Genomic DNA, 57671 nt, shown 5'->3' on the forward strand with positions numbered 1-57671 from the left:
GTCGGCAGCTTCGGCGTCGGCGACGGTGCCCGCGTCGAGGTCTTCGTCGGCACCGGAGATCTGGCGGAGGTGCTCGCGGCGCTCGACGGGCGCAGCATGCTCTCCGTCGTGGGCGCGCCCTCGGTGACCTCCGCCGGCGGCGAGCAGTGATGACCCAGGTCCTCCTCGCCGTCGACTTCGAATTCGACCTGATCCTCTTCGAGCTGCTCAGCGACATCGATGACGTGACCATCGTCGCCCGCCCGGCCGACGAAGTGGAGCTGCTCGCCCACTGTCGCACAGGCAGTGCGGATGTCGTCATCGTCGGCCGCTACTTCCCGGGCCTCGACTCCGAAGTCGTCGCAGCGATCTCGGCCACCGGTGCGAAGGTGCTCGGCTTCGGCGATGACGGGGAGGAGCTGTCGGCTCTGGGCATCGCGGCCTCTGTCCGCACCGATGCCGATGCGTCCACGCTGTCCACTGCGCTCGAAGACGTGCGCGATTCCACGGTCGTCCCGCCCCGGCCTGCGGCACCGCCGGGCCCGATCGGCAGGCAGGGGACCATCATCACCGTGTGGGGCACGGGGTCCTCTCCGGGACGGACCCTCACAGCGGTCAACCTCGCCGACCAGGCTTCCCGGCAGGGGCATCGCAGCGTCATCGTCGATGCGGACACCGTCGCGGGCATGGTTGCGGCGACCCTCGGACTGACGGAGGAGTCCTCGCATCTGGCCAGCCTGTGCCGTGCGATCGTCGAGAGGACCTCGCACCTCGACCGGCATTCGGTGCCTCACGCCGTCGTCAGGGACGACTTCCACGTCGTCACCGGACTGACCAGGCCCGAACGATGGCCGGAGATCCGTGCCTCCGTGCTCGAATCCGCACTCCACCGTCTGGCGAAGCTCTACGATCTCGTCATCGTCGACGTCAGCGACCGCATCGACCCCGACGACGACCTCGCCGACCCCTTCTATGATCGCCACTGCGCGACGAGAGCCGCGCTCGAGGCAGCCGACCTCGTCCTCGTCCTCGCAGCCGGCGAGCCGATCGGACTGCAGCGGCTGGTGAAGCTTCTGGGCACCCCGCGAGCCGAATCGCTGCGAGAGAAGATGAAGCTGGTGATCACGAAGGTGCGCTCCGGTGCGGTCGGCCAGCCGGCAGAAGTGCGGATCAGAGAGGTCCTCGATCGCTTCGTCCGCATCGTCCCCGACTTCATGCTCAGCGATGATCGGGCCACCGCCGATGCGGCGATGCTCGCGGGCCGGACCCTGCACGAACAGAACCCCCGGTCCGCACTCGGCCAGGACATCGCCGGAATGATCGAGGATCTGGTGCCGAGCCGAAAACGCGCCCGCCCGAACCGTGGAGGGCGGGGGAGAGGGAACGCGCGAGCGTCGAGACGGCGAGCCCGTCAGGTCTAGGATGGAAGGCATGGCCATCCGCTGCTATATTCCGACCACTCTGACTGCGCTGCGGTCAGGACTCGCCGACGTCCGAGCCGTCGCGCCCGATGCGCAGGGCCGCAGCCTGCGCGGCGAGGAGTCCGAAACCGCCGAATTCGACGCAATGAGCATCGCCGCGCTTCTCGCTGCGAATGCGGCGTTCGACCGGCCCACAGGCGAAGCTGCGCCGGAAGCCCGTGTCGTCGTCGCCTACGACGCGCCCGAATCCAGTCCGCGCGAATCGCTGACCGAGGGATTCGAACTCCTCGGTCTCGAGCAGGTCGACATGAATGCGGTGGCGAGTTTCCACCTCGACGAGGACACCGTCTGGGACGAAGCGGTGCAGCTGGCGCGGGAGCACGGTCCGAGTGCGGCCGAGGACCGCCTCGGCGAATCCGACCTGCTGTGGTACGACGCCACGGAACTGCCCCAGCTGCTGGCGAAGCGCGACTGACAGCGAGAGTTCGAGAGCCCGGGCGAGGACGAGACCGCGCGGCCTCCCGGCGGTCTCCAGGCGGCCTTCCGGCGCCGGAGCCGTGTCTCAGACGGTCCCGAAACGGCGGAGTCGCTCACTCAGGCGCTTCTCCAGGATCGGCACCACGGCCTGTTCGATCATCGCGCCGAACATCGGGATCGACGAGCTGATCTCGGCATGCGCGGTCAGCTTCGTCCTCGACTGAGCCTCGTGCAGTTCGATGACCGCATCGATCTCGACCGGGACCCCGGCGGCGCGAGCGCTCATGCGGATCTCTGCCTCATCGCCGAGGACGTCTCCCGGAATCATGTACACCTCGACCAGCTCCGTCTCTGTCGGCAGTCGGGCGGCCAGAGCCGAGGGGAGCTCGGCTTTGGGCATCGGCGTGCGTACGGTCATCTCCGTGTCAGGGTCGATGTGTTCGGCGCTGGCGTCCGAGCCGAGCTTCTCCCAGATGGCGACATCGGCGAGTTTCGCCAGAAATGTCGTCAGATCATCCGAGTAGTCATGATTGAGAGTCAGAGTTCGCATGGTTCCAGTCTGCCAGCGAATGAACGGTACACCACGGCATGCCGCTCGGCGTGCCTTTCTCGATATTTGGGCATAGTCTGGGGGAAGCGGCTCGAGGACGAATCGCAGGAGTAGTGCTCGTTGATCATAGAGGTGACATAGTGACTCAGGTCTCAATTTCGGACGTTGCAGAAGAGTGGAGGAAGCTGAGAGGGCAGAGTGCCCCCGAGAATTTCCTCGACGCGTACTATCCGCGATTCGAATCGGGTGAGATCGACCCCAGAGCCTATGCCGCCGCGGCAGCCAGACACTTCGCCCTCGGCACCGAATACGACGGTGAGACCCCGGCGATCGCCATCTACAATCCGGCTGTCGACTCCCCGGAGTTCCGCGACAACCACACAGTCGTGGCGATGGTGCTCGCCGATATGCCGCATCTCGTGTCCTCGATCGTCAGCGATCTCGCGACGCACGGCCGCGCCATCCGCCGTGTCCACCACCCGATCATCGCCGTCACCGGTTCCGGCGCCGACGAATCGATCATGTCGCCGGCCGAGGCTCCGGCGCTGAGCGCCGATACCGCGAGCCTCCCGCAGGTCTCCGATCCCGTCGAGTCTGATTCGGCCGATGCGCCTTCGCAGCAGTCCTGGATCCGTCTCGAGATCGACCGGATCCCCGAGGAGGACTTCGGCGAGCTCGAGGAGCGGCTGCGCAACGTGCTCGACTATGTCGCGGCCGCCGCCCGGGATTCGCACGCGATGGCGAAGAGGGCCAAGGACATCGGGGCCGAACTCGGCGCCCATGCGCCCCGGCCGGAACTGGCCTCCGAGGCTGAAGCCGCCGCCGAGCTGCTCAGCTGGCTCGACGGCCACTTCACCTTCCTCGGCTATCGAGAATACGACTACACCCACGATGCCGAACACAGCAGTCTCGAACCGATCGAGAACACCTCCCTGGGCATCTCCGCTCTGCGGCCGCTGGTGAAGTCCCCGCTCAGCCGTGCCGTGGCCGATAAGGCCCTGGAACCGCATGTGCTGGTGCTGACGAAGGCGAACTCCCGCTCGCGCGTCATCCGCTCCTCCTTCATGGACTACATCGGCGTGAAGACCTTCGACTCCAACGGCGAGATCGTCGGGGAACGCCGCTTCGTCGGGCTGTTCAAGCCCGAGTTCTACAACGACAGCGTCCTCAACATCCCCCTCATCGACCGGAAGGTCCGCCGGATCCTCTCGGCCAGCGGCTTCCCCGCCGGTTCGCACTCGGCCAACGAGCTCCTCGGCGTGCTCGAGACCTACCCGCGTGACGACCTGCTGCATGAGGACGCCGAGTCGATCTTCGAAGTGGTCATGCAGATCGTCGACATGCAGGAACGCCGGGAATCGCGGGTCTTCGTCCGCACCGATCCGTATCAGCGCTTCGTCTCCGTGATCCTCTACCTGCCGCGCGACCTGTACGACACCGACGCCCGTGTCCGCGTACAGGAGGTGCTGCGCGAGTACTACAACGCCGCCAGCGTCGACTTCGACGTGCTGCTGACCGAATCGGCGCTCGCCCGAGTCCACTTCGTGGCCCGCGTCGCCCGCGACGGGCAGCTTCCGCAGATCGCCGCCGAGCAGGTCGAACAGCGCATCGTCGGAGCTGTCCGCTCCTGGGCGGAAGACGTCCACGCCTTCCTCACCCCGTCCGGAGTCGGCGACGCCGGTGCCACGAACGCTCGTGCCGCTCTGTGGTCGAAGGCCTTCCCGCCCAGCTACGAAGAGCATCACACTCCCGCCGAGGCGGTCGCCGATGTCGCCCGCTTCGAGGCCCTCGATGCCGGGGACGGCTCCGCGGTGCGCCTCTACCGGCCCGAGCGTTCGGGCGATGCGACCGTGCGCCTCGTCCTCTACCGCCATGAGAGGGTCGGCCTGTCCGAGGTTCTGCCCTATCTCACGGCCTTCGGCGCCACCGTCATCGATGAGCGTCCGCACGAACTCGACCTCGCCGATGGCAGCCATCGCTACATCTACGATTTCGGACTCAGCTTCGCCGAAGACCTCGCCGATGACGACTACGACCGCATCTCCGCCGCCTTCATGGCCGGTTGGGAGGGCAAGAAGGAAGCCGGCGTCTTCGACCGCCTCGTCGTCACCGGTCTGAGCTGGCAGCATGTGACGATCATCCGCGCCCTGGGCAAGTACCTGCGCCAGGCCGGCTTCACCTACTCGGACGCCTATGTCGGCGAGGTCTACAGCGACAGTCCGGAGATCTCGAAGCTGCTCGTCGACTACTTCACCGCGAAGTTCGACCCCGAGGTCGACGATGTCGGCCGCGAATCGGCGATGACCGAGATCGACGAGTCCATCGAGGCCGCGCTGAGCGATGTCGCCAGCCTCGACGCCGACCGCGTACTGCGGTCGTCTCTGGAGCTGCTGCGAGCCACCCTGCGCACGAACTACTACATCGACGAGACAGGTGAGCTGCCGACGGCGCTCGTGCTCAAGATCCGGCCCACCGAGCTCAGCTTCGTGCCGAAGCCGAAGCCGGCGCTCGAGATGTGGGTCTATTCGCCGCAGGTCGAGGGTGTGCATCTGCGCTTCGGCACCGTGGCTCGCGGCGGCCTGCGCTGGTCGGACCGTCGAGACGATTTCCGCACGGAGGTCCTCGGCCTCGTCAAGGCGCAGATGGTCAAGAACGCGCTGATCGTGCCCACCGGCGCCAAGGGCGGCTTCTTCCCCAAGCAGCTGCCTCCGATGAGCGACCGGGATGCATGGATGGCCGCCGGGCAGTCCGCCTACGAGGTGTTCATCGAAAGCATGCTCGAGGTCTCGGACGACCTCACCTACGGCAGCGATGACTCCAGCGTCGTCGTCCACCCCGACCGCGTGGTCCGTCACGATGGTGACGACTATTATCTCGTCGTCGCCGCCGACAAGGGGACCGCACGGTTCTCCGATGTGGCCAATGCGATCGCGCAGCGCCGGGGATTCTGGCTCGGCGATGCCTTCGCCTCCGGCGGTTCGGTCGGCTACGACCACAAGAAGATGGCGATCACCTCGCGTGGTGCCTGGAAGTCCGTCGAACGTCATTTCCGGGAACTCGGCCTCGACACGGCCGCCGAGGACTTCACTGTCGTGGGCATCGGCGATATGAGCGGTGACGTGTTCGGCAACGGCATGCTCCGCAGTGAGCACATCCGCCTCGTCGCCGCCTTCGACCACCGGGACATCTTCCTCGACCCGAACCCGGACGCCGCACGCAGCTTCATCGAACGCAAGCGCCTGTTCGACCTGCCGCGCTCGAGCTGGCAGGACTACGACCGGCACCTCATCTCCGCTGGCGGTGGAGTCTTCTCCCGCTCGGCCAAGTCGGTCGACCTCAGCCCGGAGGCCGCCTCGGTGCTGGGAGTCGAACCCGGTCGACGCAGCCCAGCCGATCTGATGTCGGAGATCCTCAAGGCTCCCGTCGATCTTCTGTACAACGGCGGAATCGGGACCTACATCAAGTCCTCGCAGGAGAGCCACGCGGAGGTCGGGGACAAGTCCAACGACGCCATCCGGATCAACGGTGCCGATGTGCGCGCACGCGTCATCGGAGAGGGCGGCAACCTCGGCGTCACACAGTTGGGACGTGTCGAGGCCGCCCTGACGGGCGTCGAGATCAACACCGACGCGGTGGACAACTCCGCGGGTGTCGACAGCTCCGACCACGAGGTCAACATCAAACTGCTCCTGCGCACCCTGCTGCACAAGGGAGCGTTCGCCGCCGAGGAACGGGAGGAGGTGCTGCACTCCTTCACCGATCAGGTCGCCGACCGGGTGCTGTCGAACAACTACTCCCAGAACGTCGTCCTCGGAGAGGCGCGTGCCCAGACCGAATCGATGTCGGGCACTTACGGACGGATGCTGAGCTACCTCGAGAAGCACGCGGACCTCGACCGCGGCGTCGAATACCTCCCGAGCGCCGACGAGCTGGCCAAACGCGAGTTCAGCTACTATGTCTCGCCCGAGCTGGCCGTGCTGCTGGCCTATGTCAAGATGCACGCCGCCGACGAGATCCTCGCCAGTGCCGTGCCCGATGAGTCCTGGATGCGCAGGGAGCTCGTCTCCTACTTCCCCGAGTCGCTGCAGGAGAAGTACGGCGAGCTCATCCCCGAACACCCTCTGCATCGGGAGATCGCTACGGCGAAGCTCGTCAACCGGCTCGTCGATCGCGGCGGCCTGACCTACGTCTATCGGATGCTCGAGGAGACACCCGCCTCGGTGCCGCAGATCGCGCGCGTGTTCGTCGTCGTGTCGGAGATCTTCGACCTCGACGAATACTTCGATGCGGTCTGCGATCTCGACAACAAGGTGCCGACCGAGGTGCAGGTGAAGCTCCAGCACGATTATGTGCGACTGCTCGACCGCTCGTCGCGGTGGCTCGTGCAGCAAGCCCCTGACAGCCTCGACGTCGACTCGGGCATCGAGACCTACGGCAAGGTCGTCGAGGCGCTGCGCTCCCGGGTGCCCGAGCTCGTCGACGGCTACGATGCCGAAACCATGCAGGCCAAGGCACAGGGCTACATCGACGACGGTGTGCCCGAGGACCTGGCTTGGCGGGCGGCGGCGCTGCTCGATGAGTTCGTGCTGCTCGACATCGCACAGCTCGCGGCTCGGTCGAACGAATCCGCCGAGGACGTGGCCGAGGTCTACTACGCCGTCAACGAACGCTTCTCCGGTTCGCAGGTGCTCAGCCTCATCGGCGGCCTCGACCGCAGCGATCGGTGGTCGGCTCTGGCCAGAGGATCCATGCGCGACGACTTCTACTCCGCGATCCTCTCGGTCGCCGGTTCGGTCCTCGAAGCCACGGATTCGCCGATCTCCGGCACCCCGGACGCGCGTGCCAAGCAGCGACTGGCCGAATGGCTGGACCGCAATGAGACGGTCGTGAGCCGTGTCATCGAGACGACGGAGACGATCCTCGGGCTCGACACCGTGACCCAGGCCCCCCTGTCGGTGCTCCTGCGCTCACTGCGGTCGATGGTCCGGTCCTCGGCGTGGGAGAGCGAACACAGCGCCTGAACCGTGCCTCGGCCGCTGTGGGATGGACGGACGGCCGATGATCGGTGATAGCGTCTGATCATCGACATATCAGCAGACCCGGGCCGGACCCGGGTCTGCTGATCTCACCTGGGAGGAACGAATCGTGCTCAACGAACTGCTGGCTGCCGAGGGCCTCACGGATGAGTCGGACGTCGAACACATCCATCTGCTCGTCGCGGACTGGCAGCTGCTCGCCGATCTCTCGTTCGCCGACCTCGTTCTCTGGGTCCCTTCGCCCAGCGGCGCCTACACGGTCGTCGCCCATGCGCGGTCGACGACGGGGGCGACGCTGTTCAACCGGGACCTCATCGGGGCCCGGGCGACCGGCTTGGAGAAGGAGCTGCTCGATGCGGCCACGGATTCCCGGACCTATGTCACCCGCGTGGCAGCGGCCGGCGAGCTGGGGGTGAGTGCGGGATCGGCCGATGTCGACATCCTCGCCGAGGCGGTCCCGATCGTTCGGCACGGGGAGGCGATCGCGACCGTCATCCGCTATTCCGAGGAAGTCCGCCGTCGCAGCTCCTCCCGTCTGGAGAAGTACTATCGCGAGACCGCCATGGCGCTGATGAGGATGATCGTCCAGGGCACCTTCCCCGACCGTGAGGCCCCGAGCGGCGCCCGTCACGGAGACCCCCGAGTCGGCGACGGCATCTTCATCCTCGACCGTGATTCGCATGTCCAGTACGCCTCTCCGAACGCCGTGTCCCTCATGCACCGGCTCGGCCACGGTGGGGAGATCGAAGGCAGCTACCTCGCCGAGGTGGTGTCGAGTCTCGGTGCCGAGCTGCGGCAGGTCGACGAGACTCTGCCTCTGGTGCTCACCGGGCGCGCCCCTTGGCGCACCGAGCTCGAGGTCGGGCGCACCAGCATCTCCCTGCGGGCGATTCCGCTGACGGATGACGGGGAGAGGATCGGCGCCATCGTCCTGGCGCGCGATGTCTCGGAGATCCGACGACGCAAACGCGAGCTGCTCTCCCGCGACGCGATGATCAAGGAGATGCACCATCGGGTGAAGAACAACCTGCAGACCGTGTCCGCGCTGCTGCGGCTGCAGACCCGCAGGATCGACAGTCCCGATGCCAAGAGCGCGCTGACCGAGGCGATGCGTCGTGTGTCCATCATCGCCGTGGTGCACGACGTGCTCAGCCAGGGTGTCGAATCCGAAGTCGATTTCGACGAAGTCGTCGACAAGGGGCTGCGTTTGACGCCGGAGCTGACGAGTCCGCTCGTGCACATCGAACTCAAACGGTGCGGCAGCTTCGGTGCGATCTCCTCGGCCGATGCCACCTCATTGGCTCTGGCGATCACGGAGCTGATCACGAACGCCATCGAACACGGCTTCCCTGCGGAGCAGCAGGAGGATCTCGCGCCGGGGGAGACACTCAACGGGCACGTGTGGGTGACGCCCGAGCGGCAGGGCGACCATCTGCAGGTGACGATCGCCGATGACGGAGTCGGACTCGGGGAGACTCAGAATCCGGGAAACGGCCTGGGCACTCAGATCGTCAGAACACTGGTCTCTGCCGACCTGGCCGGATCGATCCAGTGGCAGGCACGCGAAGGAGGAGGGACCATCGCCATCCTCGACGTCCCGCTGCGCCCGGACTCGTACGACTGAACGCCGTCGTTGCGGATATGACTGAGTCCCCTGCCCGGGCGACGGTGTTCCGTCGCTCGGACAGGGGACTCAGGCAGTGTGCGGAGGTCGGGACGATGCCGACGCTGCGACCGACGGTTCAGCCGGCGCGGCGGGCACGAGCGGCGCGACGCTTCAGCGCCCGACGCTCGTCCTCGCTCAGACCGCCCCAGACTCCTGCATCCTGTCCGGATTCCAGGGCCCATTGCAGGCAGGTCTCTGCTACTTCGCAGCGGCGACAGACGGTCTTCGCCTCCTCGATCTGAAGCAGGGCAGGCCCGGTGTTGCCGATCGGGAAGAAGAGCTCCGGATCCTCATTGAGGCATGCTGCACGGTGTCGCCAATCCATGGTGACCTTTCGACGAATTCAGTGAACGCGGTTGACCGCGCCCGAATTCCAGGCGCGCAACTCTCTCAACCAAGGTTCACACAACGCAATTGGGCGCACAAGGGTCCGGCAGTGTGAAATTTCTGACAAATATTTTCCCTATTGTCCTGCTACGCGGGCGATCGTGCAAATCTGTCCGATATGCGTCCTTCCGCTCCCTGTGCCAGCACTCTGCCTAGACTGGCAGGCGAAAGCAGACAATCTGTGAACCAATGGAGGACACATGACCAACGATCTCGACCGCCCCCGCATCGTCTCCGTCGGCGGCCACACACCCCGGATCGACCCCGGCGCCTTCGTCGCCGCCGGTGCGACTCTCGTCGGGGACGTGCATGTGAAGAGGGGAGCCGGCATCTTCTACGGCTGCGTGCTGCGGGCCGAGGCCGCACCGATCACGATCGGTGAGGATTCGAACGTCCAGGACAACACCGTGATGCACACCGACGCGGGCAAGCCCGTGGTCATCGGCGATCGTGTCTCGATCGGCCACCAGGCCCTCGTCCACGGGGCTGTGGTCGACGACGATGTGCTCATCGGAATGCACTCGACAGTGCTCAACGACGCCCATATCGGCAGCGAGTCCCTGATCGCAGCCGGCGCCGTCGTCCTCGAGGGCACGCAGATCCCCGCCCGCTCCCTCGTCGCCGGGGTGCCGGCGAAAGTGAGGAGGGAGATGACCGAGGACGGTGTGGAGAAGGTCCGACAGAACGCCCAGTCGTACGTGCATCTGTCGACCCTGCACAAGGACACCGCCGAGGTCGTCGACGAGTCCTGATCACAGCGGTCCGGGGGCCTGCGGCGGCAACCCGGCCCGCAGCGGCCGAGCCGCAGATCGTCGGCCCCCGGCCATTCGCCAGCGCCGGGGCGATTTGAGACAATCACATTGTGAACACAGAATTTCAATCCACTGCAGATCGTGTCGTCATCATCGGCGGCGGTCCCGGCGGCTACGAGGCCGCGCTCGTCGCGGCTCAGCTCGGTGCCGATGTCATGCTCATCGAGCAGAACCGCTGCGGCGGCTCCGCCGTGCTCACCGACGTCGTCCCGTCGAAGTCGCTCATCGCCACTGCCGAGATGATGGACGAGATCGGTCGCTCGGACGGTCTGGGGATCCGGATCTCGAATGACGAGACCACCGAGGCCGATGTGCCTCGGGTCACCGCCGATCTCAAGGCCGTCAACAAGCGCATCCTGGCATTGGCCGATGCCCAGGCCAATGATATCTACGAGGGCCTCATCCGGTCCGGTGTCAAGGTCATCCAGGGCCGGGCCACCCTCGCCGGTCGGGATCAGGTCCACGTCGTCGAGACCGGAGGCACCGAATACACGCTCGATGCCTCGACGATCCTGCTCTCCGTCGGAGCCCACCCGCGTGAGCTGCCGACCGCCCAGCCCGATGGTGAGCGGATTCTGACCTGGACTCAGCTCTATGATCTCGATGAGCTGCCCGAGCACCTCATCGTCGTCGGTTCCGGTGTCACCGGAGCCGAGTTCGCCTCGGCCTACTGTGCCGTGGGCACCGAGGTGACGCTCGTGTCCTCCCGGGAGAAGGTCCTGCCGGGCCAGGACGAGGACGCCGCAGACGTGCTCGAGTTCGTGTTCCGCAACAAGGGCATGAACGTCCTCTCCCGCTCCCGCGCCGCATCCGTCACCCGAACCGAGGCCGGCGTCGAGGTGGTGCTAGCCGACGGCCGCCGCGTCGAGGGGTCCCACTGCCTCATGGCCGTCGGCTCGATCCCGAACACCGAGGGCCTCGGACTGGAGAAGGCCGGTGTGCGTGTCAGCGACTCCGGTCATATCGTCGTAGACGGGGTCTCGCGGAGCTCCCGGGCCGGGATCTATGCGGCCGGAGACTGCACCGGTGTGCTCCCTCTGGCGTCGGTGGCCGCGATGCAGGGGCGCATTGCGATGAATCACGCTCTCGGAGATGCCGTGCAGCCGCTCAAGCTGCGCAATGTCGCCTCGAACGTCTTCACCGCGCCCGAGATCGCGACCGTCGGCTTCACCCAGCAGAACTACCGGGAGAACCCGACGGACATCGACACTGTCATGCTGCCTCTGGACACGAACCCGCGGGCGAAGATGCTGGGCATCAACGACGGCTTCGTCAAGATCTTCGCTCGGCGCGGATCCGGCTCCATCCTCGGCGGAGTCGTCGTCGGGCCGCGGGCCAGCGAGCTCATCCTGCCGATCACGATGGCCGTGGAGAACCGACTCACAGTCGACCAGCTCGCCGCCTCGTTCGTCGTCTATCCTTCCGTCAGCGGGTCACTGACCGAAGCGGCACGGAAGCTCCACCGCCACCTCTGAGCCGCCCGGCAGGGGGCATAAGAACCCTGCCGGACGAAATAGGAGAGATTGTTCCCCTCACCTGTCGATTTCGGCGCTGCCCGGCCGTCATGATGGTGTCAGGCCGTCCGGCACGACATCGTCGAAGACAGGGAGAGGGACATGAAATACGCACTTCTGCTCATGGGACGCACCGAAGACCCCGAGTGCGGGGAGACGGGAGGTGCGGACCCGAGCGAGTTCATGGCCTTCGACGAGAAGATCACCGAGGCGGGCATCGTCGTCGGCGGATTCGCCCTCGAAGGCCCCGAATTCGGGATTCGCGTCAGCGAGTCCGAAGGCGAGTCGATCGTCACCTCCGGACCGTTCGCGGAATCGAACGAGTTCGTCGGCGGAAGCTACGTCATCGATGTGGATTCGGTCGATGAGGCGATCGCGTGGGCGAAGATGAGTCCGGGGGCGAAGACCGGACACATCGAGGTCCGCCCGGTCGCGGACTACTGATGGCCCGTCCGGTGCCCCAATCGGTCGCCCGTGTCCTCAGCGTCTTCGGCGAGGAGGACCACGGGCGGCTGCTCGCGGCACTGGTCAACCGGTTCCGCGACTTCGACCTCGCGGAGGAGGCTCTCCAGGAGGCCGTCCTCCGCGCGGTCGAGACCTGGCCCCGTCGAGGCGTGCCCGACCGCCCTCAGGCCTGGCTGATGGCCACGGCGAGGAACTGTGCGATCGACCTCATCCGGGCTGATGAGGTCCGCATTCGCCATCTCTCTCGTCTGCACATCGAGGACGGATTGCGGCGAGGCGACCATGAAGACCACGCGATCGGCCTCGCCGAAGCAATGGATCTCGCCGACATCCCCGATGAACGGCTTGGACTGTTCTTCACCTGCGCCCACCCGACATTGCGCGAGGACGAACGGATCGTCCTCATCCTGCGCTTCCTCTCGGGGCTGACCACGGCAGAGATCGCTGCGGCCTTCCTCGTCGAGACTACGACGATGCAGCAGAGGATCGTCCGTGCCAAGAAGCGGATCACGACCACCGGCATTCCCTTCGGCAGGCCCGAACCTGCCCGTATCGTCGAGCGCCTGCCGGGGGTGCTGCGGGTCGTCTACCTCATCTTCACCCAAGGCTTCACCGCGACTGCGGGAGACGTCCACACACGGGTGGACCTGCAGGAGGAGGCGATGCGGCTGGCTCGGCTGTTGTCGCAGTTCCTCCCGGAGGAGACGGAAGTGCGCGGACTGCTCGCCCTGCTTCTGCTCACTCACGCCCGCGCCCGGGCTCGCGTGAGCGCCGACGGCACCCCGGTCCCGCTGGCCGAACAGGACCGCGCGCTCTGGGACTCCGGTCTCATCGCCGAGGGACTCGACTATGTGCGCGGCGCTGCCGGCGAGACGGGTTCGGGCACCTACACCATCCAGGCGGCGATCGCTGCCCTGCATGCTGAGGCACCGAGCTTCGATGAGACCGACTGGCCGCAGATCCTCGTGCTCTATCGTCTGCTCTCCGACGTCGATCAGTCGCCGGTCGTCGCACTCAACACAGCGATCGCACTCGGGCAGGCTGCAGGTCCCGAGCCGGCGCTGAAGGCGCTGAACGAACTCGCCGACGAACCGCAGCTGCTGCGTCATCGACCATTCCACATCGCTCGGGCCATCACCCTGAGCGACCTCGGCCGCGCCGCGGAAGCCGAGTCGGCTTATGCCCGAGCGCTCGAGTGTCCGGGCAACGAGGCCGAATCCGAATACATCATCGCCCGGGTCGCCGACCTCGATCGGTGACCCGGGCGATGGCTCGGCACATGCTCTCAGGATGTGAAGCGGAGGATCGTCTCGTCCGTCTTCACTGCGGCACCAGCCTCGACGAGCACCTCTGAGACGGTGCCCGAATGACCGGCCTTGAGCGGCTGCTCCATCTTCATCGCTTCGATCACGGCCAGAGTGTCGCCGGCCTCGACCGTGTCGCCGGCTGCAACGGCAATAGAGACGATGGTGCCCTGCATGGGAGCATTGAGCGCGTTCGAGTCATCGGCGATCTTCGCACCCTTGCGGCTGCTGAGATTGCGTTTGCGACGCGGCACGGTGGGGCTGGGGACATGACCGAGGTCGGAGATGACGTCCTTGGGGACCGAAACGGTCATCCGACGGCCATCGACCTCGACCACGACGCTGAAGCTGTCGGTCGGAGTACTCATGGGATCTCCTGTCTGCGGATCGGCGAGCGGGTTGTCGAAGGCGGTCTCGAGCCAATTGGTCCAGACCTCGAAATCGGTGGCGAAGGCCTTCTCCGAGACGATCACGCGATGCAGCGGCAGCAGCGTCGATACTCCCTCGATGCGGTATTCGGACAGTGCGCGACGGGCACGGGCCAACGCCTCGTCGCGGGTGGATCCGGTGACGACGAGTTTGGCCAGCATCGGGTCGAAATCCGTGCCGACGACACTGTCCTCACCGATGCCCGAGTCCAGGCGCACGCCCGGACCCGAGGGAGCGCGGTAGTTCTTCACGGTGCCGGTGGCGGGGAAGAACGTGGTGGGGTCCTCGGCATTGATCCGGAACTGGAAGGAATGGCCCCGAACGGCCGGGAACCGATCTGGCAGCGACTCGCCGGAGGCGATGCGCACCTGCCAGCCGACGAGGTCGACTCCCGTGATCTCCTCGGTGACGGTGTGTTCGACCTGGATGCGCGCATTGGCTTCCATGAAGATGATCGTCCCGTCCTCTCCGAGGAGGAACTCGCAGGTGGCGGCACCGACGTAGCCGACATGGGAGAGCAGTCGTGCGGAGGCCTCGGAGACGATGCTCTCCTGCTCGGCCGACAGGAAGGGTGCGGGCGCCTCCTCGACGATCTTCTGATTGCGACGCTGGAGGGTGCAGTCGCGGGTGGACACGACGCGGACATTGCCATGGGCGTCGGCCAGACACTGCGTCTCGATGTGACGCGGACGCACGATCTGCTTCTCGATGAGGCACTCGCCACGGCCGAAGGCAGCCTTGGCCTCACGGGTCGCAGCCGTGTAGGCGGCTTCGAGGTCTGCGGCGGACGCGCATGCTCGGAACCCGCGTCCGCCTCCGCCGTGGACGGCTTTGACAACGACTGGGAAGCCGATGCGATCGGCGATTTCAGCGGCTTCGGTGAGATCAGCCACGGCACCGTCGGAGCCGGGCGCGACGGGCGCGGAGACCGCCTCGGCGACAGCCCGGGCACCGGATTTGTCGCCGAGGAGCTCGATGGCAGCCGGGGGAGGGCCGATCCAGGTCAGCCCTGCATCGATGACGGACTGGGCGAAGATCGCGTTCTCGGCGAGATAGCCGTAGCCCGGGTGGATCGCATCGGCTCCGGAGCGTTTGGCCAGTGCGAGGATCTTCTCGACATCGAGATAGGTCTCCCCGGCTCCGGAACCGTCCAGCAGCCACGCGTCGTCGGCGAGGTCGACGAAATCGGCGTCGGAGTCGGCGCGGGTGTACACGGCGACGGCCTTGATGCCGAGGTCATGGGCGGCCCGGATGATGCGCAGAGCGATCTCACCGCGGTTCGCGACGAGGATTCGGCTGACGGCCGCGGTAGGCACAGTGGTGCGCAGCAGCGTGGTCGTCGTGTCGGGGAGGACTGTGGTCATGGCGCTCCTTTGTATGATCACAGAACAATTTAGAGAACGAGACCAACGCTTTGTAGGACAGCGATAAAAAGTTCCAGCGAAAACTTCAATGTCCTCGGGCGTGTCCGGCGGTCTGCACCGATTCTAGTCCGCGCGGGACCACAGATCCGGCCAGAACAGGCCCATGTCGCTGACGAGTTCGCGCACGACCGGCAGACTGAGTCCGAGAACGGTGAGATGATCGCCGTCGAGGCGGTCGACGAAGGCGCCGCCGAAGCCGTCGATGGTCAGCGCTCCGGCCACTTGGAAGGGCTCCTCTGTGGCGATATAGGCCTCGAGCTCGTTCGGACTCGGGGATCCGATGAGCACCGAGGTCGTCGACCGGCGCGAGCGGATCGCGCGGAGCTCGAGGCTCCCGTCTCCTCCGTTCACCCTGTCGGGCGCCTGGGAGAGCAGGGCGACCGTGTGCCCCGTATGCAGCTGCGTCCACCGGCCGGCGATCTCGGACCACACGGAGCGCGTCCGTTCGGCCGTTTCCGGTTTGCCGATTGCCCGCCCCTCGAATTCGAGGAGCGAATCGCCTGCGATGACGACGAGGGAGTCGTTATCGGGAATGTCCGGGGGAGGGGCTGCGACGATGCGCTCGATGACCGCACGGGCCTTCGCCGCGGACAGTGAGGTCGTCAGGTCGGCGACGGTACCGGTGAATCCGGCCTCGATGGCACGTTCGTCGACTTCCGAGACGATGATGATCGGGTCGATCCCGGCACCGGTGAGGATCTGTCGGCGGGCAGGCGACTGCGAGGCGAGGACGACCGGGATCATGAAGCGGCCGCCGGGGGGCTCGGCTGGGGGTCGGGGACGAGATCATGGCGGCGTGCCGACTCGCCCTTCTCGGGCACATCGAGGCTGCGGTCGACGACGACGGGGGCTTCGATGCGCTCGGCGATCGCGGCCAGGAGGGTCGAGGACAGCTGCGCATATCCGAGTTCGCTGGGGAATCGGCCGGACTCGCTGAGCAGCGACTTCCTGGTCGTCCCGCTCAGCGAATTCGTCGCCCGCAGCGGAACCGCACGCGCGGCCAGCGCCGCCAGCCACTGGGAGCCGGCGAGGACGCGGGAGGTCCGCCGCAATGAGGTCTTGAGCGGATCGCGCAGGCCCGGCAGACCTCCGAGGTTGGGGCAGACGAGGACGAAGACCGTGTACCGGCCCTCGCGCTGCAGCCGATTGATGGCCTGATTGAGGACGGGGATGCCGATCGTCGCTTGGATCGGATGGATGATGTCGCCGGTGCCGATCGAGATGATCGCGAAACGGCGCGATTCGATCCACTGGTCTGACAGCTGCCGTGACAGCCACGGCGAACGGAGGATCTCATCGACCTGTCGGTGGAGGTCGTCGGACAGGGCCGAGGGGCGTGCTGTGGTCTGCACCCGCACGGTGGTGCCGAGCATGCGGGCGAGTCCGCGGCCGATGAGCGTGGGCGGGGCATGTTCGGGATCGACGTCGACCCCGCACAGCCAGGAGTCGCCGATGATGGCCAGCGCGGCCGAATCGTCATCGTCGCGATGACGTGGAGCGGCGATCGCCTCGGCGAAGATGGAATGACGACGGTTCTCGTCGTCATCGAAGGCTCTGCGCAGCGATCCTGCTTGGTGGCGGAGGAGACCGGCTGCCGACGCTCCGGCGCCGACCGCCGTCGCGCCCATGGTGGCGAGAGCGCAGATCATGCGTTTTCCCACGGAAATCCCTCCTCAGGCGTCATCATTGCACCTTTGTCAGCGCATCAACAACTATTGTTGAGCCATGACCGAAAACGATCAGCAGCATTCCCCGAACCGATTCCGAGGGGCATGGGAGACGTTCCGTCGAGGACGGGATTCCTCCCGGTCCGAACCTCAGGCCGAGGATTCCCAGGGAGTCAGTCCAGAAGCGATCGCTCTCAGCCGCATGGAAGCCGAGGCTCAGCCCTACGTGTCCCCGGGACTCAAGCTCGCCGCGGCCTGGTCGTGGCGTTCTCTCCTCGTCCTCGTCGCCCTCGGCGTGGCTCTGTGGCTGCTGTCGAAGATCTCCAGCGTCGTGCTGCCGGTGCTCATCGCGCTGCTGCTCGCCGCCCTGCTCGCCCCTCTGACCGGATGGTTGGCGAAGAAGGGTCTTCCCCGCGGTGGGGCCGCGGCGATCGCCTTCGTCGGTTTCATCGTCGTCGTGCTCGGGCTCTTCGGCCTGGTCGGTCAGCAGATCTATTCCGGGATGCCCGATCTCGTCAAACAGGTGATCGCCGGTGTTTCGGGAATCAGCAGTTGGCTGGCCACGAGTCCCTTCGGCATCGACTCCTCGACGATCTCGGGCTATATCGACGAGGGAATCAGCACCGCGACGAATTTCTTCCAGAACAACAGCAGCCAGCTCCTCGGCGGTGCCTTGGAGGCCACCTCCTCGGTCGGAACCTTCCTCACGGGGATGGCAGTGTGCCTGTTCACGACCTTCTTCTTCCTCTATGACGGAGAGAAGATCTTCAAGTGGGTGATGGGTCTGCTGCCGCTGCCGGCCCGCCCGGTCGCCACCGGAGCAGCACTGCGCGGATGGACCACCCTCGTCCAATATGTGCGCGTGCAGATCCTCGTTGCGGCCGTCGACGCCATCGGCATCGGCATCGGTGCGGCCTTCCTCGGCATCCCGTTGGTCATCCCCATGACCCTGCTCGTGTTCCTGACGTCCTTCGTCCCGGTCGTCGGCGCCATCGCCTCCGGAGCCGTGGCCGTGCTCGTGGCTCTCGTGTCCAACGGGCTGGTCAGCTCCATCATCATGCTGGCCGTCGTCATCGCCGTCCAGCAGATCGAGAGTCAGGTGCTGCAGCCCTTCCTCATGGGCAAGGCCGTGTCCGTCCATCCGTTGGCCGTGATCCTCGCGGTCACCGGAGGCGGGTTCCTCTTCGGCATCGTCGGCGCCCTGTTCGCAGTGCCGCTGGTGGCGGTGCTCAACAGCGTCGTCGGCTATATCGCACGAGCGAACGGCTCCGAGGAAGCCGGGGCTCCGCCGAGTGACGTCGAGGCAGAGCAGGCCCCGGCGGGTGCGCAGCCGTCGCCTGACCGTTCCGCCGCAGGAAGCGGCGAATCCGCCGTCGGCTCCGAAGCCGGTCCGCCTGCCGATGCGGACGGAGGCTCCGCAGCGGAGTCCGCAGACTCTGCGAAGGACTCCGGAGGCCCGGGGGAGAGCGGGGCCGGACCGAAGGGCGCCCGCGGCCGGGGGAAGTGAATGGAGTGAAGCGAATACAGCAGTGGGCGGGAGAGACCTCCCGCCCACTGCTGTACGTGCCGAAGGAACGCGGAGCGCCCCGACCCGGCCGAGCACTCGGACTCAGCCGGTGAAGGCCTCGACTGAATCGACCTTGACCTCGATGGTCTTGCCGTTGGGCGCTTCATAGGAGCTCGTCTCTCCGGCCTTGACGCCGATCACAGCGGCGCCGAGCGGCGACTTCTCCGAGAAGACGTCGATATCGGAGTCTCCGGCGATCTCGCGGTTGCCCAGCAGGAACCGCATCGAGTTGCCGGCGACTGTGGCGTTGACGACGGAGCCTGGAGCCACGGTCTTGCCGTCGCTCTCGCTGGAGCCGACCTTCGCGTTGCGCAGCAGCACCTCGAGCTGGCGGATGCGCGCTTCCTGTTTGCCCTGCTCATCACGAGCTGCGTGATAACCGCTGTTCTCCTTCAAGTCACCCTCGTCGCGGGCGGCTTCGATCTTCTCAGCAATCTCTGCACGACCCGGTCCGGAGAGATGCTCGAGTTCCTTCGACAGTCGGTCAAAGGCTTCCTGGGTCAACCATGTCTCTTCCTGGGTGACTTCCTCGGTCATGACTTCTCCTTCTTCGGTTCGGTGCACTGACGGGCGTGTCAGGCAACGAAAAAACCGGGCGTATGGGCACGCCCGGAAGTTGAATGAAACTACAGTGTAACGCATCGGAGCGGAAACACGATGATCTCGGTCACGTTTGCGGCGTCGAGGCGGAGGAACACGCGACAGAGGCCGGAGGCGTGCGAGAGCTGTTCGAATCGCCTCGCTGCTCAACCGGCGGGAGTCCTGCTCGAACCAGGGCCTATTCGAACCAGGACCTACTCGAACCAGCAGGAGTCGACGTGCCCCGACGAGGCCAGCTGCGTCGTGGCCAGGTCGACGTCGATCTGCTTCGGCGAGTTCGGATCGGCGTTCGGATCGGCGGGAACGGTCACCTCGGTGAAGCCGACGACCGCTTCGTGCTCGTTCGTGGCCTGGACGGTGCAGTGCACATCGCGCTCCCGATCAGGAAATATTCCGACACTGACCTGTGTTGAAGAGGAGTCGACAACCGAATATTCGAGGGTCCGCGGTGTCGTGGGACTCGTCTGCGGGCGGAATGCCCAGAAGGCGATGACCGCGATCGCGACGACGAGGACGATGGCGGCGATGATCCTCGCCCTGCGGCTCAGACCGCGCTTGGGCTTCCGGGCTCGTCCGTAACGATCATCGTGCAGTGGTTCGGCCACTGTTACCTCAGTCATTGAATTCCTCTTTAAGAACTTCGCGCACTAACCTAGAGTAGTCGATCCTCTGCCGGTGATCATGTCAGCCGCAACTCCGGCAGCGGAAGGCCACCCGGCTGAATCGAAAGGGACATTTAGGACATGACTTCGCTTCCGTACCATGGGCTGCGCCTGCTGGCGGTCCATGCCCACCCCGATGACGAATCCTCCAAGGGTGCGGCCACGAGCGCGAAGTACGCTTCGCTGGGAGCACGAGTCCTCATTGCGAGTATGACAGGCGGCGAAGCCGGAGACATCCTCAACCCCGCCCTGCTGCAGAGTCCGAAGGCCAGTCGCGATATCGCCGGTCTGCGGCGTGAGGAGATGGCGACCGCGGCTGCCGCGCTCGGTGCCGAACACGTGTGGGTCGGTCACGTCGACTCGGGGCTGCCCGACGGCGATTTCGAGAACCAGACGCCCCCCGGCTGCTTCTACCGTGTCCCCGACGAGGTGGCCATGCTGCCGCTGGTCCACATCATCCGCACCTTCCGTCCGCAGGTGGTGACCACCTATGACGAACTCGGGGGGTACCCGCACCCCGACCACATCAAGAATCATGCGGTGACCATGGCCGCCGTCGCAGCCGCCGCGGACGAGGCGGTTCACCCCGAACTCGGCGAGGCCTGGCAGGTGCAGAAGGTCTACTACAACCAGGACCTGTCGGCGAAGAAGTGGATCACGATCCACGAGAAGATGACCGAAGCAGGCCTAGAATCCCCGTTCGCAGAGCATCTCGAAGATTTCAAGAAGCGCGACAAGCAGCGCAGCAATTGGCTGAGCACACGAATCGCCTGTGCCGAATTCTTCGGTGCCAGGGACCGGGCGCTGCTCTCGCACGCTACACAGATCGATCCCGAAGGCGGATTCTTCTCGGCGTCGCGCAAGGCTGCGCGCACCTACTGGCCGACGGAGGAGTTCGAGTTGGCCGTCGACCGGACGGGGCGTGACCCGCTGATTCCGGGCGTGGACTTCCAGGAGGACGATCTCTTCGCGAGTGTGACCTTCGACGACGGCCGTCGCGTTCCTGATGCCGGGATGCTCCCGGACACTCCCGACACGGAGAAGGCGGCCGCTGATCCCGCGACCGATCCGGAATCGGCCACAGCAGATGCCGCCACGATGAGCGAAAGCGACTCCCACGCATGATTCTCGCGTCCACGCCCGAATCGACCCCCGGCGGAGCCCCGGATCCGGACTTGGTGACACCGGGGACGATCGGGTTCCTTGTCACCTTCGCCGTGGTCATCGGCGTGATATTCCTCATCCGCGACGCTCTCCGCCGGGTTCGCCGTGTGCGGGCACGCTCGGGCGCCAGCGACGCGTACCCGATTCCCCTGCGCAGGCATGTGGTCCCCAACCAGTCGACGCTGTCGGGACCTGACGAGCCTGAGCAGGCTTCGGCGACCGAGGACTCGTCCGACACGGCGATCTCGAAGACCGAATCCGGTGAAGACGATGCCGGCCGAGCCGATGGCAGGCCCACGGACGATTCGCAGCCTCCGGACGAACGAGCCTGAGACCCTGTCGAGAGGAAGGGCGCGATCACCATAAGGTGATCGCGCCCTTCTCTGTGCGGTGTGCCGGGTTTTCCACGTTGCCGTTCGCCGCTGCCGTTCGAGGGAAGTGCGCGCCGCCGGCGGCAGCGGCGCGACGCATCTGCGACGGCGCCGAAACGAGACTCAGTAGGCGGCGACGGCCGCGACGATCAGTGCCGCGAGGTGGCAGCCGTAGCCGAAGATCGTGAGGATGTGGAAGATCTCGTGGAAGCCCAGCCATTTCGGGGAGGGATTCGGGCGTTTGATGCCGTAGATCACGGCCCCGGCGATATAGCAGACGCCGCCGATGACGACGAGGAGGCCGACGGCGAGATTCGCCGCCCAGATCTGGGGGATGTAGCCGATCCCGGCTACGCCGAAGCCGACATAGATGGGAACGAAGAGCCACCTCGGCGCGGTGGTGAAGATCGTGCGGAAGGCGGTGCCGAGCGCAGCGGCTCCCCACAGGACCGACAGCAGCAGGATCGCCTGGTCGGTCCGCAGCATGAGCACGGCCAGGGGAGTGTAGGTTCCGGCCGTGATCAGGAAGATGTTGGCGTGGTCGAGGCGGCGCAGGATGAGACGGGCTCGGGTGCGCCAGCGGCCGCGATGGTAGACGGCAGAGGTGCCGAAGAGCAGCATTCCGGTGATCGCGAAGATCGCTGCGGCGATGCGCGACTCGACCGTGGGGGAGATGATCACGAGCGCCAGTCCGCCGAGCATCGCCAGCGGGAACGCGCCGGCGTGGAACCACCCGCGCAGCTTCGGCTTCACGTGCCCGGCGAGTTTGGTCAGCTCGGCACGCAGAGCGGAGCGTCGGCGGGCGATGTGCACGGGATAGGCCGGAGGCATGGTCTCCCGCACTGGTGGGCCATCGGCACGGGAGCCGTCGGAAACGACTGGTGAGGATTCGGTGACCGGAGCATTCATGCCTCCATGGTAGCGAGCGGTCCTGGGGGCTCATTCAGCATCGTCGGCTAGTACTCTGTAAAGTGTTCGAAGCTACCTGCGATCAACGCGAAAGAGGACAGCTGTGGCGCGACCGGTGAACCTGCTCTATCGGCTGTACGAGCGACGGCTCAAACGCGAGCTCGACAAGTCGGTGCCGGTTCCCCGCCATGTCGGTGTCATCACCGACGGCAACCGTCGCTGGGCCAAGGAGTTCGGGGCCACCACTGCCGACGGGCACCGGGCGGGGGCCGCGAAGATCGTCGAATTCCTCGGCTGGTGCTCGGAGATCGACGTCGAGATCGTCACTCTCTACGTTCTGTCCAAGGAGAATCTCGCGCGTTCGGCCGAGGAGGTGTCGATCCTCATCGAGATCATCTCCGATCTGGTCGAGAAGATCGCGGCCCTCGACGGCGTGGGAGTGCAGCTGGTGGGTGATCTCGAAATCGTCCCGGCGGACCTGCGGTCCCGGCTGGAAGCTGTGACCACGGACTCCGACAGCCCGATGCGCGTCAACGTCGCCGTCGGCTACGGCGGTCGGCAGGAGATCGTCAACGCGGTCAGGTCCCTGCTGCGCGCTCGCACCGACGTTGGCACGGATCTCGAGACGATCATCTCCGAACTGTCCCCGGAGCAGATCGGCGAACATCTCTACACCAAGGGCCAGCCCGATCCGGATCTCATCATCCGCTCCTCCGGGGAGCAGCGGCTCTCGGGGTTCCTGATGTGGCAGAGCGCCTATTCCGAGTTCTACTTCTGCGAAGCCTATTGGCCGGACTTCCGCCGCACGGACTTCCTCCGGGCCGTCCGCGACTATGGGCTGCGGCAACGCCGGTTCGGCAAGTAGGGGCTTCTTCGGATTTCGAACCGGGTACGGCTCGGGTCCTCGGACCAGATGCGGCACGGTCCGCTTGTCCGGCGCGTCGCGATTCCTCGGATTGCACGGATCTCGCCCGTTCAGCCGAAGTTCACGATGACGACTTCCCCGAACGCGCGTGCCGGTACCCAACCCAGGATCGAACCGGGTTAGGTTGGCAGTAGTTGGTCGACACCAACCCGAGATCGGGGGATGTCTGAACCGGATCTCGGCGGAACTCACGCCACAGAGGTCCTCATGGCTGAAAACGTCCACACCTACATCCTCGACACATCGGTGCTGCTCTCTGATCCCGGTGCGCTTCTGCGTTTCGCCGAACACCATGTCGTCATCCCACTCATCGTCGTCTCCGAGCTCGAGGGCAAGCGCAACCACCCGGAACTCGGCTTCACCGCCCGCAAGGCTCTGCACATCCTCGACGACTTCCGGTCGGATTTCGATCGTTTGGACCAGCCCATCCCCGTCGGCGAGGCGGGCGGAACGCTGCGCGTCGAACTCAACCACATCGACGCTTCGACCATGCCGGTCGGATTCGATCGCACGGAGAATGACACCCGCATCCTGGCTGTGGCACGCAATCTCTCCGCGCAGGGCCATGATGTGGTCGTGGTGACCAAGGACGTGCCGATGCGTGTGAAGGCATCGGCATTGGGCCTGCACGCCGAAGAGTATCTGGCGGAGCTCGCCACGGACTCGGGCTTCACCGGGATGAGCGAGCTCGGACTCGACGACGAGCAGATGAGCGAACTCTACGACTCGGGATCGGTCGTCACCGACGCAGTGTCGGACGAGATCGTCAACACCGGACTCGTCATCACCTCTCCACGCGGATCGGGCCTCGGCAGGGTGCAGCCAGGCAATCGGGTGAGCATGGTGCGCGGGGACCGCGACATCTTCGGGGTCCATGGCCGTTCGGCGGAGCAGCGGATCGCCATCGACATGCTCCTCGACGATGCGCTGGGAATCGTCTCCTTGGGAGGGCGAGCCGGAACGGGGAAGTCCGCGCTGGCCCTCATGGCCGGTCTGCAGAAGGTCCTCGAAGAGAACCAGCACTCGAAGATCATGGTCTTCCGACCGATCTACGCGGTGGGCGGCCAGAACCTCGGGTTCCTCCCGGGCAGCGAGGGAGAGAAGATGAACCCGTGGGCCGAGGCGGTGTTCGACACTCTGAGTGCCCTCGTGAGCAAGAACGTCATCGACGAGGTGGTCGACCGTGGGATCCTCGAGGTGCTGCCGCTGACGCACATCAGGGGGCGTTCGCTCCACGACGCGTTCGTCATCGTCGACGAGGCGCAGTCCTTGGAGCGCAATGTGCTGCTGACCGTGCTCTCACGCATCGGCATGAATTCGAAGGTCGTGCTCACCCATGACGTCGCTCAGCGGGACAACCTGAGGGTCGGCCGCCACGACGGCATCGCCGCGGTGATCGAGAAGCTCAAGGGCCATGACCTCTTCGCCCACGTGACGCTGACCCGGTCGGAGCGCTCGGAGATCGCGGCCCTGGTCACCGATGTGCTTGAGGAGTTCGACCCCTTCCGAGCCTGAACAGCGCCCGGCGGCGGTGCAGCCGTTTTGTGGTCGCAGAGCCGAGGGAAACGGCGCGAATCCGCCGGTCGGCCTCGGTTCTGCGACCACAAAACGGCGTTACGCTCCTCGGCCTGAGGCACGAAACGGCGCCCGGACGTGTTCGTCCGGGCGCCGTGTGCTGCACCGGCGGGCCGAGTGCTTACCTGTAGTCGCCGATCATCGTGGTGACGTCGAGTGCCTTGTCGAGGTCGGCCTCCGTGATCGAGCCGTCGGAGACGAAGCCGAGTGCGATCGTCGCCTCCTTGACCGTGATCTTGTTGGTCACCGCGTGCTTGGCGATCTTCGCGGCTGCCTCGTAGCCGATGACCTTGTTCAGCGGGGTGACGATGGATGGGCTCGCCTCGGCGAGGAAGCGGGCGCGCTCCTCGTTCGCAGTGAGACCGTCGATCATCTTCTCGGCCATGACGGTCGAGGAGTTCGCGAGCAGGCGGATCGACTCGAGCAGGTTCGACGCCATGACCGGAATGCCGACGTTGAGCTCGAAGGCTCCATTGGTCGACGACAGTGACACGCTCGTGTCATTGCCGATGACTTGGGCGGCGACCTGGATGGTGGCCTCACAGATGACGGGATTGACCTTGCCGGGCATGATCGAGGAGCCGGGCTGCAGGTCGGGGATCGCGATCTCACCGAGGCCGGTGTTCGGACCCGACCCCATCCACCGCAGATCGTTGCAGATCTTCATGTAGCCGTAGGCGATGGTCCGCAGCTGGCCGGAGGCCTCGATGAGCCCATCACGGTTGGCCTGGGCCTCGAAGTGGTTGCGCGCCTCGGTGATGGGCAGGCCGGTCTCCTCGGCGAGGATCTCGACCACGCGGGAGGAGAAGCCGTCGGGGGTGTTGATGCCGGTACCCACCGCGGTTCCGCCCTGCGGCACCTCGGCGATGCGGGGCAGGGAAGCCTCGATGCGCTCGATGCCGTAGCGGACCTGCGCGGCATAGCCGCCGAACTCCTGGCCCAGCGTCACCGGGGTGGCGTCCATGAGATGGGTGCGGCCGGACTTGACGATGGAGGAGAACTCCTCGGCCTTCTTCTCGAGTGAGGAGGCGAGGGTCTCCATTGCAGGAATCAGGGTGCCGACGAGCGCCTTCGTCACAGCCAGGTGGACGGAGGTGGGGAAGACGTCATTCGAGGACTGCGAGGCATTGACGTGGTCGTTCGGGTGCACGTCGATGCCATCGGACTCGAGCGCCTTGGTCGCCAGCGAGGCCAGAACCTCGTTGGTATTCATATTCGACGAGGTGCCCGAGCCGGTCTGGAAGACGTCGATCGGGAACTGCTCATCGTGCTTGCCGGCGATGACCTCATCGGCGGCATTCTGGATGGCGGTGGACCGCGCCTGGTCGAGGACGCCGAGTTCGAGGTTGGCCTTCGCCGCGGCCTTCTTCACCTGTGCGAGAGCGGCGATATGAGCCGATTCGAGAGTCTTTCCGGAGATCGGGAAGTTCTCGACGGCGCGCTGCGTCTGGGCGCTGTAGAGGGCGTCTTTGGGGACTTTGACCTCACCCATGGTGTCGTGTTCGATGCGAAACTCTTCGCTCATTGCTGTCCTTTCCGTTGAGCTGGCGGGATGATGTCGGTGACGTCGACGACCGAGGCGGCCGGGGTCAGGAGGCGTAGCTCGAGACGGCTGCCTCGTTGCCTCCGTATTGGGCGACGACGGTGGTATGACCGTCGTGGAGCTGATAGGTGAGTCCGACGATGATGAGTCGTCCCTCGTCGACTGCTGTCTTGATGATCGTCGACAGCTGCATGATCTTGTCGACCGTGTCCATGGTGTTCTGAGCGACGGTTTCGTTGACCGTGGTGCGATTGTTCTTCCTGGCCCTGGCCACGGTGGGCAGGAGGCGGGCGACGACGTCTGAGATGAAGCCCGGGGGAGTCTCCCCGGAGTCATAGGAGTTGTACGCCGCTGTCACAGCGCCGCAGCTGTCGTGGCCGAGGACGACGAGCAGGGGAGTGCCGAGCATCTCGACTCCGTACTCGAGCGAGCCGAGCGTCACGGGATCGACGACCTGGCCGGCGTTGCGGACGACGAACATGTCTCCGAGACCGACGTCGAAGATCATTTCGGCGGCGACTCGGGAATCCGAGCAGCCGAAGAGGGTGACGAAGGGCTTCTGATCGTTCGACAGAGCCTCACGTCGTGCTGTGTCCTGATTGGGGTGCTGCGGAACGTCGTCGACGAACCGCCGATTTCCCTCCAAGAGTCGATTCCAAGCCTGATTGGGCATCGCTATCGAACCTGCTTCCGATGTCGAGATAGAGAGTCGCACCCGGGTTCGGGTCCGGCCGGGGAGGTCAGATGAGTCCGCGTCGCGCGGCCTCCTCAGCGGCCTCCACGTAAGAGTGGGTCTTCGCGGCCTGATGTTCGGCGAAGACCTGACGGACGGTGCCGGACTTCGAACGCATGACCAGCGAATGAGTGGTGACATGGCCGCCCTGGAACTTCACCCCGTCGAGCAGGTCGCCGTTGGTGACCCCGGTGGCGACGAAGTAGCAGTTGTCGCCGGTGACGAGCTCATCGGTGCTGAGCACCTGATTGACGTCGAGCCCTGCCTTCGCAGCCGCCTCGCGCTCGGAGTCGTCCTGCGGCCACAGGCGGCCTTGGATGACTCCGCCCAGGGCCTTGATGGCGCACGCGGTGATGATGCCCTCAGGGGTGCCGCCGATGCCCATGAGCATGTCGACACCGGTACCCGGACGGCAGGCTGCGATGGCGCCGGCGACGTCACCGTCGGAGATGAGCTGGATGCGGGCGCCAGCTGCGCGGATCTCGTCGATCATCTGCTGATGGCGCGGACGATTGAGGATCATCACGGTCACTGAGGTGGGGTCCTTCGTCCCCTTCGCCTTGGCGACGCGGCGGATGTTCTCGGCGATCGGCAGTCGCAGGTCGACAGCGTCGGCGGCCGCTGGGCCGGTGACGAGCTTCTCCATATAGAACACGGCGGAGGGGTCGTACATCGCTCCGTCCTCGGTCACGGCCATGACCGAGATCGCATTGGGCATGCCGAGGGCGGTCAGGCTGGTGCCGTCGATCGGATCGACGGCCACGTCACAGTGGGCGCCGCCGCCATCGCCGACCTGCTCACCGTTGAAGAGCATCGGCGCCTCATCCTTCTCGCCTTCGCCGATGACGACGGTTCCGGCCATGCGGACGCTGGAGATGACGTTGCGCATCGCTGCGACGGCAGCGCCGTCGGCGGCGTTCTTGTCGCCGCGGCCGACCCAGGGAGCGGCGGCGATGGCTGCGGCCTCAGTGACTCGGACGAGCTCGAGGGCGAGGTTGCGGTCGGGAGCATCGGCTCCGACCTGCGCCTGCTGGGACCAGGAGTCGGTGACTGCGACGGGCGGAGCCTCGTCGTCGACCCGGCCACGGTCATGATGAGATTTCACGTCAGGATTCTCTATGGAGTCACTCATGCTTCCAATTGTGCCACTCCGCCGTCGAGACCAGGGACAGCGGCATGGTCTGTGGTCTCGACCACCTCGGCGCGCCGGGGATTGGCCCTACGCGCGCGGGACGAGGACAATGGCGTTGTGAATGTCCGAACTGCCACCGATGCGAAGGGATCTCAGACGGCCGTGAACGTCACGGAACCGGGTCCCAGGGGAGAGTCCATGTCTGACGAGTCCGGAGTCATGCTCCCGGGTTCCAGGGAAGAGATGCGTTTCCTGCGGAAGAACTCGAACTGGGTCAACATGATCATCGCGATCCTCGCCTGTTTGGCGGTTGTCGTCGGAATCCTGTTCATCGCGCCGCAGCCGGAGGTCGACTCCGAACGTGTCGTCGACTACCAGGGCATCGCCGAGCAGTCCGAAGGCAATGCCGACTTCGATCTGATCGTCCCACAGATCCCCAGAGGATGGTCGGCGAACGAGGCCAGCCTCGATCGGTTCAATGACTCCGAATACGTTTCGTGGTACATGTCATTCATCGGTCCCGAGGACCAGTGGGTGAGCATCGAACAGGCCAAGGCGAGCGAGAACTGGGCGAAGAAGAGCACCGACGGTGCCGTCGCCGCTGAGACCGTGACCGTCGGCGGAGTCGACTTCCAGGTCTATCGCACCGACGAAGCGAAAGAATACTGGGTCACGCACAAGGACGATGTGTACGTCGTCATCACTGCGACAGCTTCCCCGGATACGATCAATTCCTTCGCCGATCAGGTGGCCGCGCAACTGAAGTGACCGCGTCCGCCTCAGCTGCGCGTCCGGCTGAGTCGCGCGGCCGGCTGAGTCGCGGGTCGCGGTGCCTGCGGTCACTCGGTGTCGGCGGCGGTTTCCTCGCGGGCCTTGTCGAGGCGTTCCCTGGCTCCGTTGAGCCAGGACTGGCAGCGATCGGCCAATGCCTCGCCGCGTTCCCACAGCCGCAGCGACTCCTCGAGCGGCAGATTGCCGGTCTCCAGTCGTTTGACGGTCATGACGAGCTCTTCGCGGGCCTGCTCGTAGCTGAGCGTGCTGATATCGGGCTGATCCTGCTGCATGGCGGGTTCGGTCATCGGTGTCTCCTTCATAGCGGCGGAACTGTGTGGTGGCGGGGTGGATGAACTGGTTCAGTTCGCGGCCGATGGAGTGACGCTGCGCTTTGCGACTGTCTGCTCCTTCGGCTCGTCTGTCAGCTTCCGGACTCGGGGCCGGTGTCCTCGGCTTCGGAGCTGTCAGGGGTGGTCTCGGTGATCTCGGCATCGAAGCGTCCCTGGGCGACACGGACGTGCACCGTGTCTCCCTCCGCGACGTCTGCGGCATTGCGGATGGCCTGGCCGGCGTCGGTCTGCACCACCGCGTAGCCGCGTTCGAGGGTGCGCAACGGTGACAGGGACCGCGCGTGCGAGCGGAGGTGGTGGATCTCGTTCTGGGCCTGGATGACCAGTCCGTTCGCCGCCTGCAGGCCGCGACGGCGGATCGTCGTCAATTCGTTCTCGTGCGCGGTGATGAGTGTCTGCGGTTCGGCCAGCACCGGACGGGAGCGCACGGCGGTGAGCATCTCCTGCTCCCGGTCGAGAATGCGGTTGACCGCCGCTTCGAGTTCGGCCCGCGCCCGCAGGAGGTTCATCCCCTCCTCGGCGACGTCGGGCACGACCCGTTTGGCCGCATCCGTCGGTGTCGAGGCGCGCATGTCGGCGACCTCATCGAGGATGGGACGGTCAGCCTCGTGCCCGATGGCCGAGACGACAGGGGTCCGTGCAGCGGATACGGCGCGGACCAGGGCTTCGTTGGAGAACGGCAGGAGGTCCTCCATGCTGCCGCCGCCGCGAGCGATGATGACGACGTCGATCTGCGGATCTTCGTCGAGCTCGGCGAGGTTCTTCATCACACCGGGCACCGCATCGGGGCCCTGCACGGCACAGTTGCGGATCTCGAACTCCGCGGCGGGCCAGCGCAGGTGGACATTGCGCACGACGTCCTTCTGCGCGTCCGAATCACGGCCGGTGATGAGTCCGATCCGATTCGGCAGGAACGGAAGCCGCAGCTTCCGACTCGGGTCGAAGAGCCCCTCTGCCGCCAGCTGCTTCTTCAAGCGCTCGAGACGGGCGAGGAGCTCACCCAGTCCCACGGCGCGGATGTCGTTGGCGCGCATCGTCAGGCGACCGGTCTTGGTCCAGAAGTCCGCCTTGAGATTGGCCACGATATGGCTGCCCTCGGTCAGCGGGGCACCGGTGCGTTCGAGAACGTTCCTCCAGATCTGCACAGGCAGGGACATTTCGACGTCGGAGTCGCGCAGAGTGAGATAGCTGGCCTTGCCGCGGTGGTTGAGCTCGACGACCTGCCCCTCGATCCACACGCTCGACATGCGGTCGATATAGGACTTCATCTTCGACGAGAGCAGACTCAGCGGCCACGGGTTCTCCGCCGTGGTCTCGGCTGCGGTGGCCGCGAGCTCCCTCGGCTCGACGGTTTCGCCGAGTGTTCCGGGAGTGCCGGAGATTCGTTGCGCCATGGTGTGTCCCCTTCCGATCTCCAAGCCTAACGAACGCCACTGACGCAGCCCACTTCTCGAATCCTAGGCGCTGCCCGCATCCCCGGCCTAGACTGGAGGGATGACCGCCGTATCCGTTCCCACCCCGACGATTCCGCGTCAGCGCCTGGCTCCGGAGGAGATCCGGACCCCTGACGGCACCGAGCAGCGAGTCCTGCTGGCCGCCCCGCGCGGCTACTGTGCGGGAGTCGATCGGGCGGTGATCGCCGTCGAACGCGCCATCGAACACTACGGTGCCCCGATCTATGTGCGCAAGGAGATCGTGCACAACAGACACGTCGTCGAGACCCTGTCCGAACGCGGTGCGGTCTTCGTCGATGAGACCGACGAGGTGCCGGAAGGGGCACGCGTCGTATTCTCTGCCCACGGCGTCTCTCCGACCGTCCACGCCGAGGCGGCCGAGCGTTCCCTGGCCACGATCGATGCGACCTGCCCCCTGGTGACGAAGGTGCACAAGGAGGCGATCCGCTTCGCTCGCGACGGCTTCCGGATTCTGCTGGTCGGCCATGCCGGTCACGAAGAGGTCGAAGGGACCATGGGGGAGGCACCGGAGCACATCACCCTGGTGCAGAGCCCTGAGGAGGCGCGCACCGTCGCAGTGCCCGCAGGCGCGAAGCTCGTGTGGATCTCGCAGACCACTCTGAGCGTCGACGAGACCATGGCAACCGTCGATATTCTGCGCGAGCGCTTCCCGCAGCTGCAGGATCCGCCGAGTGATGACATCTGCTATGCCACCCAGAATCGGCAGCTCGCGGTGAAGAAGATCGCGCCCGAAGCGGACTTGGTGCTCGTCGTCGGTTCGGCGAACTCATCGAATTCCGTGCGTCTGGTCGAGGTCGCCCTCGAGAACGGGGCGAAGGCGGCACACCGCGTCGACTTCGCCCGCGAAGTCGACGAGACCTGGTTCCACGACGTTGCCACTGTCGGCGTCACCTCCGGGGCAAGCGTGCCTGAGAACCTGGTCCAGGACGTGCTGCAGCTGTTGGCCGACTACGGATTCCACGCCGTCGAAGAGGTCGTCACCGCCGAGGAGGACCTCATGTTCTCCTTGCCGAAGGAGCTGCGCAGAGACCTCAAAGCGGCCGGGCGGAAGACGTCGAACCGTGCAGACGGCGCCGACCGCAGCCACGACCTCGTCTGAGGGCTTTCTCGGCTCTCAGCTCGTTCCCGTATGCCGATGACGCAGATCGGCGGGACCGCGATCATCGAAGGACATCGACCGCGGTCGTGTGAGCTCCTCGGCGCTGACGCCGCGCGAGCGCACATCGAGTTCCGCAACGGCATCGAGCTCCTCGGCGACGATCCCCGTGGACGGAAACTTCCGTGCGGTCACGAGGAACCGTGATTCGAGTGATGAGACGAATCGGTTGTAGTCCTCGACGGAGCGGTCGAGACTGGACCCCATTCGTGAGACGTGGGTGATCAGGGTGCCGACTCGTTCGTAGAGTTCGGTGCCGAGCCTGAGGACCTCCGTCGCCGAGGTCGACATGTCGGCCTGGCGCCAGTTGAGCGCTACGGTCTTCAGCAGCACCAACAGGGTCGCCGGCGAGGCGAGGACCACGTTCTTGCCCAGGGCATGATCGATCATCTTCGGATAGCTCGCAGCTGCTGACGAGAGCAGGCCATCGGTGGGGACGAAGCAGACGACGAAGTCGGGGGAGGAGTCGAAGGACTTCCAGTATTCCTTCGACGCCAGGGCATCGACATGCCGCAGCAGCGCCCTGGCATGGTCTTCGCCCTCCGTACCGTCGGCGGAGGAGTCACTGGCGTCGGCGCTCATGCGCGCCGACAGCGGCGTCTTCGCATCGATGACGATGGTTCCGCCGCCGGGCAGGTGCACGACCATATCGGGCCGGTGGCGCTTGCCGTCACGGTTCGCGGTCACCTGGGTGTCGAAGTCGACGTGGGGGAGGAGGCCGGCGTACTCGACGATGCGTTTGAGCTGCACCTCGCCCCAGTCGCCTCGGTGAGTGGTCGAGTTCAAAGCGTTGACCAATGAACCGGTGGACTCCTGCAGACGGAGGTTCTGCTGGCTCAAGTGACCGATCTGAGAGTTCAGGCGTGTGATCTGTTCGATCTGCGTCCGGTCCTGGGAGTGCAGGTTCTCCTGCAGGTTCTTCACGCTCGCCGCCAGCGGTCCGATGGCCGCGGTGATCTCTCCGGCCATCTGCGCATCGGCCTCGAGGTCCTCGGTTCGTTCGGACAGAATGCGCGAGGTCGTCTCGGCACGAGTGAGTCGTTCGAGGTAGCGCGACCGAGTGAGTGTGCGTCCGAGGAGGAAGCCGAGGGCAGCGGCGAAGACGATCGCCACGACGAAAGCGACGATGACACCAGATGCGGGGAAAGCGTTCATGGATCCAGGGTGACAGAGGGCACGGACACGGGAATTCGAGGACCACCTCGGCGACGGCTAGACTGGGATACCGTGGCTCTGACTATTGGAATCGTGGGACTGCCCAATGTGGGCAAGTCGACCATGTTTAACGCACTGACCAAGAACCAAGTTCTCGCCGCGAACTACCCGTTCGCGACGATCGAACCGAACGTGGGTGTCGTGCCCCTGCCGGATGCGCGACTGACGCGACTGGCGGAGATCTTCTCCTCCGAGAAGATCCTCAATGCGACCGTGGACTTCGTCGACATCGCCGGCATTGTGCGCGGCGCCTCCGAAGGCGAGGGCCTGGGCAATCAGTTCCTGGCCAATATCCGCGAAGCAGACGCCATCTGCCAGGTCATCCGCGGATTCGTCGATGACGATGTCGTCCACGTCGACGGCAAGATCAGCCCCGGCGACGATATCGACACGATCAACACCGAGCTCATCCTCGCCGATCTCCAGACCCTGGAGAAGGCCCGGCCCAGGATCGAGAAGGAAGTCAAGGGCAAGCGCGCACCCGCTGAGCAGCTGAGCGCGATCGATGCCGCCTCCGAGATCCTCGAGAGCGGGAAGACCCTCTACCAGGCGATGCAGGCCGACAACTTCGACGTCAGTGCGCTGCGTGAGCTGCAGCTGATGACGGTCAAACCCTTCCTCTACGTGTTCAACGTCGATGACGAAGTGCTTGCCGACGAGGGCAGGAAAGCCGAGATGCGGGCCCTCGTAGCCCCCGTCGAGGCGATCTTCCTCGATGCGAAGTTCGAATCCGAACTCGCCGAACTCGACGAGGACGAGGCCCGGGAGATGCTCGAATCGACCGGACAGGAAGAGAGCGGACTCGACCAGCTCGCCCGCGTCGGCTTCGACACGCTCGGCCTGCAGACCTATCTGACCGCCGGCCCGAAGGAATCCCGGGCGTGGACGATCCCGAAGGGAGCCACCGCCCCCGAGGCGGCCGGTGTCATCCACACCGACTTCCAGAAGGGCTTCATCAAGGCCGAGGTCGTGTCCTTCGACGCTCTCGACGCCAACGGTTCGATGGCTGCCGCGAAGGCTGCCGGCAAGGTCCGTATGGAAGGCAAGGACTACGTCATGGTCGACGGAGATGTGGTGGAGTTCCGTAGCGGACTAACCTCTGGGGGCAAGAAGTGAGCGTCGGCGAGGCGCTCGCGCACGCCCTTGAAGTGCGCAACAGGATCGCCGATCGTGGCGTCGACCTGTACAACGAGCCGGCGACCGCCGACTCCGAGTTGTTTTACACACCTGAGGAACTCCAAGCGATCCTCCGGGCGGAACTCATCGGCCGGGTTGACCTTGCTGATCTGGCAGTCAAGACCCGTGCGAACGTCGCCAAGAGCATCGTCTGCTCTGCTCTTGGGTACACACCGCCGCGCTCGTTCAAGCACGTCAACCCGCGTCTTCCGCACCCAGCAGCCGATGTCTATGCACAGCAGGCCAACAACCTGCAGATTTGGAACGAGGCGGTCGATGCCGAGCGCCGGTACATCATTCTGATTCTGCGCGATGGCGAGATCATCGACGTCCGTGTCGTGGCGGGCGCTGATCTTGCGCAGTACGACACCACGGGCAAGCTGACCTCGAAGTTCCAGGCAGCCAGGGTGGATGATTCCGCTGGCTCCGTGCTGGTGTCTGCCTCCGACACCGATCACGTGATCGACAGGCTGCGCCCCTCGACTCATGCAGCCCCGGTCTCCCCAGTTGTACAGCCTGAGGCTGGTGGCTTCCTAGCTGTCGCTGAGGTTTACCGACTGCTGATGCCGATGGTTGGCAAGACCTACGTTGACCCGGGCATCGTCCAGGAGCGCAATCGCGGAACGGTGGTTCACCGTGAGGCCAGTGAGCGGCTCGGTGCCGTGGGCTTCGCGGATAACGGTCAATTCCCTGACATCCTGTCCCAGCTCGTCGAGGTCAAGCTCCAGCTCGCCCGCACCGTCGACCTGGGATTGGAACTGCCTGGCTCGGATACACCTCTCGCCTCGGCCAGTGGCGTCCTCGATGTGCGGGATGTTCGCTATGCGATCTTCTACGCGGCACGGAACGGCACCAGCTTCACTATCGAGAGCCTGGTGGTAACGACAGGTGCTGACTTCTTCAAGGAGTACCGGCAGTTCGGCGGTCTCACCTCGAACAAGAAGCTTCAGCTGCGCCTGCCCAGGGCCTGGTTCGAGGTCTAGAAGAGGGTCGTCGGCAAATCGTCGCCAACAGGCGACTGGTTGACGGACGCAGATGCGATGAAGGCGTCTTCAACTGCCTGATCGAGGTTTGAGACCAGCGCCCGACTGACCTCGCCTTCTGACGCGAGGGAACGCGCGAGGCTGACGACTCGCTGGGACTCGGCCGTCGAAGGGTCCGGTAGTGGCATGCGCTTGACGTACTGGGTGATCCAGCGCCGCTTGCCGGAGTAGAGCTTGTTGCCGCAGGCCTCGTCGTAGAAGCGCAGACCCAAACTCGAGTTGGCGACCGCAAGCATGAGGTACACGAGATCCTCGTCGGCGATGTCGTCCATTGAGATCCAGTAGCAGTTGCCGTTGACGACTGCGCCGGTAGTGTCCAAGGCGAAGCGCGGGAACTCGCTGATGTCGGGAAACACGATCTTCGGGCTTGCCCACAGGGAAGGCTTCTGTGGGACCCAGATCTCCCACCATTCGCGACCGCCTTCGATCACGTACTTCCGTCCGCGTAACTGCTCCTCGTGGCTGGTGAGATAGGCCTTCGTTCCTGGCCACGTCTCAAGGTCCAGTGCCCGGCGTTTGGCAGAAGTGAGGTCGTACGGATAGAGCACCTTCATCTGGAGGTGTTCTGCTATGCGCCACGGTGTGATGTTGTTCTGCGTGATTAGTGGAAGGAGTAACTCATCCTCGACTTCTGGGGCCGCATCGTCCCAGTTCTCGCCGAGGAATACTTTATCCGCCGTGGTCTTAATGCCGACGCGGATCTTGGCGATGTCGCCAAAAACCTTCCACGTCCCCCGCTCGAGTTCCTCCATCCATCGGTCCGAGTCTGGCGCTGACAATCTCCACGGAGTCTTGGTGTCCGCGGGCGGAACTAGCGTCCCGACCTTGATCTCGTACTGCTTGCCGTTGTGCAGGGCGGTACTGAATTCCGATCCGTCGAGTGCTGTGAAGAGCGGCTGTGTCGTCGCGCCCTCGACTGCAGGCCGTTCATATGCGCTAACGAAGCGCGCCGGCTTATCCGTAGGCCCGGACTTACTGGCGACGATCACGGCCGGAAGCACTGACGCCTTGAAGAGCTTGGTGTCCCCCAGGTCGTAGAGCTGGCGGACACGCAGCTCGTCGCGCATAAAGGCTCGGCGAACATTTTCACCAGCAAGAGTCGTAAGGACCCGGTTCGAGCACAGCAAACCGAGTACGCCATCCGACCGAAGCAGTCGCGCGGCCACGGCCACGAACGGGTGCGTCAGGTCCACTCGACCCGTGAGGCCGAACTCTGCCGCAAGGAGGCGAGCTACGTCTTGGCCGAGATGCTGCGTGCGTACGTACGGTGGGTTGGTAATGATCAGGTCCACCGAGTTCGAGGGCATCGACCGTTGATGTACGAGGAAGTCGCCCAGGGTGATCTCTGCGTCGAGACCCGCGTCTGCTATTCGGGCCTTCGCTACGGCAACTGCGTCTTCGTCAATGTCGAAGCCAATGAGTGTGATGCCGTCCGTATACCCGGCTGTCGTCGCCGCTTCTGCCGCAGCGATGAGCAGTTCTCCGTCGCCGCACGCAGGGTCGACGATCGTGAGCTGGGATCGTCCGTCGACGAGGTTGCCGAACGCCTTTGCCGCGAGGAATTGAGCGAGTTCGGCGGGCGTGTAGTGCTGCCCATGGCGCTTCTCGTCGGTGATCTCGCGAGCAATGGCCATAAGTGTTCGTCTACCTCGTCTAGATGCCTGCTTAAACTCCTGAAACGTCCTGGTCACGTCCGGATCGTCTCCATCAGAGTCTACCCGCCGCGTCAGACACATCAGTGGTGTGACACAACAGATCGGCCCGTGACCGTTGAGGAACTCCGCCTCCATCACCTGTCACGGCAGCCTCGTGTACGCGAAGAGGTCTCATACGCGCCCCGCAGCGTCATCCATCTGCGCACCTCACTGGACCGCGAGACACATGCCTCGGCGTCGACCACCACTGTGTGGTCGACCACCACTGTGAGGATGTCGAGGAGCTCGTCGTCCGCCGCGGGTGAGAGCTAGTCGACAAGCCCTCGCGGGAGTCGTTCCCTGGGCGCTGGACATAGTCGACGAGGACCTCTCGTCCGCGACGATAGGAGCCTAGCCATGACTCAATCCGTGTTCTTCAGCAAGTCAGGCTTGACTACTGTCCCTTGCGCAGAGCGAATCCGCACGCTGCATCGCACGATAGACGGTCGCGCGCGAGACTCCCATCAGCGCGGCTACCTCTGAAGTGGTGTGATCTCCTGTCCCCACGAGCCCGACTAGGTGTCGCTCTTGCGCAGGGGAGAGCTTCGGTTGCTTGCCTCGGAGTCGGCCGCGTGCCTTCGCGACCGCCATGCCTTCGCGCGTCCGTTGGCGGATGAGGTCTGCTTCGAACTCGGCGACCATGCTCAGCACGTTGAACAGCAGCTTGCCCATCGGGTCGGCTGGATCATGAACAGAACCTCCAATGGAAAGTCGTGCCCCACGTTCCTCGATCTCGGTAGCGATGTCGGCGGCATCCCTCACAGATCGTGCGAGACGATCCAGCTTCGTGACCACGAGGGTGTCGCCTTCCCGTAGCGCTGCGAGAGCCTCACGCAGCCCTGGACGGTCTCGGTTAGTGCCGGACAATCCGGCGTCTGTGTAGACGCGCGACTTCTCGACTCCGAGTGCTGCGAGACCATCTCGTTGCGCGGTGAGGTCCCGATCCTGATGTTGGGTCGAGCAACGGGCGTAGCCGATCTGCATGACCGGTCTCCTGTCTCGTATAGGGGGCCGTGAGCGGGCGGTTCACAGGGCGGGTCTTACGAACGCGAGCGACGAGCGCAGGGCCTGGCTGCGGAGGACTGTTCGGTCAACGTTCGCCTTACGCACACGCTCCAGCCATCGGCACGGTGGTGCCGACGTTCGGATGGGTCCGAGTGGTGGCAACTTTGACGCGGAGCTGTGCATGGTCCGAAGCGAAGCCCATCCGGACCGCTGACTTGTCGATCGCAGGTGGAGGCGTGACTTCCAGGCGGGCGTCCAACCCCTCTGGCAGCCGGGTGTACACCTGATCGATGAATCGGTAGCCGCGGTTCACGCGATCGCCGTACGAGTAGGTGGGAACCGGGTCGGGGCGCTCCTGCAGTAACTGTCGCCACGCTCTGCCGGTCGAGTCTCTGCCTGACCGTTCAATGTCTGGGCGGTGGTCCTGGAGCGCTCGCTCCGAGAGGGCGTTCCAGTCTCCTCCGACGATGAGCCCATCGGCTGCGCTGGCGTGCTGAAAGTCGTTTGCCCATGCGACTGCGGTGTCGGTGGATACGTCCTGTTCGTATCCGGCTTCCTGCGGTGTGTACCTTCGTCGCTTCCCGATACTCGACGGGTCGCGTACCACAGGGGTCGGACGGTACAGCTCAATCTCCCGGTGCAAGGGAGTGTAGACGCAGGCGACGGCCAGAGAGGTTCCGCGGAAGTCGATGGCCACGCCTGCCGCCGTGAGAAGTAGCTGATCCCTCCGTGCGTGCAGTGAATCGCCATCCCAGATGATGCGTTGCTCGACGAGGTGCGTCGCATCGACGTTCAGTACCTCCCGGTCGCGACTGACGAGCATCGCGGTGCAGGCCTCCTTCGGCCGGGAAGCCTTGTTGAGGGGCTGCCTGGGGCTGATGACCTCGTAGCCATGCTGATCGGCTGACTCTTCCAGAGCGGGACGAGCCGAGTTGCATACCGCGATCAGGCCAATCACATCCCACTGCTCTCGGAACAGATGGTTGAAGACGTGCACGCGGCGGGTGCGGCTTTGCTTCTCCTTATCGCCCAGCTCCATTACGTTCCAGAACGTGGCGCGAAGTGCGTTGCCCATATTTGATGCCCTCCTGGGTGCGGCAGGTGAACTGTCTGAGCGGGTGAATCAGTAGGAGCTGAAGTCGCCGGTCTCAAGGAAACGCCGGAAGAGGTGTTCTTCCTCGTCATGACGAATGAGGGCGGAGTCGATGTCGAGGCGAGTCAGAGCAACAATGCGCTCTCTGCCCGCGTGGTTTGCTGCTGCGTAGCAGGGCGCTCGCGCGGCGAGCAGCCGGTGCAGCTCGGCCCATTGAGCGGTCGTGAGCTGCGGATCACCTTGGTGAGCGAGCGTGATGGCGTCTGAGCCCAACAGGTCGCTAGCGACATGCTCCCGTAGAACGTACGTTCCATCGGGCTTGAAGTGCGCGACGAGCCTGTTCTGCGACACCGTTGCTTTTTCCAGCCAGCAGTCAGTATCAGAGCCTTGGGTCCCCGACTGGCGGCGGTCGTCTTCAATTCCGTGCTCGTCATGACTTTCGGGGCTCATCACTTCCGCCTTCCTGGGTACGCACTCGCGTGGACGGCCGTGGGCTCGGCGCAGCCGGGTCACTTGTCGACTTCGGGGATTCTGCTGATGAGGCTGTCGATCCGCTGGATGAGCCGGTCTCGCTCTGCCTCGATCTCTCGTGCCGAAGCTCTTGCGATCTCCGCGATGTTCTGCTGCTCCTTCGCAGCCTGTTCGGCGACTTCAGCACGAGCGTTGGCTTCGGATTCGGCGCTTCGGGCTGCATCGCGTTCCTCCTCAGCGTGCGCGATCTCAGCTGTGAGTGCCTCGACCTCTTGTCTGAGTTCAATGACCTCGGCGGCGAGGCGGTCACGTTCTGGCGAGATGGACGTGACCGCAGACCGGTAAGCGTCTGCCCATATGGCTGTGAGGCGCGCGGTCACATCGGCGGGCACCTCGGGGATGCTCAGCCTCACGGACTCATCCTCAGCCTCGCGCCACGCCTTCGCGACTGAGGCAGCAACCGTCATGCGCACTCCTGCGGCTTCTCGCACCGCGCGTGCCGTGACGGGGAGTCCACGGTCGGTAAGGTCCCGCGCAGCCGCCTCGGCGCGCTCCTCTGGGCCTAGTTGCTCCTCGACGGACATCGCGACCTCCCCGGGTAACCCGGAAACGTGTGTTTCCAGTTTCCATGTTACTGCTCGTGTATACGGTTGGGGAGCGTTTCGAGGGCGCCAGTTTCTAAGAGGTCGCGCGGATAGGGCGTTTGGATCAAGGGCACCGGGCAAGGCGAGCATCCCACCTGTAGCGCTTCCAAGACTGGCGGACCAGGCGGCGGATGATGATGACCGCGCTGGCCAGCGCGACCCAGGCGTTCTGCACACACCCCTGCCGGTCGGTCACCTTTGCCAGCGCCGAGAACCCTCGGTTGTGCCATGAGTTGGTCCGCTCAACGACCCATCGATGAGTGTGGCTGATAGGTAGGAAGGTGCCCTTGGGAGTGATGTTCGGCGTGCAGCCCATCTCAGCGAGCAAATCCCGGGTCCGAGCCGAGTCGTAGCCTGCGTCCAGGTGGACTGTGATGACCTCTGGAAGCCAGAACCCGAGCACGGCGAGAGTCTCCAGCGTGGGACGCAGGAGCGCGGAGTCGTTCCTGTTGGCCCCGGCCAGGAACCAACCGACCGGAATTCCGCCGCCGTCCACGAGCAGAGATCTCTTGAGACCAGATTTGCCGCGGTCGACAGGGCTGCGTCCGGTGTTTTCTCCTCCGCACGGTGCTTTGACGATGCATCCGTCGACCACGAGGTTGTGCAGGTCGAGGCCGACGGCCTGGTCGTAGGCCTCGAGGGCCAGGCGGTGGAGTTGTTCGAAGACGCCAGCGCGTATCCACTCGTCGCGACGGGCGCGCATCGTGGTCGCCGAGCAGGACTCGTCGGCGTGCTGCTGATAGGTGCCGCCCAGGACGAGGCGCGCCAGAAGTTTGTCGAAGACGACCCGGTCAGGGACGCGTGGCCGGTGACAACCCAGGGGGTGGTTGATGTTTCGTTCGGGAAGCAGCGTTTGGAACTGCTCCCACAGAGGGTCGGTGATGAAGGTGGGCAGGACGGGCACGTGGTCTTCTGATTCTCGTCGTGTTGGAGCGGAGGGGTTGCCGCGCCGCATCCTTCTGGGCGCGGCGCGGCAGCCTGCTCTGCTACCCGGCCTGCGGCTGCTCCACGGCGGTGGCCGGCGAGCGGGAAATGACCACGGCTCCGACGATCAGCCCAATGACGGCGAGTACCGCCGCGATCACGAACGGGTCTCCGGCGTGCAGGGCGGGGGCGAACCCGAGCCCTACGTAGATAGCCACACCGGTTGCCCCGCCGAGCTGGTCTGCTGCTCGCTGGACGCCGGAGGCGATCCCTGCGTCCTCGTCGGTGGTCCCGCTGACCGCGATGTACTGCAGACCCACGAGTCCGAAGCCCATGCCCGCTGCGATCAACAGCATCGCCGGGAGCAGCCATGCCGCCCCGCCGCCCAGGACGGCCACGAGTGCGACCACGCCCATCGCGCCCGCAGCGGCCGCGAGCCCGACCAGCACGCACGCGCGTGCACCCCAGCCTCCCAGCAGCCGGGGAACGAGCACCGATGCCGCAATCAGCGCCGCGGCCAGGGGCAGCATCGTGAGGCCTGCCCCCAGAGGCCCGACACCGAGCCTGTCCTGCAGGTAGAAGGTGAATAGCAGGAACGAGGTCGACAGCGCACCGCTGAGCAGCATCGTCGTTAGGTTCGCCCGCAGTCGAGCGCGGTCGGCGAAGAAGGTCAGCGGGACCAGCGGGTTCGGCGACCTCGACTCGACGCGCACGAACCCGACAGCGGCTAGCACCGCACCGACCAACGCGGCCACGCTCACCCAGAGGCTGGTGGCAGGCTCACCGGCCTCCACCGCGGCGTAGACGAAAAGCAACGGGCATGCGGTCAACAGGAGCGAGCCCGGGAGGTCCAGGCGGACCCGCTCACGAGACGCGGATCGGTCCGCAGGGACCAGGACGAGCGCGGCCACGATCACGACCAGGATGAACGGCACCGAGACCAGGAAGATCCAGCGCCAGCCCAGGTGGGCGGTGATGATCCCCGACAGAGCGAACCCAAGAACGAGGCCGCAGCTGGCCACGGCGGCCCACACGCTCAGGGCGCGTGACCGGCGCGGGCCTTCGGGGAAGAGCAGCACGATGGTGGCCATCGCCGCGGGTAGCGCTACGGCCTCGCCGGCTCCCTGGAGCAGGCGTGCGGCGACCAGGACCGGGAAGGATGGGGCCAGACCCGCCAGCAGAGAAGCCGCGCCGAAGAGAGTAGTGCCGACCAGGAGAGTGCGGCGACGGCCGAGAAGGTCACCGAGCCGGCCGCCGAGCATCAGCAGCCCGCCGCCGGTGATGGTGTAGCCGACCACGACCCAGGTCAAGGAGTGGCCCTCGACGCCGAAGTCCGCGCCGATCGAGGGCAGCGCAATGTTGACTACGGTCACATCGACCGCGATGAAGAATTGCAGCATGGACATCGCGCACAGCACGAGCCAAGCGCGCACACGGTCGGGACTGTGCACGCGGGTAGAAGAGGAAAAACTTGATTGCATCTGTTGCTCCGTCGCTCTGAAGAGTTACGAGCAGCACAAACGGCCGCTCCGGATGGATCACGAAGCGACTTGACGTTCCAGGTGAGATGTTGCTGAGAGCCGGACGTCCCGCCGCTAGCGGGACGTCCTGGTCACTGCCGCACAAGCGGCCGAGCATGAAGAGGCAGACATGCTACAAACTCTAGCAGAGGGACCCTGTGACTCCGGGCCTGTTTTCCTATTCGCGCGAGCTCTAAGCGACATTTTGTCCGCGCCGCTGAAGCCCTCGCTGGGCAACAGAGGCTTGGCCAGGGGTCCCGTTGGCCACTATTGCTTCCAATGCCACCATTGGAGTTGCTGAGTTTTGTGCGAGAGCCCGCGCGACGCTGAGGTCCCTGCGTCGATCAAGTGTCGTAGCAAGTGCATAGAGGGTGTCCGGTGGTGTCCGCTCGTGACGGGCAACAGCCTCCCGAACTCGCTTGTCAGTGTCCGCTGATAGAGCATCGAGGGCGTCCTGTTCTGCTCCGGGATTCGCGGCCAGAGCGGCACGCACCCTGGGGGACTCATCTGCGGCGAGCACGGCCTGTTCGTCGGGAGTGAGGAGTCCTCTCCTGGCCCGAGCAGAACGCACGGTGGGTGAACGATCGAAGGTGGCCGCGGGCGATGTGCGTGCCAAGGCTGCCCGCTCCTGGACTGTTCCTGCGGCGTACACATCATCGACGTCTCCGTCCCAGCCGCGTTCGCGGAGCTGGGTGGCGCGACGGGTGGCGCGGCGTGCCTCCGGATCGCAGCAGCGGCACCGGCGCTGACCGTGTTGATGGTCGGTACACATCATGTCTCCTAATCAGCAAACCTATTATCGCATTCTAGACGTTGTTCAGCAAAACGCCTAGGTTTGAGGCATGACAAGTGGGCAGAGAGACGCCGCTCCCAGATCAGTCCAGGCGACCCTCGATGAGGAGACAGCGCTCCTCCTCGCCTCCCTCGTGAAGTCCTCAGGGTTGAGCAGGTGGAGGTGGGTACGCGGGGCGATACTCGCAGCAGCCGCTGACCCGAAGGTCGCTGCTGCCATCGCTGAGGCCGCTCCTCCGGAAAGGCGAGGGGGGCCGCGACCCGGCGCAGGCGGTCGACGACTGGGAGCGGGACGTCCCCGTCGGATGTCTCAAGTCAGAGCGGCCGACGATGGGGCAAGCGCGGAGAAAGGGAACCGATGAAGCACGTGGTCAGGGGAGTCCTCTTCGGCCTCCTCATAGGTGCGGTTGCTGGAGGTATCCCGTTCGGGCTGATCGGGATGCTCAGCACGCTCTCTAGCGGACATGGCGAGCCAATCTGGATGGTGGGCCTGTTTGGTTTCGCGGTCGCGGGCTTCTACGGCGCGATACCGGGCGGTGTGCTTGGAGGTATCGTCGGCTTGATCGTGGGACTGATCCGTAGGGCGGCGGCGAACCGTCCGCCGGCCTACCCCGTAGCGATGGTCTCTCCGCCGCCCTCCGAGCCTGCCGCTGCTCCAGCAGTACCCCAGGGGCACTGGATAGGAGTAGTCGGAGAGAGCCTGGAGACACGGGCCGAGATCAAGAGCGTCGAGCCGTTCCACGACGTCTTCGCCGAGAAGGACCTGCGCTGGCGTCATCGTCTTGTCACGCCACAGGGGCACGCACTGAGGTGGCTCTCGAACTCGAACCGCGGACTCGTTGCGGGGGACCGCATAGTGCTTAGGGGCACGGTGAAAGACCATACGTGGGCGGATGGCGAGTCCGTCACGGAAGTCTGGTACTGCCAAGCCAGGAAGGACGCGAGCGGATGGCCGTCGTCACACAGCGCCTGGAGTGCAGGAAAATGGACACGGGAGAAGTTCGAGGAACAGCGACAGCGGATGATCGCTGCTGACGAGCGACGGGCACAGGAACTGAAGGAACGGCTTCAGACGTCGACTACCGGTTCTGCCGAAACCGCTCCTGCGACGGCGCCGTCCGCGGCTTTTGCGCAAGCGCCTACCGAAACACTCGATGAGGTGCTCGCGGAGCTGGACGCCCTGCCCGGGCTTGAGTCAGTGGCGGGGCAAGTGCGCACCCTCGCCAATCGCGTCAGACTCAACAAGGAGCGTGAAAAGCGAGGAATGGCTGTATCCGAGGTCGGGATGCACTCGGTCTTCATCGGCCCCCCGGGCACCGGGAAGACAACGGTTGCAAGGATCTGGGGTCGGGTACTTGCGGCGACGGGCCTCCTGCCCTCCGGGCATGTGATCGAGACGGACCGTTCCGGTCTCGTCGGCCAGCATGTCGGAGAGACCGCGCAGAAGACGACGGCTGTCATCGACAGGGCAAAGGGTGGCGTCCTCTTCGTCGACGAGGCGTACAGCCTCACGCCGGGTGGTCCAGCGAGTAACGACTTCGGTTCTGAGGCGGTTGACGTCCTGCTCAAGCGTATGGAGGACGAGCGAGACTCCTTCTGTGTGATCGTCGCTGGGTATCCACTGGAGATGGAACGCTTCTTGGAGAGCAACACCGGCCTGCGTTCTCGATTCGCCCAGACGATGACGTTCCCGAATTACAGCGCGAGCGCGTTGGAGACGATCTTCAAGAAGATGGCGGCGAACGCCGATTACACAGTCGACCCTGAAGGGCAGCAGTTGCTCTCCGTGTCCCTCACCAAGCTTGCGGACGCCCCTCCTCCGGGATGGGCGAACGCCCGAAGTCTCCGGGCGCTCCTCAGTGCGATGGTTGATACGCAAAGCGAGCGCCTGGCTCATGCGCGCGACCTCGGCTCGGAGGACCTCGGACTGCTGTCTGCGGAGGATGTGCGTGCGGCCCTGGAGAAACTGTTCCCATCTGCAGTGCGCTGACGCGACGAGGGCCTCGCTTCACTCGCCCGGATCGCCGGGGGAGTGGCCGCGAGGCCCTCGTATGTCTCATCATGGGACAGGCACAGTGCCGGGGTCAACAGCCGGCGGGGCACGAGTTCCGAGCCAAGTTTCCCTGCCCGTTGGGTGTAGTACGGCGAGCCCGCGGGATATCGCCCGCACTCCGGTGGCGGTAACAGCTCCGATGGTGGCATTGGCGCGTAATGGGGAGTCGGCGTCGTCGGGAACAGGCCGAAGTGTGGTTGAGCTCGACGGTTAGACGCACAACGAAAACTGGAGGAATCCGTGGCCGCGGAACAGTACACCTATCACGTTCAGTGGTCCCCCGTGGATCAGGAGTACGTAGCTACGGTTGCAGAGTTTCCATCACTTTCCTGGCTTGATCCTGACCGCCAAATCGCGCTCGATGGTATTCGCAAAATGGTGGCAGAAGTGGACGCTGATCTGGCTGGATCGGGCTCCGACGGCTGACGTCACAGTCGGATACGCTACCGACACTCCTGTCCCCGAACGAAGACGGGTGGCAACGTATCGTGGACTCCGTCAGTACACCTGAGCCCCGATGCAAGTAGGAGCCCACATGCGCGCGAAGCCGACCTCCATCACCGCTGCGGCGACGCTTGCCGCGGCGCTCATGCTGTCCCTGTCAGCCTGTGGGGGAGGTGGCGAGTCAGCCGACTCCAGCACGGCGGGCGCAGCCAAGGGTGATAGCAGCTCTGCGTCAGAAGCTGACGGGTCGGCGACGGCGTACCCGGGTGAGTTCACGGTTGCGAATGGCGACAGTACGTTCAGGGTTGGGTACGACGAGACCAGCGCCGACACCGTCAGTGCGACATGCAGTAATGACGGCGGTGTCATCACTGCCACGGTCACGGAGAGCACGACCGGCAACGTCTTCACGACGACACAACCCGAGGGAGGATCAGGCTACGCCGGAGGCACGCTCATCCTGGGTGACGGGAGCGGGGAGTACGTGTGGGTGCCGCTCGCCGGGATTGATGCGGAGGACGTTCGGGGTGACACACAGATCTTCGAAGACGAGTCCCAGAGCGGTTCTCCGGTCCTGTGGAACGCTGACGGTACCGCGGATTTCGGAACGGGCATCCGGCACGAGACCGAGGAGGGAGAACTGCGAGTGCAGACCCCCGGGCTGCTCGACTGCTCGAACGGAGCTGCAATCCCCGAGTGACCCCTGGCTGCTCAGCGAGAGGGGAAGGGACGACCGTCAACTTCCACATCAACCCCCGCCCCACACACGCAGGTCCCTCCAGGCGTCTACGACCCGATGGGGTACTCCATCCGGGAACGGTCGCAGCGGACCCTTTGTGTCCACCGGATACAGGGGAGGCATTGGACTCCCCGGAGACCTTGTACCCCCGGGATACATAGAATCCTTCGTCCTCGCCAACACCCCAAGGTTGAAGGTACTTGACAGGGGCATTAGGCTTACCCGCAAGTGGTTCTCTTGAGGTTCTGAAGCGGGTAAGCCTAATGAACCCATTCCCAGGAGGTACCTACCCCTCCTTGTGTATCGGCTAGAACGACGTCATACAGGGGATCCAATGCCTCCAATGGGTACAAAGAATCCACCGGGTCCAATGGATACTCTGCGTCGCCCGTGAACCATACCCAAGGAAGGGTCCGCTGCGAACCGCACATCTGGGGGAGGGGCTGCCTATCACGGGCATGACGTAGAGCCTAAAAAGTACCTCAGGGTAGGGGAGGGGCGGGGCATACCTCCCGCACTATCTCTCATCGTCAAAGGCCTCGAAGGGGTCGAAGTCAAGCGCCTCAAGGGTGCCCGGTGCGGGCTCACCCGGAGGTGGCGTGGGGTATCCAGCTGCGGTCGACGCTCGACCGTCCGGAACGGGGATCGAATCGTCGGTTAGCGCGGTCCGCATAGCGGTCGTGCCGTCGGGGTTCGCAGACGCTTCGTTGCTCGGCGCAGGGGCGCTGGGGTCATCGCCGCGAAGTACGCGACGCCACTCTGGTTCGGGAGCGAAGCGGACGGGCTCAAGGTCAGCGGGAGGCAACATCGGCATTCGCTTCTTGATCTCGGAGACGGTGACGAAAGCACCCTGCGTCTCGACGGGTTCTTCGCCGCTGATGAGCACCCGACCACGGCCACGCACATTCGATGTAAGCCGGTTCAGCGTCTTGAGCGCGAGGTCCAGAATCATCTGCGTCATCGTCGAATCCCCGTCGCTCAGGAACATCACGCGAGTGCCAAGATTGGCCTTGGTCTCACCCGGGAGGAACGACGCGTCGGGACGCTGAGTGGCGAAGGCGCAGATCATTCCCGCCGCGCGAGAGAGGCGGGCGAGGCGGCTCATATTGGCCTTCGTCTGCTTCTGGACATCGGGGTCACCGATTCCTGCTGCTTCCGCTGCTTCGTCGAGGATGACGAGACACGTGCGGTAAGGATGTCCGGCGATCTTCAGCAGGTCGGGTTCCTCGTCGGCACCCTCTTCGCCAGACCACACATGGCGAGCGACCCATCCGCGGCGTTCGTCCATCTCGCCGCACGCCTCGGCGAGCCCGTTGACTGCTTCATCGCCAGAGAAATACAGGACGCCGGGAAGTCGGCCCGCCCACGCGAAGTCAGCTCCCTTCGGATCACAGATGATGACGAGCCACCCGCGCATGACCGCCTGCCCAACAAGAAGGCGCAGGCACACACTCTTCCCTGTCTTCGTACGCCCGCCGATCAGTGCATGGGGATCAGTTTCGTCGGGGTCCCACCACACGGGGTAGTGTTCCCCGGATTCCGGGTCCTGGCCTGTGCCGAGATACAGGGCAAGCGGGCTGGGAGCGTTCGCCGCGATCCACTCCCACGTCGTAGTGGAGGGTACCGACACCTTCGTAGGGAGCTGTGCTGCGCGCTCTGCGACGACTTCGCGCTTGGAGTTGTTGACGACGACACCCCACGGGCGCCCCCACTCGTCGAGCCTCTTCCGTACGTCATCGCGGAGGGTGTCCTCGCTGCTGGCTCGCCAACTCGGAGGGAGCGCGAAGGTGACGCGCCTTGGGACTCGGCCGTCTTCAAACCGCAGCTTGATCGGTGCTCCGCGGAGGGTCGCTTCGTGCGTGTTCCACTCGGACCCGCCTGCGAGCACTCCGGCAAGCGCGCGCTCAACGCTGGTCTGAGCGCGTTCACGGTCCCAACCGTGCTTGAGCCACCAGCGAGCAGGTGCGAGTGCCACGAGTGCTCCCACGAGCCCAGGGAGCGGCCATTCGTGGACTGTGAGCCATGCAGCGAGGCTGATACCGGCTCCAAGTGTGGCGCTGCTCCAGAGCGCTCGACGGGGTGTGGTCCAGGAGAGCATCACGGCCGCCGTGAGAATCTCGGACGCCGAGGTCCAGCCGATCGCATTTCGTCCGGCTCCACGCATGAGGATGAGGCCGACGAGCAAGAGCACTGCCAGAGCGCTGCTGGCGTGCACCGGGTCAAGAGCGGTGGGAAGGCTGACGAGTCCCACGATGAAGCCTCCGATGGCCAGCCATTGACCGAGCGTGACCAGCGCGCGACGAGGCTGCGCATGCTCGTCACGGGACCCGGCAATGAACCAACCTCCGATGAGCATGAGCAGGGAAATGGCCGGACCGATCACGGTTGCAGCAGTCATTGCGAAACCTCTTTCATTTCCGGTGCCCCTCCGTGCTGACGCTCTTCTCGATGAGCACGCCGCGGTCGTACCTTGCTGAACGCCTTTGCTGCCCTTCTCGCGATCCACGGCCCCGAGAACCACCAGAGGGCGATAGAGCCTCCGAGCAGGGTGACAGGACTGGACCAAGTCAGTGGCTGTGGGCCACGGCCACTCTCAGACGGAGCGGACAGAACGGGAGCTTCTGGCGCGGATGTGGGACTGTCGTCCTCACACGATGCGAGCCGGGTCTTCAGAGAGACGGTCACGTCCTCGACGGTGGGCTCAGATTCCAGACGCAACGTGCGCCCTTGAAGCTGCGGAGGATTCGGGTCCCGTGTCGGCCACCAGGACACGACCAGATCGGGTCGCTCACCGTCGCCGTAGTCGACGATCTTGGGCGACCGGCCTTCTGCGGTGAGCGCCTCTTCCACCATCGTGCGTACTTGGCTCGGAGTGTCATCTGGAGTGAGCTTCACCGTGGTGACAGCAGGAGCGCACGGGTACGGCTCGGGGTGACCGCCTGTGCTCTTACCGATGAGGGCCAGTACGGTGACTCCGAGGACGACGACCAGAGCCAGGATCAATGCGGCGCCGAGCAGCCTTCGCAGGCCGCTCGGCCCGGCAGCGATGGCGGCACCCGTAGCGAGGGCTTTCGTGCCTCTTCTCATGGCGCTCAACCCTCCGCAGCCGCGAGATACTCAGAGACCGCCGCGGCTGCGGATGCACCGACTTCGTGATCGCGGGTACGGGTACTGACCACCGCCTGCGCAAGCGCGGGAAGGTGACCATGAAGCAGGTCCCAGGAGCCGGTCTCGTGGATGGCGGCGCGGAGGACGGTGACCAGCCCCTCGGGCGCGGTACCGCTCAGATGAGGGATAGCCGCCATTGCAGCGGTCTGAGCCTGCTCTCGCAATGGCGGCATGACAACTGCGTGTGCCGCACCGGCGATAGCCCACGCGGCGCGCTGGTGTGATCGGTCGGAACCGCCCGTCAGCCATCCAACCGGGGTTCGACCTTTCAGCGTCGGCGGTGCGGCCTCACGCCCCACGGCATCCCAGCCGGCCCCACCGTGCGGGGCGACGAGGATCGTCCGCGGCCATGTACCAACGGCAGCTCCGAGCACCATGCTGGCGGTGGGCAGGGACGCGAGAACGCGAGGGGCAACCGCGGTCTGTCGTCCTTTCGTAGGTCGCCCCGTTGGCGCGACGAGAGTCTCGACAGCATGCCGCAGGCCACCGGGAGCGACACGACGGGACGCAGCTTCTTCGTTCAGACGATCTCGGTTGCGTCGAGTGACTTCCTTCGCCGTCTCCATCACCTCAAGGGCGTAGCGCACGCTCTCGGCGTGGTCCCCGGTCGGTTCGTCCTGCTCCACAGTCACAGCCTCAACAGCGTCGGTGCCGACGCGAAGGCACAGCCCGGTCTCACGACTGCCAGGGTCAATAGCGAGTACCGGAGGCCAGACGTGGGCAAGTTTCGCCGCGGTCTCGATGTCAGTGGGCATCTGCATTCCCTCCCTCAGGTCCACTAGCGCGTCGATTACGTGTATTGACTGCATCGATCAGGCTGTGGATCAGACTTGGGCTCGCTACTGCCGCGGCGGCGACAAGCCCGACTGCGCCTGCGAGCAACGGGTTTGCGACAGCAGTCAGGAAGTTGCTCAGCACCATGCGTGCGAGGAGGAACGCAGCCGTGTATGCCACTGCGACGAGCGCGTGCGCGACGGCAGAACGATTCGCGAGCCAGCGCGTGAAGTCGGCCTGGATCTGTCGGATAGCGTTGACTGAACCCTCGAACTCGATCGGAGCGACCGAGGAGAGACCAACCCCCATCTGTCGCGCAAAGGTCACGGCAAAGTATGCGAGGCCAGTCGCGGCCACCTCCAACATGCCCGATGAGGAGAGATACCACGCAAAGATGAAGAGGCCTCCGACAAGGAAGCACGTCCCGACAACGTGAGCGACGTGGGTTGCACCTGCCGAACGATTGAAAACTGCGGGGATGATCATGCTGAAACTCCTTTAATGGAATCCTTCTTGCTGGCCGGGACGGAGCGGACTGCCTAGGGCCTCGGTCGGCCCTGCTTGCTGCGGCTAGCAGTCGTGATGCGAATCGAACGCGATCGGAGAGAACCGCATCGAGCAAGGTGTGCTGGGCATGTCGAGTCATGCTCGACCTCGACATGCAGCACAGCATTCGGGGTGATGTGAAGGCGCACCGCACTGTCACAATCACGGCAGCGGAACAACTCTCGCGCCTCTTTGGTCAAGTTCACCTCGTACCTCCAAGTCCAGCTCGATCGGTCCCTTCTTGAAATCTGTGAACGAAGATGGTGCAGGTACTGGTGAAACAATCGGCCGAGACGAGCGTCCGGCTCCTGTGCAAGTACCTCCCTCCCCATTGCGCCTTCGAGTGATTCGGCAGTTCTTCTCTCCCTTCCCTTCGTCCCCTCGTCCCCCTTCGAAGAGGGGGACGAGGGACGAGGACAAGGGAACTTCGTCCCGGGACGAAGGGGGACGAGCAAGGGACGAGGGACGAGGTGGACGTAACGCTGCACGTCAGACCAGGGAATGCTTCCGAGTTAGCTCGTCCCCTGTGTGCCTCGCCGAAGAGGCACAGCGCTGTTCGTTCGGCAACCGACAGGGACGAGGTTGAGGTCGGCATGTTCACGCGTCTCCCTTGTAAGGATGGATGAGGGAATGGAGCTTCTTAGGTCCCACTTTCGTTTCTTTGAGGTATCCCTCCTCCACCAGAACGGTGACGGCTGTCCTCACAGCGGTTGCTTTCCCTTTGACCTTGGTCTCGATCTGATTCTTGGACAGCCCTTCTTTTGGGCCGCTTTCGAGGACGAGGGACACCATCTTCATGAGGTGGGTGGGTCTAAACTGACCGGAATCCGACTTGGTTCGAGTCGGCGGCAACAATCCGAGCGTCACCTTTTCGGTACTAGGGTCGCTGTCGAGATGAAGCGTTCCGAGATCGTTTCCTTCGGCGAACCTACGAAGGGCTCCCGGCCGATCCTTATGTAGCCGAACCCGCGAGGAACCGCTCAATCCCTTGCCGAATGGTTTCACCGCCTCGATGCCGAATACTGCTCCGTCTACTGCGTTCAACTTGTGGACAGAACCAATGGCGTACTGCCCACGTCCTTCGCTGGCCTTCGTGACGTGGTCAACCTGCACTACCGCACACCCCAGACGAGCGAAGCGTCGCAACAGCCGCGTCCACCGCGACACGTCGAGCAAGTCCATCGGATCGAGGCCCATCATCGCCATTGCGTTGGTGACTCCGTCCATGACCAGAAGATCGGATCCAGGAAGCAGTTCGCTGAGTCGTTCTTCTGCTCGTACATGCCATCCCTCGGGGGAAATGTAGGCGCACCTTTCATGCGCATCTGAGATAGGGACTCCAAGGTCGCGAAGGCGATCCGCGAACTCTTCCCATCCGTCTTCGAAGTCCACATAGACCACGCGGCCTGCACGCTGGATGATCTGAGTGGTTGCGTACATGGCGAGCCATGTCTTGGCGGATTGAGACGGCCCTTGGAACGTGTGTACACGTCTGCGGTACAGCAGTGCAGGGCCGTCGATCCGTGCCAGTAGAGAAGGTTCAATTCGTTTGTGATTGCCCGAAAGGACGGGACTGAGAGGAATCGGATTCCAGGAGTTGAGAATCTCGTCCTCTTCTTTGACCTCCGGGGCGTCCTCGATTGAAGCGACGTTGTCCAGCAAGGCCATACGGTCTCGGTTCGAGGGGTCCGCCCAGCCATTCATGCGGCCCCCTTGTGTTCTAGCCGAATTCCGGGAGACCGCGAAAGGAGGTGGCGAAGTTCGTCCTTCTGCTCTTCTGTCAGCTCTGGCCAGGAGGCTGCTTCGGCCTGGGCAGCTCTGCGGATAGCGTCTCGGGTCGATTCATCCATGGCCGCCACCGTTCGCTGAACTGGGTGCCTTCTCATTGACCGAGAGGAGAAGCGCGGCGTGATCCTCGTGATCAAGGTGACCCGGGATTGCGTGAATCGCGTCGATGGCGCGTGCTGCTGCAAATTTGATGCGCAGAGCTTTGATAGTCGAATCGCTATCGCCGTTCTTTACCGCGTTAGCGAGTCTTGACTGCGCGATCCGAGAAGAAGGAGAAGACATGAGAGGTGCACTTCCTACCTCCACCTACGCGGAGGTATAGAAACCGTTCCATGCAGGCACTTAGTGCCTGCAAGCTCTCTCCTTCTTGCCCTTTCAGGGTACCCCTTCCTGAGGGGCGGAGCAAGTATTGCTCCAGGTCAGAGGCTTGTTTGGATTGCAGTCGGGGTGTGCTACTTTCGAACTCACCAGGGGAGTTGCCGCGTTGGCGATGAGCAAAAAAATTCTGTGACACGCGCCGTTGCGTGTCACAGACGGAGGCCGAGTGAGGCACCGAGGGGTCAGTCCAGAGCTCTCGCTCTCGGTGTAATCGTTACTGTGCTGGAGTCGAACCCTTTGCGTCCTCGAGGATGAGAGTGGATGTGCACCGTGCAGAGAGCCCGTATCACCGATCGCGTTGTCGCGAGGTCGGCATCATCGAACGCTGCGACCGGGTCGTCTGCGTCCAGGACGGAATGAGGCCCGGTGCCCGTTGATAGACGAGTCCGTTCAGCATCGAGTGCAGCGATGGACACCTCGGCCTTGTCGCGGATGCGCTTGAGGTCGCGACCCTCGATGATCTCGTCGTCGTAGTCGGCCTGCGCCCTGGCGATCCGTCCGCGATGCATTGTGATCTCGTCGGAGATGGCTCGAAGGCGCGGGTGATCCGGTGCGGGAACGATGTTCTTGAGGTCCGGACGAGCAAGACGAGCGCGGATCGTCTCGACCACATACGTGTCGATGTGCTCGCGCAGCCGCATCACATGCCCTTCGCAGCGATACCGCATACTGTGCGCGCGCACCGGTTTGCCGCATACCTTGCCAGTGTCGGGGTCTTGCCAGCCGCAGAGGTATAGTCCGGACCCGAGGTGACGGCGGTCAGTGCCTACTCGGTTCGTTACGCGATTCGGATCGTCGAGGCGATCTTGAACCGCCCACCAGGTGGCCTCTGGGACCAGTGAGTCCCACTGGCTGCAGACGGGCTCGCCGGAGTCGGAGCGCAGGATCGTGGCGCGCCACGAACGTCGCTTCCCACCATCAGGTTGCACGGTGGGTGGAGAGTACGTTGAGTAACCGGCGTACCGAGGGTTCCGGAGGATGCCGAGAACAGTCGACGGAGCCCATGCTCTATCTTCTGGCACGGGTCGGGGTGGGCGCCCGTCCGCCGCTCTCTTCTCGTTGCGCTCCAGCGCGAGGGTTCGTGAGTGTCGGGGGAGTGGTGGCACGTTGGGGATGTCGGGGCCGCTCTTGCCGGATAGTGCCGCTGCGATGGCTCGCAAAGAAGCACCAGCGGTGAACGCCTGGTAGATCGCCTCCACTGCTCGTGCCTCGTGAGGGATGACCTCTCCCTTAAGGGTGTACCCGAGCGGACGCACGCCCTTGGGGGGACGCCCCTGCTCCGCTCGCTGCCGCTGGGCGCGACTCTGTCGCTCGGCTTTGACCTCGATCTCGTTGCGCGCAATCGCGGAGAAGAGATCTGCGCTGAGGCGTCCAGCAGCGGTCGTGCAGTCGATGTCCGACCCCTTAGCGAACGTCAGGAGTATCTCGTGACGCTGTGCTGCCTCGATGATGCGCACCCCGTCTGCACGGTTGCGCTCTAGGCGGGGCCACTCCTGCGCGACGACGACGTTGATCAGCCCTCGTTCTATGTCGGTGAGCAGGCGCTCGAAGGCGGGTCGCTTCTGCTTGCCGACTCCTGAGATGTCGTTGTCCTCGTAGACCCCGGCCGGAGTCCATCCCCTAGCCGTGATGAGGGCCTCGGCGTCTTCCCTGTGACGATCGACGCCCAAGCGCGTGTTCTCACGGTCTTGCGAAATCCGCAGGTAGATGGCTGCTCGCCGTGGCTTGGCGCTCATGAGGCCAGTCTACGTCGTGATGGTTCTCGGCTGCGGAATGTCGATACTCCCGCTCCGTAGAGCGCCGAAGCTAGGCCGTGTGCCGACTTGAACTCTTCTGAAGTGAACGCCTGCGGGTGCCATGCTGATAATGTCAACCATGTAAGGCGCAAAAGCCTGGTTGCCGTGAAAAGCGATCTGTTGCACTTGGCTATGGCTGGGGAGGGGTGCGGTCGTGTCGATGCAAGCCGCCGTGCCGTCCGAGGCGCGGCGTCGGGGAGGGTCACCCAGTCAGACAGCGGTGCGGGTGCTGGTCTTGATGGACGTCTTGGGTGACCCGGTTGCTGCCAGTGGCCCCGTTGCGGGATCTGTCGCGAGGATCTCCTCGCTTACCCGTGTGCAGAAGCTGGACTTTTGGCTCCGCAACCCCGATTACCTCGCCGATGAGCTGCTCACGGAGTACGAGGAGGGTCGCGTCAGTCTTGACGACATCCAGGGCCACGTCGCTCGGATGTTGGACGGCGACGCACCGTCTCTTCATTCTTATCCGATGGAGCGGTACCTTTACGGGGCATACGAGTTCATCGACGACGCGTTGGCCGTGCTTAAGTTCTATGGACAGATCGCTCATCGTCGCGTCGCGGATTCCGGGAAACAGGCTCGCCGGGACTACTACCTGCTGACGGCGGGGCGTGTGACCGTTAACCGGATGCGGGCGCAGATCCCTGAGCTCGGGTGGTACTACGCGCAAGCAGAAGCCATCGCACTAATCCCCGACGCGGCTTCGGGTGCCGCTGCGCGACGTCGACAGTATGAACAGCCGGAGTATGTGCAGACCGCACATGGCGACATCATCCCCTCGATTCTGGAGCGGGTAAAGGAACGTGCTGTGGCGCTGGCTGTGATTGGAGATGACGCATGACCTGGGTTGAAGATGTCGCGAATAGGGCGCAAGTCGACGCGCGCGTCGCTGATGGCGTCCTTCGTTCGTACGGCATCACGGGACCAAAACCTGTCCCGGCTCGTCGTCGGCTGCGGGTCGAAGCTTTGCATTTCGCGGGCGTCAAAAATCTAGAGTCGCCTTACTACCCAGGCCAGCGCATGTTCGTACCGTTTTCATTCACCCGCACGTTCGCGGCTTCCGTCACTGCTCTCGTCAGCGACGGGAATAATAGCAAGGGCAAGAGTTCCATACTGGAAATTCTCGCCTGGGGTCTTCGCGGGAGCGCCCGTGAGTTGCAACCTGATGTGCGCAGTTGGTTGCGGCAGGTATGCCTGTTCCTCACCATTGCCGATGAGCGTGTTCTCGTTGCTTGGCGAGTCACGGGTGGTCGTCCGCGCGGTAGCATCATTGCGCTGCCTAAAGGCGAAGATCTGGATCTCGACGCGTGGGATCTACGTGCACAAGAAGCAATGAATGCGCAGGCCGAAGCATCCCGTGACGAAGACGGCCCCGTGTTTGACTTAGATGCCCCCGTTGACGAGCTCATCGCAGGCCTCCGTGCTCGCAATGCATTCAGCATTGCGTCCTTCGATGATGAACGCGGGATGCGACAGGCTGTTGGTGACTTCATGCTCAATCGGTTAGCCATCGAGGAGCTTCCCCAGTGGAACAAGCGCCGGCAGGCAACTACCGCTGACGACGGAAGCACCGTCGAACACGGGTGGCCGCTGTGGTCGCAGGCGATGTTGATCTCTAAGCCCAGCCACAACACGACCATCGGAGAGACGCCGATGCAAGCGGGTGCCGTGTTAGGGACATTCCTCGCTACGGAATGGACCTCGACCCGGAGTCGCATCCGTGCACACAAGACCGCGGTGGACGGTGAGCTGGCCGCCATCCGTCGACGTGTCGAGGCCGACACTAAGGCCCGGGAAGATGGCGCCCAAGAACTCAGGCGTGAACGCAACGATCTGCAGAGGCAGTTGGATGCCCTCCCTCCCGAACAAGTGACAACCGCAGAGGCGGCCCAACTCGTCAGGAATGCGTCCGCTGCGGGTGCTGCGGTGAGAACTGCCCATGAGGAGATGCTCAGCGCCGCTCTGGCCTGGGGAGCGGCGGAACGAGCGCGGGAGACGGCGAAGTTCGATCTGGTGGCGCTGCAGGAAGCGGCCGTGACTAGGCGCTTCTGGCATTCTCTCAAGCCCTCCTGTTGTCCCCGATGCGACGCACGGGTGGAGCAGGAGCAGTGGGAACGTGAACGGGCCGGTTCGTGCTCGTTGTGCAATAGCCCAATCGCGGTCGCCGACGAACACGACGAGCACGAACCTGATCTGGATAGCGAAGAGGACGTCGATCCAGTCGACATTGCCGAGGAGCGTGTGCGTGCCAGCGAACTCGAAGTCATGACGACCTCCGCCGCACACGACGCCGCCCAAGCGGACTTCCATCGGGCTCAGACGGAGTTTGAGCAGGTGAACG

At 64.6% G+C, this 57671-nt stretch carries 49 protein-coding genes (2 of these 49 running past the window's edge); 23 read left to right on the forward strand and 26 right to left on the reverse strand.

Annotated elements, in window-relative coordinates:
- The 3 genes in view from IHE57_RS07070 to IHE57_RS07080 are tightly spaced (at most 10 nt apart) and all read left to right on the forward strand, a layout consistent with a single transcriptional unit that may run on beyond the window.
- Positions 1-150 carry the final stretch of an SAF domain-containing protein gene (locus IHE57_RS07070; RefSeq protein WP_209372014.1) on the forward strand. It extends 498 nt beyond the left edge of the window, so 150 of the gene's 648 nt are visible here — the last part of the coding sequence; its start codon lies beyond the left edge, outside the window; its stop codon occupies positions 148-150.
- Positions 150-1400 (forward strand): CpaE/TadZ family protein, encoded by a 1251-nt coding sequence (locus IHE57_RS07075; protein WP_209372016.1) that lies wholly within the window; start codon positions 150-152, stop codon positions 1398-1400. Before IHE57_RS07070 ends, IHE57_RS07075 begins: the two co-directional genes overlap by 1 nt.
- Positions 1401-1410: 10 nt before the next feature.
- Positions 1411-1875: a DUF6912 family protein gene (locus tag IHE57_RS07080; RefSeq protein WP_209372018.1), complete on the forward strand. Its 465-nt coding sequence runs from the start codon at positions 1411-1413 to the stop codon at positions 1873-1875.
- A gap of 87 nt (positions 1876-1962) precedes the next feature.
- Here the strand turns inward: IHE57_RS07080 and IHE57_RS07085 are convergent, their stop codons facing one another.
- Entirely contained in the window at positions 1963-2427 is a 465-nt protein-coding gene (locus IHE57_RS07085; RefSeq protein WP_209372020.1) for a DUF2505 family protein, read from the reverse strand.
- Positions 2428-2567: 140 nt separating this feature from the next.
- On the opposite strand from IHE57_RS07085, the gene IHE57_RS07090 reads away from it, so the two are divergent.
- The gene (locus tag IHE57_RS07090) at positions 2568-7448 is read left to right on the forward strand and encodes an NAD-glutamate dehydrogenase (RefSeq protein WP_366933883.1); all 4881 of its coding nucleotides are present in this window, start codon (positions 2568-2570) and stop codon (positions 7446-7448) included.
- A gap of 124 nt (positions 7449-7572) precedes the next feature.
- Positions 7573-9087 carry a sensor histidine kinase gene (locus IHE57_RS07095; protein ID WP_209325282.1) on the forward strand — a complete coding sequence of 505 codons (1515 nt, stop codon included), beginning with the start codon at positions 7573-7575 and terminating at the stop codon, positions 9085-9087.
- Between the two features lie 118 nt (positions 9088-9205).
- Here IHE57_RS07095 and IHE57_RS07100 read toward each other — a convergent pair whose 3' ends face one another.
- Positions 9206-9454 carry a WhiB family transcriptional regulator gene (locus tag IHE57_RS07100; RefSeq protein ID WP_009374875.1) on the reverse strand — a complete coding sequence of 83 codons (249 nt, stop codon included), beginning with the start codon at positions 9452-9454 and terminating at the stop codon, positions 9206-9208.
- Positions 9455-9716: 262 nt separating this feature from the next.
- Between IHE57_RS07100 and IHE57_RS07105 the strand changes: the two genes are divergently transcribed.
- The 4 genes from IHE57_RS07105 to IHE57_RS07120 all read left to right on the forward strand — a co-directional run bounded on the left by IHE57_RS07105 (position 9717) and on the right by IHE57_RS07120 (position 13566).
- The gene (locus tag IHE57_RS07105; protein WP_209325281.1) at positions 9717-10268 is read left to right on the forward strand and encodes a gamma carbonic anhydrase family protein; all 552 of its coding nucleotides are present in this window, start codon (positions 9717-9719) and stop codon (positions 10266-10268) included.
- Positions 10269-10378: 110 nt separating this feature from the next.
- Positions 10379-11803, forward strand: a complete 1425-nt coding sequence (locus IHE57_RS07110) for an NAD(P)H-quinone dehydrogenase (protein WP_209372024.1) — start codon at positions 10379-10381, stop codon at positions 11801-11803.
- 141 nt (positions 11804-11944) lie between these two features.
- Positions 11945-12286: a YciI family protein gene (locus tag IHE57_RS07115; RefSeq protein ID WP_209372026.1), complete on the forward strand. Its 342-nt coding sequence runs from the start codon at positions 11945-11947 to the stop codon at positions 12284-12286.
- Positions 12286-13566, forward strand: coding sequence for an RNA polymerase sigma factor (locus IHE57_RS07120; RefSeq protein WP_209325278.1), 1281 nt, complete (start codon positions 12286-12288; stop codon positions 13564-13566). Before IHE57_RS07115 ends, IHE57_RS07120 begins: the two co-directional genes overlap by 1 nt.
- Positions 13567-13592: 26 nt before the next feature.
- Here the strand turns inward: IHE57_RS07120 and IHE57_RS07125 are convergent, their stop codons facing one another.
- From IHE57_RS07125 to IHE57_RS07135, 3 genes are all read right to left on the reverse strand, one after another.
- Positions 13593-15404, reverse strand: coding sequence for an acetyl/propionyl/methylcrotonyl-CoA carboxylase subunit alpha (locus IHE57_RS07125; protein ID WP_209372028.1), 1812 nt, complete (start codon positions 15402-15404; stop codon positions 13593-13595).
- A gap of 123 nt (positions 15405-15527) precedes the next feature.
- Positions 15528-16208 carry a Maf family protein gene (locus tag IHE57_RS07130; RefSeq protein ID WP_209372030.1) on the reverse strand — a complete coding sequence of 227 codons (681 nt, stop codon included), beginning with the start codon at positions 16206-16208 and terminating at the stop codon, positions 15528-15530.
- A complete protein-coding gene (locus tag IHE57_RS07135) occupies positions 16205-17125 on the reverse strand; it encodes an SGNH/GDSL hydrolase family protein (RefSeq protein ID WP_366933884.1) in 921 nt (306 codons plus the stop codon). Before IHE57_RS07135 ends, IHE57_RS07130 begins: the two co-directional genes overlap by 4 nt.
- Before the next feature lie 64 nt (positions 17126-17189).
- Here IHE57_RS07135 and IHE57_RS07140 point away from each other — a divergent pair, with 64 nt between their 5' ends.
- Entirely contained in the window at positions 17190-18638 is a 1449-nt protein-coding gene (locus tag IHE57_RS07140; RefSeq protein WP_209372032.1) for an AI-2E family transporter, read from the forward strand.
- Positions 18639-18740: 102 nt separating this feature from the next.
- Here the strand turns inward: IHE57_RS07140 and greA are convergent, their stop codons facing one another.
- Positions 18741-19235 carry a transcription elongation factor GreA gene (gene greA, locus IHE57_RS07145; RefSeq protein ID WP_209325274.1) on the reverse strand — a complete coding sequence of 165 codons (495 nt, stop codon included), beginning with the start codon at positions 19233-19235 and terminating at the stop codon, positions 18741-18743.
- Positions 19236-19492: 257 nt separating this feature from the next.
- On the reverse strand, positions 19493-19918 hold the full coding sequence (locus IHE57_RS07150) for a DUF4307 domain-containing protein (RefSeq protein WP_209325273.1): 426 nt from the start codon (positions 19916-19918) through the stop codon (positions 19493-19495).
- A gap of 123 nt (positions 19919-20041) precedes the next feature.
- On the opposite strand from IHE57_RS07150, the gene mca reads away from it, so the two are divergent.
- Positions 20042-21085 carry a mycothiol conjugate amidase Mca gene (gene mca / locus IHE57_RS07155; RefSeq protein WP_209372034.1) on the forward strand — a complete coding sequence of 348 codons (1044 nt, stop codon included), beginning with the start codon at positions 20042-20044 and terminating at the stop codon, positions 21083-21085.
- Positions 21082-21456, forward strand: a complete 375-nt coding sequence (locus IHE57_RS07160) for a hypothetical protein (RefSeq protein WP_209372036.1) — start codon at positions 21082-21084, stop codon at positions 21454-21456. The genes mca and IHE57_RS07160 overlap by 4 nt, the downstream gene beginning before the upstream one ends.
- Before the next feature lie 162 nt (positions 21457-21618).
- Here IHE57_RS07160 and trhA read toward each other — a convergent pair whose 3' ends face one another.
- Positions 21619-22404, reverse strand: coding sequence for a PAQR family membrane homeostasis protein TrhA (gene trhA / locus IHE57_RS07165; protein WP_209372038.1), 786 nt, complete (start codon positions 22402-22404; stop codon positions 21619-21621).
- 103 nt (positions 22405-22507) lie between these two features.
- Between trhA and IHE57_RS07170 the strand changes: the two genes are divergently transcribed.
- Together IHE57_RS07170 and phoH2 are read left to right on the forward strand one after the other, a co-directional pair.
- Complete coding sequence (locus IHE57_RS07170; RefSeq protein ID WP_209372040.1) at positions 22508-23269, forward strand: isoprenyl transferase; 762 nt, start codon at positions 22508-22510, stop codon at positions 23267-23269.
- Positions 23270-23536: 267 nt separating this feature from the next.
- Complete coding sequence (phoH2, locus tag IHE57_RS07175; protein WP_209325268.1) at positions 23537-24844, forward strand: RNA 5'-3' helicase PhoH2; 1308 nt, start codon at positions 23537-23539, stop codon at positions 24842-24844.
- Between the two features lie 181 nt (positions 24845-25025).
- On the opposite strand, the gene IHE57_RS07180 is transcribed toward phoH2, so the two are convergent.
- The 3 genes from IHE57_RS07180 to glpX all read right to left on the reverse strand — a co-directional run bounded on the left by IHE57_RS07180 (position 25026) and on the right by glpX (position 28312).
- The gene (locus IHE57_RS07180) at positions 25026-26429 is read right to left on the reverse strand and encodes a class II fumarate hydratase (protein ID WP_209372042.1); all 1404 of its coding nucleotides are present in this window, start codon (positions 26427-26429) and stop codon (positions 25026-25028) included.
- 64 nt (positions 26430-26493) lie between these two features.
- Complete coding sequence (locus tag IHE57_RS07185) at positions 26494-27120, reverse strand: carbonic anhydrase (RefSeq protein WP_209372044.1); 627 nt, start codon at positions 27118-27120, stop codon at positions 26494-26496.
- A gap of 67 nt (positions 27121-27187) precedes the next feature.
- Entirely contained in the window at positions 27188-28312 is a 1125-nt protein-coding gene (glpX, locus tag IHE57_RS07190) for a class II fructose-bisphosphatase (protein ID WP_209325265.1), read from the reverse strand.
- Positions 28313-28510: 198 nt separating this feature from the next.
- On the opposite strand from glpX, the gene IHE57_RS07195 reads away from it, so the two are divergent.
- Positions 28511-29080 (forward strand): DUF4245 domain-containing protein, encoded by a 570-nt coding sequence (locus IHE57_RS07195; protein ID WP_246475894.1) that lies wholly within the window; start codon positions 28511-28513, stop codon positions 29078-29080.
- A gap of 71 nt (positions 29081-29151) precedes the next feature.
- Here the strand turns inward: IHE57_RS07195 and IHE57_RS07200 are convergent, their stop codons facing one another.
- Together IHE57_RS07200 and xseA are read right to left on the reverse strand one after the other, a co-directional pair.
- Positions 29152-29391, reverse strand: a complete 240-nt coding sequence (locus IHE57_RS07200; RefSeq protein WP_209325264.1) for an exodeoxyribonuclease VII small subunit — start codon at positions 29389-29391, stop codon at positions 29152-29154.
- 116 nt (positions 29392-29507) lie between these two features.
- Entirely contained in the window at positions 29508-30830 is a 1323-nt protein-coding gene (xseA, locus tag IHE57_RS07205) for an exodeoxyribonuclease VII large subunit (RefSeq protein WP_209372046.1), read from the reverse strand.
- 100 nt (positions 30831-30930) lie between these two features.
- On the opposite strand from xseA, the gene IHE57_RS07210 reads away from it, so the two are divergent.
- Entirely contained in the window at positions 30931-32010 is a 1080-nt protein-coding gene (locus IHE57_RS07210; protein ID WP_209372048.1) for a 4-hydroxy-3-methylbut-2-enyl diphosphate reductase, read from the forward strand.
- Positions 32011-32025: 15 nt separating this feature from the next.
- Here IHE57_RS07210 and IHE57_RS07215 read toward each other — a convergent pair whose 3' ends face one another.
- Positions 32026-33222 carry a DNA recombination protein RmuC gene (locus tag IHE57_RS07215; RefSeq protein ID WP_209372049.1) on the reverse strand — a complete coding sequence of 399 codons (1197 nt, stop codon included), beginning with the start codon at positions 33220-33222 and terminating at the stop codon, positions 32026-32028.
- A 72-nt stretch (positions 33223-33294) separates the two neighbouring features.
- Here IHE57_RS07215 and ychF point away from each other — a divergent pair, with 72 nt between their 5' ends.
- Together ychF and IHE57_RS07225 are read left to right on the forward strand one after the other, a co-directional pair.
- On the forward strand, positions 33295-34398 hold the full coding sequence (ychF, locus tag IHE57_RS07220; protein ID WP_209372058.1) for a redox-regulated ATPase YchF: 1104 nt from the start codon (positions 33295-33297) through the stop codon (positions 34396-34398).
- Positions 34395-35441: a hypothetical protein gene (locus IHE57_RS07225; protein WP_209372060.1), complete on the forward strand. Its 1047-nt coding sequence runs from the start codon at positions 34395-34397 to the stop codon at positions 35439-35441. Before ychF ends, IHE57_RS07225 begins: the two co-directional genes overlap by 4 nt.
- Here the strand turns inward: IHE57_RS07225 and IHE57_RS07230 are convergent.
- The 7 genes from IHE57_RS07230 to IHE57_RS07260 all read right to left on the reverse strand — a co-directional run bounded on the left by IHE57_RS07230 (position 35438) and on the right by IHE57_RS07260 (position 42783).
- The gene (locus IHE57_RS07230; RefSeq protein WP_209372062.1) at positions 35438-37135 is read right to left on the reverse strand and encodes an N-6 DNA methylase; all 1698 of its coding nucleotides are present in this window, start codon (positions 37133-37135) and stop codon (positions 35438-35440) included. The two genes, IHE57_RS07225 and IHE57_RS07230, sit on opposite strands and share 4 nt — an antisense overlap.
- A 444-nt stretch (positions 37136-37579) precedes the next feature.
- Complete coding sequence (locus tag IHE57_RS07235; protein WP_209372064.1) at positions 37580-38179, reverse strand: recombinase family protein; 600 nt, start codon at positions 38177-38179, stop codon at positions 37580-37582.
- 118 nt (positions 38180-38297) lie between these two features.
- Positions 38298-39275 carry a hypothetical protein gene (locus IHE57_RS07240; RefSeq protein WP_209372066.1) on the reverse strand — a complete coding sequence of 326 codons (978 nt, stop codon included), beginning with the start codon at positions 39273-39275 and terminating at the stop codon, positions 38298-38300.
- 48 nt (positions 39276-39323) lie between these two features.
- Complete coding sequence (locus tag IHE57_RS07245) at positions 39324-39743, reverse strand: hypothetical protein (RefSeq protein WP_209372076.1); 420 nt, start codon at positions 39741-39743, stop codon at positions 39324-39326.
- Positions 39744-39802: 59 nt separating this feature from the next.
- Positions 39803-40348: a DNA-binding protein gene (locus IHE57_RS07250; RefSeq protein ID WP_209372140.1), complete on the reverse strand. Its 546-nt coding sequence runs from the start codon at positions 40346-40348 to the stop codon at positions 39803-39805.
- Between the two features lie 124 nt (positions 40349-40472).
- On the reverse strand, positions 40473-41312 hold the full coding sequence (locus IHE57_RS07255) for an IS5 family transposase (protein WP_209372078.1): 840 nt from the start codon (positions 41310-41312) through the stop codon (positions 40473-40475).
- Between the two features lie 82 nt (positions 41313-41394).
- Positions 41395-42783 carry an MFS transporter gene (locus tag IHE57_RS07260; protein WP_366933886.1) on the reverse strand — a complete coding sequence of 463 codons (1389 nt, stop codon included), beginning with the start codon at positions 42781-42783 and terminating at the stop codon, positions 41395-41397.
- Between the two features lie 1219 nt (positions 42784-44002).
- On the opposite strand from IHE57_RS07260, the gene IHE57_RS07265 reads away from it, so the two are divergent.
- The 3 genes from IHE57_RS07265 (at position 44003) to IHE57_RS07275 (ending at position 46841) form a co-directional block, all read left to right on the forward strand.
- On the forward strand, positions 44003-45634 hold the full coding sequence (locus IHE57_RS07265; RefSeq protein ID WP_209372080.1) for an AAA family ATPase: 1632 nt from the start codon (positions 44003-44005) through the stop codon (positions 45632-45634).
- Between the two features lie 303 nt (positions 45635-45937).
- Positions 45938-46123 (forward strand): antitoxin HicB, encoded by a 186-nt coding sequence (locus IHE57_RS07270; protein ID WP_253720019.1) that lies wholly within the window; start codon positions 45938-45940, stop codon positions 46121-46123.
- A gap of 109 nt (positions 46124-46232) precedes the next feature.
- Complete coding sequence (locus IHE57_RS07275; protein WP_209372082.1) at positions 46233-46841, forward strand: hypothetical protein; 609 nt, start codon at positions 46233-46235, stop codon at positions 46839-46841.
- Between the two features lie 556 nt (positions 46842-47397).
- Here the strand turns inward: IHE57_RS07275 and IHE57_RS07280 are convergent.
- The 5 genes from IHE57_RS07280 to IHE57_RS07300 form a co-directional block, all read right to left on the reverse strand.
- Positions 47398-49278, reverse strand: coding sequence for an FtsK/SpoIIIE domain-containing protein (locus IHE57_RS07280; RefSeq protein WP_209372084.1), 1881 nt, complete (start codon positions 49276-49278; stop codon positions 47398-47400).
- Between the two features lie 694 nt (positions 49279-49972).
- Entirely contained in the window at positions 49973-50803 is an 831-nt protein-coding gene (locus IHE57_RS07285) for a hypothetical protein (protein WP_209372086.1), read from the reverse strand.
- Positions 50793-51308, reverse strand: a complete 516-nt coding sequence (locus tag IHE57_RS07290; RefSeq protein ID WP_209372088.1) for a hypothetical protein — start codon at positions 51306-51308, stop codon at positions 50793-50795. The genes IHE57_RS07285 and IHE57_RS07290 overlap by 11 nt, the downstream gene beginning before the upstream one ends.
- 657 nt (positions 51309-51965) lie before the next feature.
- Positions 51966-53036, reverse strand: coding sequence for an AAA family ATPase (locus IHE57_RS07295; RefSeq protein WP_209372090.1), 1071 nt, complete (start codon positions 53034-53036; stop codon positions 51966-51968).
- 680 nt (positions 53037-53716) lie between these two features.
- Positions 53717-55270, reverse strand: a complete 1554-nt coding sequence (locus IHE57_RS07300) for a recombinase family protein (RefSeq protein ID WP_209372093.1) — start codon at positions 55268-55270, stop codon at positions 53717-53719.
- A gap of 214 nt (positions 55271-55484) precedes the next feature.
- Here IHE57_RS07300 and IHE57_RS07305 point away from each other — a divergent pair, with 214 nt between their 5' ends.
- Positions 55485-56171, forward strand: coding sequence for a hypothetical protein (locus IHE57_RS07305; protein WP_209372095.1), 687 nt, complete (start codon positions 55485-55487; stop codon positions 56169-56171).
- Positions 56168-57671, forward strand: partial view of a hypothetical protein gene (locus tag IHE57_RS07310; RefSeq protein ID WP_209372097.1) — the 5' portion only. Its footprint extends 620 nt past the window's final position; 1504 of the gene's 2124 nt are visible here — the first part of the coding sequence; it begins with the start codon at positions 56168-56170; its stop codon lies off the right edge, out of view. Before IHE57_RS07305 ends, IHE57_RS07310 begins: the two co-directional genes overlap by 4 nt.

The sequence above is a fragment of the Brevibacterium renqingii genome (genome assembly GCF_017808105.1).
GTDB lineage: Bacteria > Actinomycetota > Actinomycetes > Actinomycetales > Brevibacteriaceae > Brevibacterium > Brevibacterium renqingii.

Coding starts and splice junctions, on each gene's coding strand:
- IHE57_RS07075 (WP_209372016.1), top strand. CDS start 150: ATGACCCAGGTCCTCCTCGCCGTCGACTTCGAATTCGACCTGATCCTC.
- IHE57_RS07080 (WP_209372018.1), top strand. CDS start 1,411: ATGGCCATCCGCTGCTATATTCCGACCACTCTGACTGCGCTGCGGTCA.
- IHE57_RS07085 (WP_209372020.1), bottom strand. CDS start 2,427: ATGCGAACTCTGACTCTCAATCATGACTACTCGGATGATCTGACGACA.
- IHE57_RS07100 (WP_009374875.1), bottom strand. CDS start 9,454: ATGGATTGGCGACACCGTGCAGCATGCCTCAATGAGGATCCGGAGCTC.
- IHE57_RS07105 (WP_209325281.1), top strand. CDS start 9,717: ATGACCAACGATCTCGACCGCCCCCGCATCGTCTCCGTCGGCGGCCAC.
- IHE57_RS07115 (WP_209372026.1), top strand. CDS start 11,945: ATGAAATACGCACTTCTGCTCATGGGACGCACCGAAGACCCCGAGTGC.
- IHE57_RS07120 (WP_209325278.1), top strand. CDS start 12,286: ATGGCCCGTCCGGTGCCCCAATCGGTCGCCCGTGTCCTCAGCGTCTTC.
- IHE57_RS07125 (WP_209372028.1), bottom strand. CDS start 15,404: ATGACCACAGTCCTCCCCGACACGACGACCACGCTGCTGCGCACCACT.
- IHE57_RS07130 (WP_209372030.1), bottom strand. CDS start 16,208: ATGATCCCGGTCGTCCTCGCCTCGCAGTCGCCTGCCCGCCGACAGATC.
- IHE57_RS07140 (WP_209372032.1), top strand. CDS start 17,190: ATGACCGAAAACGATCAGCAGCATTCCCCGAACCGATTCCGAGGGGCA.
- greA (WP_209325274.1), bottom strand. CDS start 19,235: ATGACCGAGGAAGTCACCCAGGAAGAGACATGGTTGACCCAGGAAGCC.
- IHE57_RS07150 (WP_209325273.1), bottom strand. CDS start 19,918: ATGACTGAGGTAACAGTGGCCGAACCACTGCACGATGATCGTTACGGA.
- mca (WP_209372034.1), top strand. CDS start 20,042: ATGACTTCGCTTCCGTACCATGGGCTGCGCCTGCTGGCGGTCCATGCC.
- IHE57_RS07160 (WP_209372036.1), top strand. CDS start 21,082: ATGATTCTCGCGTCCACGCCCGAATCGACCCCCGGCGGAGCCCCGGAT.
- trhA (WP_209372038.1), bottom strand. CDS start 22,404: ATGAATGCTCCGGTCACCGAATCCTCACCAGTCGTTTCCGACGGCTCC.
- phoH2 (WP_209325268.1), top strand. CDS start 23,537: ATGGCTGAAAACGTCCACACCTACATCCTCGACACATCGGTGCTGCTC.
- IHE57_RS07180 (WP_209372042.1), bottom strand. CDS start 26,429: ATGAGCGAAGAGTTTCGCATCGAACACGACACCATGGGTGAGGTCAAA.
- IHE57_RS07185 (WP_209372044.1), bottom strand. CDS start 27,120: ATGCCCAATCAGGCTTGGAATCGACTCTTGGAGGGAAATCGGCGGTTC.
- glpX (WP_209325265.1), bottom strand. CDS start 28,312: ATGAGTGACTCCATAGAGAATCCTGACGTGAAATCTCATCATGACCGT.
- IHE57_RS07195 (WP_246475894.1), top strand. CDS start 28,511: ATGTCTGACGAGTCCGGAGTCATGCTCCCGGGTTCCAGGGAAGAGATG.
- IHE57_RS07200 (WP_209325264.1), bottom strand. CDS start 29,391: ATGACCGAACCCGCCATGCAGCAGGATCAGCCCGATATCAGCACGCTC.
- xseA (WP_209372046.1), bottom strand. CDS start 30,830: ATGGCGCAACGAATCTCCGGCACTCCCGGAACACTCGGCGAAACCGTC.
- IHE57_RS07210 (WP_209372048.1), top strand. CDS start 30,931: ATGACCGCCGTATCCGTTCCCACCCCGACGATTCCGCGTCAGCGCCTG.
- IHE57_RS07215 (WP_209372049.1), bottom strand. CDS start 33,222: ATGAACGCTTTCCCCGCATCTGGTGTCATCGTCGCTTTCGTCGTGGCG.
- IHE57_RS07230 (WP_209372062.1), bottom strand. CDS start 37,135: ATGGCCATTGCTCGCGAGATCACCGACGAGAAGCGCCATGGGCAGCAC.
- IHE57_RS07235 (WP_209372064.1), bottom strand. CDS start 38,179: ATGCAGATCGGCTACGCCCGTTGCTCGACCCAACATCAGGATCGGGAC.
- IHE57_RS07240 (WP_209372066.1), bottom strand. CDS start 39,275: ATGGGCAACGCACTTCGCGCCACGTTCTGGAACGTAATGGAGCTGGGC.
- IHE57_RS07245 (WP_209372076.1), bottom strand. CDS start 39,743: ATGAGCCCCGAAAGTCATGACGAGCACGGAATTGAAGACGACCGCCGC.
- IHE57_RS07250 (WP_209372140.1), bottom strand. CDS start 40,348: ATGTCCGTCGAGGAGCAACTAGGCCCAGAGGAGCGCGCCGAGGCGGCT.
- IHE57_RS07265 (WP_209372080.1), top strand. CDS start 44,003: ATGAAGCACGTGGTCAGGGGAGTCCTCTTCGGCCTCCTCATAGGTGCG.
- IHE57_RS07275 (WP_209372082.1), top strand. CDS start 46,233: ATGCGCGCGAAGCCGACCTCCATCACCGCTGCGGCGACGCTTGCCGCG.
- IHE57_RS07280 (WP_209372084.1), bottom strand. CDS start 49,278: ATGACTGCTGCAACCGTGATCGGTCCGGCCATTTCCCTGCTCATGCTC.
- IHE57_RS07285 (WP_209372086.1), bottom strand. CDS start 50,803: ATGCCCACTGACATCGAGACCGCGGCGAAACTTGCCCACGTCTGGCCT.
- IHE57_RS07290 (WP_209372088.1), bottom strand. CDS start 51,308: ATGATCATCCCCGCAGTTTTCAATCGTTCGGCAGGTGCAACCCACGTC.
- IHE57_RS07295 (WP_209372090.1), bottom strand. CDS start 53,036: ATGGCCTTGCTGGACAACGTCGCTTCAATCGAGGACGCCCCGGAGGTC.
- IHE57_RS07300 (WP_209372093.1), bottom strand. CDS start 55,270: ATGAGCGCCAAGCCACGGCGAGCAGCCATCTACCTGCGGATTTCGCAA.